The sequence below is a fragment of the Klebsiella sp. JN_Kp126 genome, assembly GCF_033843325.1.
GTDB classification, from domain to species: Bacteria; Pseudomonadota; Gammaproteobacteria; order Enterobacterales; family Enterobacteriaceae; genus Klebsiella; species Klebsiella michiganensis.
On record NZ_JAWXQV010000051.1, the window covers coordinates 1 to 57,671 of the forward strand.

51 protein-coding genes (1 of these 51 running past the window's edge) are annotated in these 57,671 nt (G+C 56.6%); 31 read left to right on the top strand and 20 right to left on the bottom strand.

Annotated elements, in window-relative coordinates; translation table 11 throughout:
• Positions 1-88 precede the first annotated feature (88 nt).
• Positions 89-1,597: a glycerol-3-phosphate dehydrogenase gene (gene glpD, locus SIK97_RS09775; protein ID WP_004854978.1), complete on the bottom strand. Its 1,509-nt coding sequence runs from the start codon at positions 1,595-1,597 to the stop codon at positions 89-91.
• A gap of 212 nt (positions 1,598-1,809) precedes the next feature.
• On the opposite strand from glpD, the gene glpE reads away from it, so the two are divergent.
• From glpE to SIK97_RS09790, 3 genes are read left to right on the top strand one after another with little or no spacing between them, the layout of a single operon-like run.
• A complete protein-coding gene (glpE, locus tag SIK97_RS09780; protein WP_004126086.1) occupies positions 1,810-2,139 on the top strand; it encodes a thiosulfate sulfurtransferase GlpE in 330 nt (109 codons plus the stop codon).
• A gap of 59 nt (positions 2,140-2,198) precedes the next feature.
• Positions 2,199-3,029 carry a rhomboid family intramembrane serine protease GlpG gene (gene glpG, locus SIK97_RS09785; RefSeq protein WP_014227070.1) on the top strand — a complete coding sequence of 277 codons (831 nt, stop codon included), beginning with the start codon at positions 2,199-2,201 and terminating at the stop codon, positions 3,027-3,029.
• A 19-nt stretch (positions 3,030-3,048) separates the two neighbouring features.
• Positions 3,049-3,807, top strand: a complete 759-nt coding sequence (locus SIK97_RS09790) for a DeoR/GlpR family transcriptional regulator (protein WP_004106478.1) — start codon at positions 3,049-3,051, stop codon at positions 3,805-3,807.
• A 165-nt stretch (positions 3,808-3,972) separates the two neighbouring features.
• Here SIK97_RS09790 and malT read toward each other — a convergent pair whose 3' ends face one another.
• Entirely contained in the window at positions 3,973-6,678 is a 2,706-nt protein-coding gene (gene malT, locus SIK97_RS09795; protein ID WP_014227069.1) for an HTH-type transcriptional regulator MalT, read from the bottom strand.
• A gap of 619 nt (positions 6,679-7,297) precedes the next feature.
• On the opposite strand from malT, the gene malP reads away from it, so the two are divergent.
• Both malP and malQ read left to right on the top strand, forming a co-directional pair.
• Positions 7,298-9,688: a maltodextrin phosphorylase gene (malP, locus tag SIK97_RS09800; RefSeq protein WP_025107849.1), complete on the top strand. Its 2,391-nt coding sequence runs from the start codon at positions 7,298-7,300 to the stop codon at positions 9,686-9,688.
• A gap of 10 nt (positions 9,689-9,698) precedes the next feature.
• Positions 9,699-11,792 (top strand): 4-alpha-glucanotransferase, encoded by a 2,094-nt coding sequence (gene malQ / locus SIK97_RS09805; RefSeq protein WP_025107848.1) that lies wholly within the window; start codon positions 9,699-9,701, stop codon positions 11,790-11,792.
• A gap of 60 nt (positions 11,793-11,852) precedes the next feature.
• On the opposite strand, the gene pckA is transcribed toward malQ, so the two are convergent.
• The 5 genes from pckA to SIK97_RS09830 form a co-directional block, all read right to left on the bottom strand.
• Positions 11,853-13,475, bottom strand: a complete 1,623-nt coding sequence (pckA, locus tag SIK97_RS09810; protein WP_014227066.1) for a phosphoenolpyruvate carboxykinase (ATP) — start codon at positions 13,473-13,475, stop codon at positions 11,853-11,855.
• 348 nt (positions 13,476-13,823) lie between these two features.
• Entirely contained in the window at positions 13,824-14,708 is an 885-nt protein-coding gene (gene hslO / locus SIK97_RS09815) for an Hsp33 family molecular chaperone HslO (RefSeq protein WP_160741635.1), read from the bottom strand.
• A gap of 18 nt (positions 14,709-14,726) precedes the next feature.
• Complete coding sequence (gene hslR, locus SIK97_RS09820; protein ID WP_014227064.1) at positions 14,727-15,128, bottom strand: ribosome-associated heat shock protein Hsp15; 402 nt, start codon at positions 15,126-15,128, stop codon at positions 14,727-14,729.
• Complete coding sequence (gene yrfG, locus SIK97_RS09825; protein ID WP_004854954.1) at positions 15,125-15,808, bottom strand: GMP/IMP nucleotidase; 684 nt, start codon at positions 15,806-15,808, stop codon at positions 15,125-15,127. The genes hslR and yrfG overlap by 4 nt, the downstream gene beginning before the upstream one ends.
• A 62-nt stretch (positions 15,809-15,870) precedes the next feature.
• Entirely contained in the window at positions 15,871-18,000 is a 2,130-nt protein-coding gene (locus SIK97_RS09830; RefSeq protein WP_057173349.1) for an intracellular growth attenuator family protein, read from the bottom strand.
• Positions 18,001-18,327: 327 nt separating this feature from the next.
• On the opposite strand from SIK97_RS09830, the gene nudE reads away from it, so the two are divergent.
• The gene (gene nudE / locus SIK97_RS09835; protein ID WP_057173359.1) at positions 18,328-18,888 is read left to right on the top strand and encodes an ADP compounds hydrolase NudE; all 561 of its coding nucleotides are present in this window, start codon (positions 18,328-18,330) and stop codon (positions 18,886-18,888) included.
• A 146-nt stretch (positions 18,889-19,034) separates the two neighbouring features.
• Here nudE and mrcA read toward each other — a convergent pair whose 3' ends face one another.
• Positions 19,035-21,593 carry a peptidoglycan glycosyltransferase/peptidoglycan DD-transpeptidase MrcA gene (gene mrcA / locus SIK97_RS09840; protein WP_032751545.1) on the bottom strand — a complete coding sequence of 853 codons (2,559 nt, stop codon included), beginning with the start codon at positions 21,591-21,593 and terminating at the stop codon, positions 19,035-19,037.
• A 117-nt stretch (positions 21,594-21,710) separates the two neighbouring features.
• On the opposite strand from mrcA, the gene SIK97_RS09845 reads away from it, so the two are divergent.
• The 12 genes from SIK97_RS09845 to trpS all read left to right on the top strand — a co-directional run bounded on the left by SIK97_RS09845 (position 21,711) and on the right by trpS (position 31,687).
• Complete coding sequence (locus tag SIK97_RS09845; RefSeq protein ID WP_032751542.1) at positions 21,711-22,502, top strand: hypothetical protein; 792 nt, start codon at positions 21,711-21,713, stop codon at positions 22,500-22,502.
• Positions 22,499-23,038, top strand: a complete 540-nt coding sequence (locus SIK97_RS09850; RefSeq protein ID WP_014227060.1) for a PilN domain-containing protein — start codon at positions 22,499-22,501, stop codon at positions 23,036-23,038. Before SIK97_RS09845 ends, SIK97_RS09850 begins: the two co-directional genes overlap by 4 nt.
• Entirely contained in the window at positions 23,022-23,363 is a 342-nt protein-coding gene (locus tag SIK97_RS09855; protein WP_413614540.1) for a hypothetical protein, read from the top strand. Before SIK97_RS09850 ends, SIK97_RS09855 begins: the two co-directional genes overlap by 17 nt.
• Positions 23,364-23,451: 88 nt before the next feature.
• On the top strand, positions 23,452-23,859 hold the full coding sequence (locus SIK97_RS09860) for a HofP DNA utilization family protein (RefSeq protein WP_014839685.1): 408 nt from the start codon (positions 23,452-23,454) through the stop codon (positions 23,857-23,859).
• Positions 23,768-25,009 (top strand): DNA uptake porin HofQ, encoded by a 1,242-nt coding sequence (hofQ, locus tag SIK97_RS09865; protein WP_162934534.1) that lies wholly within the window; start codon positions 23,768-23,770, stop codon positions 25,007-25,009. Before SIK97_RS09860 ends, hofQ begins: the two co-directional genes overlap by 92 nt.
• A gap of 270 nt (positions 25,010-25,279) precedes the next feature.
• Positions 25,280-25,801, top strand: coding sequence for a shikimate kinase AroK (aroK, locus tag SIK97_RS09870; RefSeq protein WP_004106441.1), 522 nt, complete (start codon positions 25,280-25,282; stop codon positions 25,799-25,801).
• A 54-nt stretch (positions 25,802-25,855) separates the two neighbouring features.
• Complete coding sequence (gene aroB / locus SIK97_RS09875) at positions 25,856-26,950, top strand: 3-dehydroquinate synthase (protein WP_004854923.1); 1,095 nt, start codon at positions 25,856-25,858, stop codon at positions 26,948-26,950.
• An 84-nt stretch (positions 26,951-27,034) separates the two neighbouring features.
• Positions 27,035-28,336, top strand: a complete 1,302-nt coding sequence (gene damX, locus SIK97_RS09880) for a cell division protein DamX (protein ID WP_032751538.1) — start codon at positions 27,035-27,037, stop codon at positions 28,334-28,336.
• A 78-nt stretch (positions 28,337-28,414) separates the two neighbouring features.
• Complete coding sequence (dam, locus tag SIK97_RS09885) at positions 28,415-29,242, top strand: adenine-specific DNA-methyltransferase (RefSeq protein WP_025107840.1); 828 nt, start codon at positions 28,415-28,417, stop codon at positions 29,240-29,242.
• Positions 29,243-29,259: 17 nt separating this feature from the next.
• Entirely contained in the window at positions 29,260-29,937 is a 678-nt protein-coding gene (rpe, locus tag SIK97_RS09890; RefSeq protein ID WP_004126039.1) for a ribulose-phosphate 3-epimerase, read from the top strand.
• Positions 29,930-30,679, top strand: coding sequence for a phosphoglycolate phosphatase (gph, locus tag SIK97_RS09895; RefSeq protein WP_025107839.1), 750 nt, complete (start codon positions 29,930-29,932; stop codon positions 30,677-30,679). Before rpe ends, gph begins: the two co-directional genes overlap by 8 nt.
• A gap of 3 nt (positions 30,680-30,682) precedes the next feature.
• Positions 30,683-31,687 carry a tryptophan--tRNA ligase gene (gene trpS / locus SIK97_RS09900; protein ID WP_004854910.1) on the top strand — a complete coding sequence of 335 codons (1,005 nt, stop codon included), beginning with the start codon at positions 30,683-30,685 and terminating at the stop codon, positions 31,685-31,687.
• Positions 31,688-31,776: 89 nt separating this feature from the next.
• On the opposite strand, the gene cysG is transcribed toward trpS, so the two are convergent.
• From cysG to nirB, 4 genes are all read right to left on the bottom strand, one after another.
• Positions 31,777-33,150, bottom strand: a complete 1,374-nt coding sequence (cysG, locus tag SIK97_RS09905; protein WP_004854905.1) for a siroheme synthase CysG — start codon at positions 33,148-33,150, stop codon at positions 31,777-31,779.
• A gap of 107 nt (positions 33,151-33,257) precedes the next feature.
• Complete coding sequence (nirC, locus tag SIK97_RS09910) at positions 33,258-34,064, bottom strand: nitrite transporter NirC (RefSeq protein WP_032751537.1); 807 nt, start codon at positions 34,062-34,064, stop codon at positions 33,258-33,260.
• A gap of 136 nt (positions 34,065-34,200) precedes the next feature.
• Positions 34,201-34,527, bottom strand: a complete 327-nt coding sequence (nirD, locus tag SIK97_RS09915; protein ID WP_004854898.1) for a nitrite reductase small subunit NirD — start codon at positions 34,525-34,527, stop codon at positions 34,201-34,203.
• Positions 34,524-37,067: an NADPH-nitrite reductase large subunit gene (gene nirB / locus SIK97_RS09920; protein WP_057173348.1), complete on the bottom strand. Its 2,544-nt coding sequence runs from the start codon at positions 37,065-37,067 to the stop codon at positions 34,524-34,526. Before nirB ends, nirD begins: the two co-directional genes overlap by 4 nt.
• Positions 37,068-37,307: 240 nt before the next feature.
• On the opposite strand from nirB, the gene SIK97_RS09925 reads away from it, so the two are divergent.
• Positions 37,308-38,630 (top strand): cytosine deaminase, encoded by a 1,323-nt coding sequence (locus SIK97_RS09925; protein WP_057173347.1) that lies wholly within the window; start codon positions 37,308-37,310, stop codon positions 38,628-38,630.
• Here SIK97_RS09925 and tsgA read toward each other — a convergent pair.
• Positions 38,627-39,811, bottom strand: a complete 1,185-nt coding sequence (gene tsgA / locus SIK97_RS09930) for an MFS transporter TsgA (protein ID WP_004854892.1) — start codon at positions 39,809-39,811, stop codon at positions 38,627-38,629. The genes SIK97_RS09925 and tsgA overlap by 4 nt on opposite strands.
• A gap of 277 nt (positions 39,812-40,088) precedes the next feature.
• Here tsgA and ppiA point away from each other — a divergent pair, with 277 nt between their 5' ends.
• The 5 genes from ppiA (at position 40,089) to argD (ending at position 43,431) form a co-directional block, all read left to right on the top strand.
• The gene (gene ppiA, locus SIK97_RS09935) at positions 40,089-40,658 is read left to right on the top strand and encodes a peptidylprolyl isomerase A (protein ID WP_004854889.1); all 570 of its coding nucleotides are present in this window, start codon (positions 40,089-40,091) and stop codon (positions 40,656-40,658) included.
• 108 nt (positions 40,659-40,766) lie between these two features.
• Complete coding sequence (locus tag SIK97_RS09940) at positions 40,767-40,934, top strand: YhfG family protein (protein ID WP_004854887.1); 168 nt, start codon at positions 40,767-40,769, stop codon at positions 40,932-40,934.
• Positions 40,924-41,526 (top strand): putative adenosine monophosphate-protein transferase Fic, encoded by a 603-nt coding sequence (locus tag SIK97_RS09945; protein WP_009654847.1) that lies wholly within the window; start codon positions 40,924-40,926, stop codon positions 41,524-41,526. The genes SIK97_RS09940 and SIK97_RS09945 overlap by 11 nt, the downstream gene beginning before the upstream one ends.
• Before the next feature lie 31 nt (positions 41,527-41,557).
• On the top strand, positions 41,558-42,121 hold the full coding sequence (gene pabA / locus SIK97_RS09950; RefSeq protein ID WP_014227049.1) for an aminodeoxychorismate synthase component 2: 564 nt from the start codon (positions 41,558-41,560) through the stop codon (positions 42,119-42,121).
• A gap of 89 nt (positions 42,122-42,210) precedes the next feature.
• A complete protein-coding gene (gene argD / locus SIK97_RS09955) occupies positions 42,211-43,431 on the top strand; it encodes a bifunctional acetylornithine/succinyldiaminopimelate transaminase (RefSeq protein WP_014839676.1) in 1,221 nt (406 codons plus the stop codon).
• Here the strand turns inward: argD and SIK97_RS09960 are convergent.
• Together SIK97_RS09960 and crp are read right to left on the bottom strand one after the other, a co-directional pair.
• On the bottom strand, positions 43,421-45,499 hold the full coding sequence (locus SIK97_RS09960) for a YccS/YhfK family putative transporter (RefSeq protein ID WP_014839675.1): 2,079 nt from the start codon (positions 45,497-45,499) through the stop codon (positions 43,421-43,423). The genes argD and SIK97_RS09960 overlap by 11 nt on opposite strands.
• Before the next feature lie 51 nt (positions 45,500-45,550).
• Positions 45,551-46,183, bottom strand: a complete 633-nt coding sequence (gene crp / locus SIK97_RS09965; protein WP_000242758.1) for a cAMP-activated global transcriptional regulator CRP — start codon at positions 46,181-46,183, stop codon at positions 45,551-45,553.
• Between the two features lie 304 nt (positions 46,184-46,487).
• Here crp and SIK97_RS09970 point away from each other — a divergent pair, with 304 nt between their 5' ends.
• Positions 46,488-46,892 carry an OsmC family protein gene (locus SIK97_RS09970; protein WP_004854875.1) on the top strand — a complete coding sequence of 135 codons (405 nt, stop codon included), beginning with the start codon at positions 46,488-46,490 and terminating at the stop codon, positions 46,890-46,892.
• Positions 46,893-46,935: 43 nt separating this feature from the next.
• On the opposite strand, the gene SIK97_RS09975 is transcribed toward SIK97_RS09970, so the two are convergent.
• From SIK97_RS09975 to SIK97_RS09990, 4 genes are all read right to left on the bottom strand, one after another.
• The gene (locus SIK97_RS09975; protein ID WP_004854874.1) at positions 46,936-47,808 is read right to left on the bottom strand and encodes a phosphoribulokinase; all 873 of its coding nucleotides are present in this window, start codon (positions 47,806-47,808) and stop codon (positions 46,936-46,938) included.
• 35 nt (positions 47,809-47,843) lie between these two features.
• Positions 47,844-48,062, bottom strand: coding sequence for a YheU family protein (locus SIK97_RS09980; RefSeq protein ID WP_004125965.1), 219 nt, complete (start codon positions 48,060-48,062; stop codon positions 47,844-47,846).
• On the bottom strand, positions 48,059-49,018 hold the full coding sequence (locus tag SIK97_RS09985) for a hydrolase (RefSeq protein ID WP_231719137.1): 960 nt from the start codon (positions 49,016-49,018) through the stop codon (positions 48,059-48,061). The genes SIK97_RS09980 and SIK97_RS09985 overlap by 4 nt, the downstream gene beginning before the upstream one ends.
• A 144-nt stretch (positions 49,019-49,162) precedes the next feature.
• A complete protein-coding gene (locus SIK97_RS09990; protein ID WP_014227046.1) occupies positions 49,163-49,882 on the bottom strand; it encodes an NUDIX hydrolase in 720 nt (239 codons plus the stop codon).
• A gap of 196 nt (positions 49,883-50,078) precedes the next feature.
• Here SIK97_RS09990 and prs point away from each other — a divergent pair, with 196 nt between their 5' ends.
• Together prs and SIK97_RS10000 are read left to right on the top strand one after the other, a co-directional pair.
• Positions 50,079-50,948 carry a ribose-phosphate diphosphokinase gene (prs, locus tag SIK97_RS09995; RefSeq protein ID WP_032751532.1) on the top strand — a complete coding sequence of 290 codons (870 nt, stop codon included), beginning with the start codon at positions 50,079-50,081 and terminating at the stop codon, positions 50,946-50,948.
• Between the two features lie 4 nt (positions 50,949-50,952).
• Positions 50,953-52,443 carry a nicotinate phosphoribosyltransferase gene (locus SIK97_RS10000; RefSeq protein ID WP_057173358.1) on the top strand — a complete coding sequence of 497 codons (1,491 nt, stop codon included), beginning with the start codon at positions 50,953-50,955 and terminating at the stop codon, positions 52,441-52,443.
• 61 nt (positions 52,444-52,504) lie between these two features.
• Here SIK97_RS10000 and SIK97_RS10005 read toward each other — a convergent pair whose 3' ends face one another.
• Positions 52,505-54,409 carry an ABC transporter ATP-binding protein gene (locus SIK97_RS10005; protein ID WP_032751530.1) on the bottom strand — a complete coding sequence of 635 codons (1,905 nt, stop codon included), beginning with the start codon at positions 54,407-54,409 and terminating at the stop codon, positions 52,505-52,507.
• Between the two features lie 175 nt (positions 54,410-54,584).
• On the opposite strand from SIK97_RS10005, the gene kefG reads away from it, so the two are divergent.
• From kefG to slyD, 4 genes are all read left to right on the top strand, one after another.
• Positions 54,585-55,145 carry a glutathione-regulated potassium-efflux system ancillary protein KefG gene (kefG, locus tag SIK97_RS10010; RefSeq protein WP_004854856.1) on the top strand — a complete coding sequence of 187 codons (561 nt, stop codon included), beginning with the start codon at positions 54,585-54,587 and terminating at the stop codon, positions 55,143-55,145.
• Positions 55,132-56,937, top strand: a complete 1,806-nt coding sequence (kefB, locus tag SIK97_RS10015) for a glutathione-regulated potassium-efflux system protein KefB (RefSeq protein ID WP_032751529.1) — start codon at positions 55,132-55,134, stop codon at positions 56,935-56,937. Before kefG ends, kefB begins: the two co-directional genes overlap by 14 nt.
• Positions 56,938-56,948: 11 nt before the next feature.
• Entirely contained in the window at positions 56,949-57,149 is a 201-nt protein-coding gene (locus SIK97_RS10020) for a YheV family putative zinc ribbon protein (RefSeq protein ID WP_004106389.1), read from the top strand.
• A 94-nt stretch (positions 57,150-57,243) separates the two neighbouring features.
• Positions 57,244-57,671, top strand: the 5' portion of a protein-coding gene (gene slyD / locus SIK97_RS10025; protein ID WP_004854848.1) for a peptidylprolyl isomerase. 160 nt of this gene lie beyond the right edge of the window; 428 of the gene's 588 nt are visible here — the first part of the coding sequence; its start codon is at positions 57,244-57,246; the stop codon falls past the right edge of the window.

The window sequence follows — 57,671 nt, forward strand, 5'->3', positions numbered from 1 at the left end:
CCAACTTATTGCTGACCACCTCCATAGGAGGTGGTGTTCATGCAGGGATAAAAAACGGGGCCTACAGGCCCCGTTACTGTTTGCGGTGTTACGACGCCAGCGACAGCTCAGACTTTCCCGCGTGCTGCGCCAGCCACTCGCTGATGCGCGCCTGCTGCTCGTCATTCAGCCACATACCTTGTTTAGTGCGACGCCAGATCGCGTCATCCAGCGAACGAACCCATTCGTGCTCAACCAGATAGCGCAGTTCGGCTTCAAAAAACTCATGGCCGAAATGCTCACCCAGATCGTCCAGTGAGGTCGCCTTATCAAGGATTAGCTCGCTGTTGCTGCCGTAGGTGCGGGCGTAATGGCGGGCCATCGATTCGCTGATAAACGAAAAGCGGCGGCGCAGTTTCGCCGCGTAGTCGTCACGGTCGCTGCCGATATCGCCGCCGGGCAGCACCGCGGTTTTGGTCCATGCCGGGCCGATGCCTTTGTAGTAAGGCGTCAGTTTCTCCAGCGCATGCTCGGCCAGCTTGCGATAGGTGGTCAGCTTGCCGCCAAAGACCGACAGCAGCGGCGCCTGCCCGTTATCATCATGGATATCAAGAGTGTAATCGCGGGTGATCGCCTGCGGCGAGTCGGATTCATCGTCGCACAGTGGGCGCACGCCGGAGTAGGTCCAGACGATATCGTCCCGCGTGAGAGGCTTTTTAAAGTGGGCGTTATAGACGTTCAGCAGGTAGTTAACTTCGTTGTCGTCGATCGCTACCGCTTTCGGATCGCCTTTATACTCCACGTCGGTGGTGCCGATGATGGAAAATTCATCCATCCACGGGATCACAAACACAATGCGTTTATCTTCATTTTGCAGGATGTAGGCCTGTTTCTGCGTGTGCACGCGCGGCACCACGATATGGCTGCCCTTGATCAAGCGAATACCGTACGGCGAGCGCAGATGCATCCCTTCGTCGAAGAACTGTTTGACCCACGGGCCGGTGGCGTTAACCAGACCGCGCGCCTGCCAGGTAAACTTCTCGCCGCTATCAATATCTTCGGCTTCGACAATCCACAAACCGTTTTCACGTTTTGCCGAGATGGCGCGGGTCCGCGTGCGCACTTCCCCGCCTTTACGCACAACCATCTGGGCATTGGCCAGCACCAGACGCGCATCGTCAACCCAGCAGTCGGAATATTCGAAACCGCGCACGATTTCAGGTTTAAGTACCGATTCTGTGCCAAAACGCAACCCGGTTGAGCCGGGTAAGCTGGTGCGCTTGCCCAGATGATCGTACATAAACAGGCCAATGCGGATCATCCACGCCGGACGCAGGTGCGGGCGATGCGGTAAACGAAAGCGCATCGGGAAGGCGATATGCGGGGCCATTTTCAACAACACTTCGCGTTCGGCCAGCGCTTCGCTCACCAGGCGGAACTCATAGTGTTCAAGGTAGCGCAGCCCGCCGTGAATCAGCTTTGAGCTGGCGCTGGATGTGGCGCAGGCAAGGTCGCTTGCCTCCAGCATCAGTACGGATAAACCACGCCCTGCGGCGTCTGCCGCGATACCGGCACCGTTGATGCCTCCCCCTATCACAATCAGATCTTTGGTTTCCACGCTCGCCACCTCTTACACTTTCGTTTAAGCTCACAAATGTTCGATATCGCTCAATATAGCAAACAATCGCGCTATTGGTAACATCAAAAAAACATTTCAGAGTGATGCGTGTAACATATTGGCGTTTATTTAGCGCCAGGCTGTACACTAGACGCTAAAATCCAGGGCGTTTCGCCGCCTGCCTGTATATCCGTATATAAAGAAGAGAGCTTATGGATCGCTTTGAATGTATTAACGTAGAAGAAGCCCACCAGAAAATGCACCAGCAGACGGCGGTGCTGGTCGATATTCGCGACCCGCAAAGCTATGCGATGGGCCACACGCCGGGCGCATTCCATCTGACCAACGATACGCTGGGCGCGTTTATGCGCGACAACGACTTTGATACGGCGGTCATGGTGATGTGCTATCACGGCAATAGCAGCAAAGGCGCCGCGCAGTATCTGCTGCAGCAGGGTTACGACAAGGTTTACAGCGTGGACGGCGGGTTTGATGCCTGGCACCGGCATTTTCCGGCGGAAGTCGCGCATGGCGCACTTTAGGCGTTAGCGCCGGTTGTGGCTATAATATCTCCCTTTGTGTGGAATAAGCGATCCGCTGCATGTTAATGATTACCTCTTTTGCCAACCCGCGCGTGGCCCAGGCGTTTGTCGACTATATGGCGACGCAGGGCATTATTCTGACTATTCAGCAGCATACGCAGAGCGATATCTGGCTGGCTGATGAGTCCCAGGCCGGACGCGTACAGGCCGAACTGGCCCGCTTTCTGGAAAATCCCGCCGATCCGCGTTACCTCGCTGCCAGCTGGCAGTCGGGGCACACCAATAGCGGGCTGCACTACCAGCGCTTTCCCTTTTTAGCGACGCTTCGCCATAACGCCGGGCCGGTGACCTGGGGCGTGCTCTTCGCCTGCATCGCCGTCTTTGTCCTGCAAACGGTCATTGGCGATCAACCGGTCATGCTGCTGCTGGCGTGGCCCTACGATCCTTCGTTGAAATTTGAAGTCTGGCGCTACTTTAGCCATGCGCTTATGCACTTCTCGCTGATGCATATTCTGTTCAACCTGCTATGGTGGTGGTACCTCGGCGGAGCGGTAGAAAAGCGCATTGGCAGCGGCAAGCTGGTGGTGATTACGGTGATCGCCGCTTTGCTGAGCGGCTTTGTGCAGCATCAGTTCAGCGGCCCGTGGTTTGGCGGACTCTCCGGCGTAGTCTATGCGCTAATGGGCTATGTCTGGCTACGGGGCGAGCGCGATCCGCAGAGCGGCGTTTATTTACAGCGCGGCTTGATACTCTTCTCTTTAGTATGGTTAATTGCTGGATGGTTTGATGTTTTCGGCATGTCGATTGCGAACGGTGCGCACGTGGCCGGTCTGGTGACCGGGCTGGCGATGGCGTTTGTTGATACGCAGAATGTGCGAAAACGAACGTAGAGATTCCCAGGGATATTTCATGAAACAAACACAACGTCATGACGCGATTATCGAGCTGGTAAAAAAACAGGGATACGTCAGTACCGAAGAGCTTGTCGAGCAGTTTGCCGTCAGCCCGCAGACCATTCGCCGCGATCTGAATGATTTAGCCGATCAGAAAATGATTCTGCGTCATCACGGCGGTGCTGCGCTACCGTCCAGCTCGGTGAATACGTCCTGGCACGACAGAAAATCGACCCAAACCCAGGAAAAAGAGCGCATCGCCCGCAAGGTGGCGAGCGAAATCCCCGATGGCGCGACGCTGTTTATCGATATCGGTACCACGCCGGAAGCGGTGGCCCATGCGCTGCTTAACCATAACGACCTGCGCATCGTCACCAATAACCTCAACGTCGCCAATACGCTGATGGTGAAAGAGGACTTCCGCATTATCCTGGCCGGCGGCGAGCTGCGCAGCCGGGATGGCGGTATTATCGGTGAGGCCACCCTGGACTTTATCTCCCAGTTTCGCCTTGATTTCGGCATTCTCGGCATCAGCGGTATCGACAGCGATGGCTCGCTGCTGGAGTTCGACTACCACGAAGTGCGCACCAAACGGGCGATTATTGAAAACTCCCGCCACGTGATGCTGGTCGTTGACCATTCTAAATTTGGCCGTAATGCGATGGTCAACATGGGCAGCATCAGTATGGTTGATGCGGTCTACACCGATGTGATGCCGCCCGCCGGCGTACTGAAGGTGATTACCGATAACAACCTTCAGCTGGAGCTGTGCTGAACCTTTAGCATTTCCGGGTCATGCCAGAGCGTTGCTCCGCCTGACGCGCGCGATTGGTGGCGTGGTGTTGATGAGTGACGGGGTTATCTCCGCCGCCAGGCGGAGGGAAACCTGCCGCCGGCGATGACGTAACGGTTATGTTGCCTGAAGCGAGCCGATAGCGGCTTAAACCCCGTATCCCATCATTTTCAACAGCTGCTGGGCATGCTGAACGGCATCCTGGCGGTGCGCCACCCCCAGCTTCTGATACAAGTTACGGATATGCGTTTTAATCGTAGTGGCGGCCACGTCCAGCTCACCGGCAATCTGCTCGTTGCTGTAGCCGGAATAGATAAGTCCCAGGACCTGCCATTCGCGCTGGGTCAGCGGGCTGGTGCGGATAAGCTCCGGCACTTCCGGGTGGTTCAGCAGCCGTTCGACGAAGCTCTCGTCAAAGTGGGCGAACTTATGCCGATGATGCTGGTTGATATCGCGCAGAATACGCTGGGCGCGGTGCTGCTCCAGCTCCGGCAGCGTATTGAGCTGAATCAGCTGGCGCAGCTGCTGCGCCATCGCTTCGCCTTCAATGACAAAATGATTAATAAACCCGGTGCGGTTAGCGAGGGTGAGCGCTTCCAGCAGCGCTTTTTGCGCTTCGCTCTTACGCCCGGCCTGCCAGTAGAGCTGGTTGAGCAGCAGCAGGTTGCGGTTCAGGTCGCTCATCAAACGCAGCGAGCGGGCGTTATCGTTTAGCTCTTCCAGCACCATTTCGGCGGAATCAAAATCGCCGAGCAGGATCTGCGCGCGGGCGATATTGCGCCACTGGCTCTGCAAGAAATGGTTGTTAGCGAATTCCGGTTTTGGCGTCTGGCGCAGCCAGTTTGCCGCGGCGGCTTTATCGCCGATCATCTGCCAGTAGATCACCCGGACTTTGTCGGCATTGGATACCCAGTCGCTATGGTAATGGCCGTTGCCAAGCAGGTTTTCCAGGCGATTCAAATGGCTGCGGGCGTTATCCAGGTCGCCCCGTGCCAGCGAGCACTGTACCATCAGCGTCAGGCACTGCAGCTGCTGCTGCGGCTGATAGGAGGAAAGCACGTTCATGCCGCTGCGCGCGGAGGTCTCCGCTTCATCCAGCCGCGCCCAGGCCCACAGCAGCTGGGAGCGAATCCGCAGCAGGAACTCGTGCATCGGCAGCTGCTCAAGGTGCTGTTCGCGAATCAGCTGGAACGCTTTTTCCTGAATTTCCCAGGCGGCCTGCAGGAACCCCTGCGCAAAGAGGATTTCGCTTTGCTGGATCATGCTCCATAACGCGTAGTGCCAGACGTCATGACGGCGGGCCATCTGTTCCGTCTGCTGCATGACCGCCAGCGATTTGCTCAGCTGGCCTTTGCAGTGCAGAACTTCACCGTGTACGGATGTGGCAACGATACGGCTGTAGTAGCTGGCCAGCGGCAGTTCATCAAGGGCCACCATCGCCAGGCGCTCGGCTTCGTCCTGATCGCCTGCGTTGATCGCCACCTGGGCGCGCAGGGCGTTGAAATCCCCGTGCATGGCGGTGTCCATTTCCGTATCCATCTCCTGCTCGGCGCGCGCCAGCAGGGTATTCACTTCGCTATAGCGGTGCTGGCTCTGCATCAGCCAGGCCTGCAAAAGAATTAAACGCGGGTTTTCCAGCAGGTTTGACCACGGCAGCGCGGCGAGGGACTGCTCCAGCAAACTCAGTTCGCTGTGGTTAAACATGCCCCACGCGTGGTTGAGCAGAATATCGCGCAGCATTTTGGCGTCACCCGCGGCCAGGGCGTGGTGAATGGCTTCGCTCGGGAAGCCTTGCGCCATCCAGCTTTCTGCCGCCGCACGGTGAATTTCCGGCAGCTCAACCGCCAGCTCCCACTGGCAGCGCTGGCGCAGGAAGTTGCCGAACAGCGGATGGTAGCGGAACCATTCGCCGGAATCGTCCATCCGCTGCAGGAATAAGCCCTGACGTTCAATTTCTTCCAGCTGCATCTGGCCATTCTCTTCGCCGGTAACGCGGACGATGAGCGCATCGTTCATTGAACGCAGTAGCGAACTTTTCAGCAGGAAATTACGCGTCCGCGGGTCCACGTTATCCAGCACCTCATCGACCAGATAGTCAGAAAGATGGCTGGCGTTAATGCCGGCAAGACGACGAGCGGAGTGGTGGGCGGAAGTATTGTTCTGGCGCGCCGAGAGGGCAATCAGCTGTAGCGCGGTGGCCCAGCCGGCAACATCGTCGCACAGCCTTTTGCTGTCGTCGGCCTCAATGGGCGAACTGAGACGACAGTCGAAAAACTGCTTGGCTTCCTGATGGGTAAAAGCCAACTGCTGGCTGCCGATTTCCAGCAGCTGATCGCGCACGCGCAGGTTGGCGATACCCAGCTGCGGCAGATTACGCGACAGCACCACCAGCGTCATATTTTCTGGCTGATGGCGGAGGAAGAAACGCATTGCGTCATGAATCACCGGATTGCTGATCAGATGGTAATCATCAATCACCAGGAACAGCGGGCGCTGCCAGTCGGCCAGTTCAATAAACAGTTGTGCGAAGAGGGAAGGCAGGCTGGCGTACTGGCGCTTTTGCACCATCGCTTCGCTGGCCGCGCAGTGGCCGCCGGTTGCCTGTTGAACGGCGGCGATAAGATAGCTGGCAAAACGCTCCTGTTGGTTATCGCCTTCATCCAGGGAGAACCAGCCGAGATCGTTTTTCCCCGCCGCCCATTGAGACACGAGCGTGGTCTTACCGTAGCCAGCCGGGCTGGTCACCAACGCGAGACGATAATTGTTCGCGCCGGAAAGTTTCGCCAGCAATCGCTCACGAACCACAGTGTGTTCAAGGCGGACCGGGCGACTTAATTTAGACGGAATCAACATAGTTCTTCATTTCGCTGTGCAAGGGAGGAGTTGCGAATTTTTTTGCGCTTCGTAATTAATATCCAATAAGGTCGGCCATAATGAATTTTATTGCAAGTTATGTCCGAGTTTTATGCTCTTGAATTTGCTCTATGTCACAAATTTGGACATAGAGAGAAATTCACAGAAATCCGCGTCAGCGTGCGCGGTTATTGGGATTGCGCAGGTTACAGGCACGATAAGCTAATCTTTTATTACAAAATTAGTAGCTGTTTGTTTTTAATAAAATATTATCAGCGAAATCTTATAAGTCATCGTTTTGAGCTATTTCTACATTAAAGTACGTTTATTCCCCTGATATTTACTTTTATTTGGCAATATTTACAAAACAGCATTTCGCTTGCTTTTATCGTCCTGGCTTGTAACAAAATTTTGAGCGCAAGGCGGGCCGGTTTGTTGTTTCGGTATGGCGAATTTTGCAGCATAATTTTTGCCGGTAGGCTAACGTAATAGTGGCCACGATCACACTTTTCGCTCATCCCTGCTACTCCTCCCCGGCTAATCCCTGGCGGGATGAGGACGCGACTCCGGGAGGTCGGCACACTAACGCTAACGTTTTAGTAAAGGACCCGGATTACTTATGTCACAGACTTCTTTTAACAAAGCTCAGTTTCAGGCTGCACTGACGCGTCAGTGGCAGCATTTTGGTTTACAGTCCGCTTCCGAGATGACCCAGCGTCAGTGGTGGCGCGCCGTTAGCGGTGCGCTGTCCGAGCTGTTGTCGGCTCAGCCGGTAGCAAAAGCGGCCGAAGGGCAGCGCCACGTAAACTATATCTCCATGGAGTTTTTGATTGGTCGCCTGACCGGCAACAACCTGCTTAACCTTGGCTGGTATCAGCAGGTCAGCGATGAGCTTCAGGCCCACGACATTAATTTGACCGACCTGCTGGAAGAGGAAATCGACCCGGGTCTGGGCAACGGCGGTCTTGGCCGTCTGGCGGCTTGTTTCCTTGATTCAATGGCTACCGTTGGCCAGTCGGCGACCGGCTACGGCCTGAACTACCAGTACGGTCTGTTCCGCCAGTCTTTCGCTGACGGCCAGCAGATGGAAGCGCCGGATGACTGGGGGCGTAATAGCTACCCGTGGTTCCGCCACAACGAAGCGCTGGACGTGCAGGTTGGCCTCGGCGGTAAAGTGACCAAAAGCGGTGAGTGGATACCGGCATTCGTGATTACCGGCGAAGCCTGGGATCTGCCGGTGCTGGGCTACCGCAACAACGTGGCTCAGCCGCTGCGCCTGTGGCAGGCTAAGCACGCGCATCCGTTTAACCTGACCAAATTCAACGACGGCGATTTCCTGCGTGCCGAACAGCAGGGCATTGACGCCGAAAAACTGACGAAAGTTCTCTACCCGAACGATAACCATCAGGCGGGTAAAAAACTGCGTCTGATGCAGCAGTACTTCCAGTGCGCCTGCTCGGTTGCCGATATTCTGCGTCGCCACCATCTGGCGGGCCGCAAGCTGGCGGAGCTGGCGGATTATGAAGTCATCCAGCTTAACGATACTCACCCGACGATTGCGATTCCGGAACTGCTGCGCGTGCTGATTGATGAGCATCAGCTGAGCTGGGACGACGCCTGGGCGATTACCAGCAAAACCTTCGCGTATACCAACCACACCCTGATGCCGGAAGCGCTGGAGTGCTGGGATGAGAAGCTGGTGAAAGCGCTGCTGCCGCGCCACATGCAGATCATCAAACAGATTAACGACCGCTTTAAAACGCTGGTGGATAAAACCTGGCCGGGCGATAAGCAGGTATGGGCGAAACTGGCGGTGGTGCACGATAAACAGGTTCGCATGGCGAACATGTGCGTGGTGAGCGGCTTTGCGGTTAACGGCGTTGCCGCGCTGCACTCCGACCTGGTGGTGAAAGATCTGTTCCCGGAATATCACCAGCTGTGGCCGAATAAATTCCATAACGTCACCAACGGTATTACCCCGCGCCGCTGGATCAAACAGTGCAATCCGGCTCTGGCCGCGCTGCTGGATAAAACCCTGAAGAAAGAGTGGGCCAACGATCTCGACCAGCTGATCAACCTCGAAAAATATGCCGATGACGCGAAGTTCCGTCAGACGTATCGCGACATTAAGCTGGCCAACAAGGTTCGTCTGGCGGAGTTTGTGAAGCGGCGTACCGGTATCGAGATTAATCCGCAGGCGATTTTCGATATCCAGATTAAACGTCTGCACGAGTACAAACGTCAGCACCTCAACCTGCTGAACATCCTCGCGCAGTACAAAGAAATCCGCGAGAACCCGCAGGCGGACCGCGTACCGCGCGTGTTCCTGTTCGGTGCGAAAGCGGCGCCGGGCTACTACCTGGCGAAGAATATTATCTGGGCGATCAACAAGGTTGCCGCAGCGATCAATAACGATCCGCTGGTTGGCGATAAGCTGAAAGTGGTATTCCTGCCGGACTACTGCGTCTCGGCGGCGGAAATGCTGATCCCGGCGGCGGATGTCTCCGAGCAGATCTCTACGGCGGGTAAAGAGGCCTCCGGTACCGGCAATATGAAGCTGGCGCTGAACGGCGCGCTGACCGTGGGAACCCTGGACGGGGCGAACGTGGAAATCGCTGAGCAGGTGGGCGACGAAAACATCTTTATCTTCGGTCATACCGTGGAAGAAGTGAAAGCGCTGAAGGCCAAAGGCTACGATCCGCTGAAATGGCGTAAGAAAGACAAGCTGCTGGACGCGGTGCTGAAAGAGCTGGAGAGCGGCAAATATAGCGATGGCGATAAGCATGCCTTTGACCAGATGCTGCATAGCCTGCTGAAAGGCGGCGATCCGTACCTGGTGCTGGCTGATTTTGAAGCCTACGTGGCGGCGCAGAAGCAGGTTGATGCGCTGTATCGCGACCAGGAGGCCTGGACGCGCGCAGCGATCCTGAACACCGCGCGCTGCGGCATGTTCAGCTCCGACCGCTCGATTCGCGATTATCAGCAACGTATCTGGCAGGCAAAACGCTAAGGACAGGCCTATGGAGACTAAACGCCTTGATAACGCTGCCCTGGCGGCGGGAATAAGCCCAAGCTACATCAACGCTCATGGAAAGCCGCAGTCCATTGCTGCGGTGACCAAGCAGCGGCTGCTTGATGCGATGCATCGTACTGCGACCGCCGTGAAGGCGGCGGTTAACCCGCTGCCTGCGGTGCAGGTGTTCACCTACGGCAAAAAGATGTCTCTGCCGGTGGCGGGCCAGGGGGAGTTCCACTGGATCCTCACCACCGAAGAAGGGAAACAGTATCAGGGCCAGGCGCGCGGCGGTGAAACGCTGCCGCTGCCGGCAAGATTGCCGGAAGGGTACCACACGCTGACGCTGACTCAGGACGGCGACCGCTGGCACTGCCGGGTCATCGTCGCGCCCGCGCGCTGCTACGAACCGCAGGCGCTGAAGGATGGCAAGAAGCTGTGGGGTACCTGCGTACAGCTGTATACGCTGCGCTCGGAGAAGAACTGGGGGATTGGCGACTTCGGCGATTTACGCGCGATGCTGCCGGAAATCGCCCGCCGCGGCGGTGCGTTTATCGGGCTTAACCCGATTCACGCGCTCTATCCGGCTAATCCGGAGAGCGCCAGTCCGTACAGCCCCTCTTCGCGCCGCTGGCTCAACGTTATCTATATTGACGTCAATGCGGTAGAGGATTTCCGACACAGCAAAGAGGCGCAGAAATGGTGGCAATCACCGGCTACGCAGCAGGCCCTACAGGCCGCGCGTCAGACCGATGATGTTGATTATACCGCCGTGACCGCCCTTAAGCTCACTGCGCTGCGCATGGCCTGGAAAGGTTTTTCCGCACGTAACGATGAGACGACGGCGGAGTTCCGTCAGTTTGTGGCGCGCGAGGGGGAAAGCCTGTACTGGCAGGCGGCGTTTGACGCGCTGCACGCCTGGCAGGTTAAGCAGGATCCGCTGCGCTGGGGCTGGCCCGCGTGGCCGAAGGCTTATCAGGATACCGATAGCCCGGAGGTTAAAGCGTTCTGCACCGAACACGCCGATGAGGTGAATTTTTACCTGTGGCTGCAGTGGCTCGCTTTCACTCAGTTTGCCGAATGCTGGCATACCAGCCAGAACGACGCTATGCCGATCGGCCTGTATCGCGACCTGGCGGTGGGCGTTGCGGAAGGCGGGGCGGAAACCTGGTGCGATCGCGAGCTGTACTGCCTGAAAGCTTCCGTCGGCGCGCCGCCGGATATCCTGGGCCCGCTGGGACAAAACTGGGGCCTGCCGCCGATGGATCCGCATATCATCGTGGCGCGCGCCTATGAGCCGTTTGTCGAACTGCTGCGCGCCAACATGCAAAACTGCGGGGCGCTGCGCATCGATCACGTGATGTCGGTGCTGCGTTTGTGGTGGATCCCTTACGGTGAAACGGCCGATCACGGCGCCTATGTGCAGTATCCGGTCGACGATCTGTTGTCGATTCTGGCGCTGGAGAGTAAGCGTCATCGCTGTATGGTGATCGGCGAGGATCTGGGAACCGTACCGGTAGAGATCGTCGGTAAGCTGCGTAAAAGCGGCGTTTACTCTTACAAAGTGCTCTATTTCGAAAATGACCACGAGAAGACTTTCCGTGCGCCGAAGGCGTATCCGGAGCAATCAATGGCTGTGGCTACGACGCATGACCTGCCAACGCTGCGCGGCTACTGGGAAAGCGGCGACCTGACGCTGGGTAAATCGCTTGGCCTGTATCCGGATGCGGTGGTACTGCGCGGACTGTATCAGGACCGCGAGCGGGCGAAGCAGGGGCTGCTGGACGCTCTGCACCGCTACGGCTGTCTGCCGAAGCGTACCGGGCACAAAGCGTCTCTGATGGCGATGACGTCGACCCTCAATCGTGGAATGCAGCGCTATATTGCCGACAGCAACAGCGCCCTGCTGGGCCTGCAGCCGGAAGACTGGCTGGAGATGGCCGAGCCGGTCAATATTCCGGGCACCAGCACGGAGTATCCAAACTGGCGTCGCAAGCTCTCCACCACCCTCGAGGCGATGTTTGCCGATGAGCAGGTGAATAAGCTGCTTAAGGATCTGGATAAGCGGCGTAAGGCGGCGAGTAAGAAGAAGCCAGCGTGATGTCAACGCGATAAAAAAGCCGGGAAGCGATTCCCGGCTTTTTCATTTCTGCGGACCCGATTAGCGTTTCGGCCCCGCGGCCACCAGCGCAGCGCCCGCCGGCGTATCGGTGTACTTCTCGAAGTTCTCGATAAACAGCTTCGCCAGCTGTTCCGCTTTCTCCTGCCACTGCTCCGGCGATCCGTAGGTGTTGCGCGGGTCAAGGATATGGGTATCCACGCCGGGAAGCTCGGTCGGGATCTGCAGCTCAAACATCGGCAGAGTGAAGGTTTCGGCGTTGTCCAGCGAACCATCAAGAATGGCGTCGATAATGGCGCGAGTATCTTTGATAGAGATACGTTTACCGGTACCGTTCCAGCCGGTGTTGACCAGATAGGCCTGCGCGCCGGACGCCTGCATGCGTTTCACCAGCACTTCCGCGTACTGCGTCGGGTGCAGCGACAGGAACGCCGCGCCAAAGCAGGCGGAGAAGGTTGGCGTCGGCTCCGTAACGCCGCGCTCGGTACCCGCCAGTTTGGCGGTGAAGCCAGACAGGAAATGGTACTGGGTCTGGTCGGCGGTCAGGCGAGAAACCGGCGGCAGGACGCCAAAGGCGTCGGCGGTCAGGAAGATAACCTTGGTGGCATGACCGGCCTTAGAGATCGGCTTAACGATGTTCTCGATATGGTTGATCGGATAAGAGACGCGGGTGTTTTCGGTCTTCGAACCGTCGTTGAAATCGACGGTGCCGTCGGCCAGCACCACCACGTTCTCCAGCAGCGCATCGCGGCGAATCGCATGGTAGATATCCGGCTCCGCGGCTTCGGAAAGCTTAATGGTCTTGGCGTAGCAGCCGCCTTCGAAGTTGAAGACCCCGTCGTCATCCCAGCCGTGTTCGTCATCGCCAATCAGACGGCGTTTCGGATCGGTAGAGAGGGTGGTCTTGCCGGTACCGGAAAGGCCGAAGAAGATGGCGACATCCTCTTTTTCCCCTACGTTGGCGGAGCAGTGCATGGAGGCGATGCCCTTCAGCGGCAGCAGGTAGTTCATGATCGAGAACATCCCTTTTTTCATTTCGCCGCCGTACCAGGTGCCGCCGATGAGCTGAATGCGCTCGGTCAGGTTGAACGCGACGAAGTTCTCGGAGTTCAGACCCTGTTCTTTCCACTGCGGGTTGGTGCACTTGGCGCCGTTCATCACGATGAAGTCCGGTTTGAAGTTTGCCAGCTCTTCATCGCCTGGTCGGATAAACATGTTCTTCACGAAATGCGCCTGCCAGGCGACTTCGGTAATAAAGCGGACGCTCAGGCGGGTGTCGGCATTGGCGCCGCAGAAGGCGTCAACGATAAACAGACGCTTGCCGGAGAGCTGGCGGGTCACCAGCCCCTTCAGGTGCTGCCACGTTTCCTCAGAGAGCGGCTTGTTGTCGTTCTTGCCTTTGCCTTTATCAGCCCACCACACCGTATCGCGGGTGGTGTCGTCACGAACGATATACTTATCTTTTGGAGAACGGCCGGTAAAAATACCGGTATCTACGGCGATTGCACCAAGATTTGTTAATACGCCACGTTCATAGCCTTCCAGATTGGGGGCGAGCTCTTCTTCATACAAAGTGTCGTAGCTGGGGTTATGAACGATATCCTGGACGTCATTGATACCATAAGCCTTGAGATCCTGCGGGGTTAAACCATTATTAACGCGCATGTCACTGCTCCTTAGCCAATATGTACTGCTTTAAATTGTAGGGTTTATTACGGGGTATAGACCGCGACCAGGCTCATAGATTTACGTATCTCGACAAACGGCGGACTTACGAAAAACGTTGTGACTCCTGTCACGAGGCGTAGGGGATTATCTCAGGAATTGGGGCATAGTTGGGGGTAGATGTTTCTTAATGGTTAAAAAGTAATTAAAAAAACTGTTGAAATGTGAATGTAATCGCTTACCTGAAAGAAAATTACGTAACTCTTTCATGGGGAATCGATTCACCACGCGCAGAAAAAGCGTTGACGCCAGGCGCGAAAAGGGAAACCGCGCCTGACGAAGCGATGATTAGTGGAGCTGCGGGTCGGCCGGGGAGGCGTTGTTACGAATTTCGGCAATATCCATCGCATTAAAGATGTAGTGATTACCGCAGTAGTCGCAGTGCATATCGATTTCACCTTCATCGGCCAGGATGCTATCGATCTCCTCATCCGGCAGCGTTTTCAGCGCGCCGGCGCAGCGCTCGCGAGAGCAGGTGCATTTAAACTCGACGTTCTGCGGCTCGTAAACGGTGACTTCTTCTTCGTGATACAAGCGCCAGAGCACATCGTTCGCTGGCAGGGTAAACAGCTCTTCAGCTTTGATGGTCTCAGTCAGGGTGCTCAGATGTTCGAAATCCGCCGCCTGTGCGTCCTGCGCCGGCAGAACCTGCAGCAGCATGCCGCCGGCCATCGGTTTACCGTCGTGTTCACCGCTACGAATGATCAGTCGGGTCGGCAGCTGTTCGGAGCGCTGGAAGTAATCTTCGAGGCAGGCCGCAAGGGTATCCCCCTCGAGACCGACCACGCCCTGATAGCGCTCGCCCTCTTCCGGAGAGATGGTAATGACCAGATATCCGTTACCGACCATGGTTTTCAGGTCCGCCCCTTCCGGGATCTCGCCCTGGACGCGGGCTACACCGCGCATCTGCTGCTGGTTGTTGCCGTTGATCACCGCCAGCGACAGCGGGCCATCGCCCTGCAGCTGAACGGTAATATCGCCGGCGAACTTCAGCGTGGCGGTCAGCAGGCTGGTGGCAACCAGCAGTTCCGCCAGCACGGTTTTCACCGGCTGCGGGTAGCTATGGTTGGTCAGAATCTGTTCTAAAGTTTCTGAAACGGTTACCAGCTCACCGCGTACGGCATAGTTTTCAAACAGATAGCGGTGTAATTGATCGTGTTGAGTCATAATCATCTCTCTTGCGGGCCACAGTTATTCACTATCGCCGTGTTTAAATCTCATCAGGTCGCGGCGCTCTTTCTTATCCGGTCGCCTGTCGGGATGCGGCATGGTTAACGCGTTCATCTTCCGCGCCAGCGCCATTTTCTCGCGTTTCTCGATGCTCTCCGCCGTCTCTTCATAAAGCGCGACGGCTTCACTGGCGGGTCTGCGCTGTTCGGTAATGCCCTTTACCACGATGGTTCGTTCGTCATTGCCCTGGCGAAGCAGCAGGGTCGCGTTCAGCTCGACCACTTTGCCCGGCTTACTGCGTTGTCCGTTATAGTGCACCTTGCCGCCTTCAATCATCTCGCGCGCCAGCGCACGGGTTTTATAAATGCGGGCCGCCCACAGCCATTTGTCCAGCCTGACGGCTTCGACGGGTTTTTCTTTCATGGCCTCTCCTGTAGGGTCAGCGAGGGGATCAGATGCCGGTAGTCATTCAACCCCGGATGGCGAGCGTAGCTTTTTTCCGCCAGCCCGGAGTCGGGATTGGTGATACCGAGGCAATAGCGGATGCCGTACTCCGCCGCCGCGTCCAGAATCGCCTCGTTATCGTCGACGAAGAGCGTATTACGCGCGTCGAAGCCGGTCTCTTCAGCCACGGCGTGCCACAGCCGCTGATCTTCTTTCGGATAACCAAATGTGTGGGTGGAAAGCAATAAATCAAGGTGTGCATCCAGCCCGGTGTGCTTTAGCTTCACCGCCAGATTATGCGGATGGGCGTTGGTCAGCAAAATCCGCCGTTTGCCGCTGTTTTTTAGCGCCTCGAGGAACGGCACGGTATCTTCACGCAGCGCGGCCCTTGGCCCCTGCTCGCTGGTCATCGCACAAATATCCAAACCAAGGCGCTCGCTCCAGTAGTCCAGGCAGTACCAGTTTAGCGTATGTTGCACCGCGTGGTACTCCTGGCGCATTGCGTCCCTGGCTTCCTGCAGGTTGAGACCCCGCGCGGCGCCCCAGGTTTCCGGCACCAGTTTTTGCCAGAAGTAGTTGTCGAAGGCGAGGTCGAGCAGCGTGCCGTCCATATCCAGCAGAACGGTATCAACCTCCTGCCAGGCGATATCAAAATGCATGGTGAGTCTCCAGCGAGGGGGGAAATTGCGCGACAGGGTATCATACCCGGTCGCGCAGAAAATTATTCTTGCGGGTCCGGCGAGGAAAGGAGATCCGGATTCAGGCAGCTTTCGTAGTATTTCTGAATCTCTTCCTGACGCTGGCGATGGCGCTGATAGCGGCGAAAAGCCTGGAGGCCGTGATACGCCGTACAGCCCAGCATGGTCAGCAGCAGCAGCGTGGTGCCGAGATAGCGCCACAGACCGGTGCGATCGGGAATACGATGCAGGTTGATGTGCTGCGTCCCGTTGGCATCGGTATAAAGATTGGTGACGATGCCTTCTGCCTGGAACGGCGTGTGCATTAACATGCCCGCCAGGCGCTGCAGTTCGCTCCACTGCTGGTGTGCAGGGAAGTCGTATAACCCGGTGCCTGGCCATGGCTGATTCACCAGGTCGCTGCCTTCATCGCTGGCAATCAGGAAACCGCCGGGCGCCGGGCTATTCAGCGCCTGCGCCGCGCGCGAGGTTTCACGGCTGATGAACGGGGCGGTGGAGGTGGTGACCAGATTCTCCAGCGACTCCGCGCTTACCGGGCGTAACAGGACGTTGACGCCATCCAGCTTACCTGCGTTTGCGCGTTTGGTCAGGGTTTCCCAGTTGCGGGTATTACCGAGGTTAACCAGCGCATTCTTCAAACGAACGCAATCGTCTTTCGCAGAGCACAGGTCGTTAGTTTTGGTGACGATATCGCCAAAGTCATCCAGCAGCACCATGCCTGACTTCTGAATGGCGGAACGCAGCGCCGGGCTGACGCGCGAATCGTCATCGGATTCGGGATGGAGCTGGCGCTGAACGGTCTGCATCAGGGCGGTGGCTTTACTGACGATATCTGACTCCGGCAGCGGCAGGGGAGGGGCATCATTCCAGACGATTTGTGAACAATCGAACGGCATAAACGGCGAGTTCTCTTTTGCCGTCCAGGCGCCCGGCGAGTGGATGTTGCACATTCCAGTGCCTTTCAGGCGCAGCGTGTCGCCGATGCGAATCTTTGACTTCTCCAGTTGGGCAACCGTCGTGGCTTCGATAGTTTGTGCGCCCTTGAGCCATGAAAGGGTGAATTTAAAGGGCATATTCAGCGGTACGCTGGCCCACAGCATCACGACGACCAGCAGCGCGCCCAGGGCGATAATCGCGCTGCGGAGCCAGTACTGAAGCGGGAAATTTTTCACCTCATCATGCAGCGACAGGAAGCGCCCCTGGCGGACAACGTGGCGGCTAAGATAGATGTCGATATCCGTTTGTTGGCCGAGGTCCTGCGCGATCCACGGCTGCCAGTGGCGCGGGTAGATAAGATCGATAATGCCGAGGGAAATATTATTGATATGTTCCTGGTCGTTTTCACCAAACAGCCCCCAGCGTTTAGGCATGCCGCGCAGGCAGTGAATTTCCCGCAGCGATGTTTTACGTGGGGGGGCGTAAATACCCCATATGCCCGCAAGCAGGAGAAGCAACCCGCCGCCCAGTAGCCAGGGGGAAAAAACGTTGGGAGTCATCAGGCTGCAATAAAACAGCAGGAAAGCGGTGACCACCAGGATGGCTTCGCGCAGACCGTCAGGGCGGCTGAGCGCGTACTCTTCAGGGGTTTCCGGGCGGATGTTCAGCAGCTCAATTTGTTCGCTCTCTTCTCCGCGGATGGAAGCCTGAGGCACGGAGGATTTTTCAAGCGCCAACCCTCGGGACTCGTGCGGGTAGTCGCTGAGAGTTTGCCCGTTGAGAGCAATCACCAGCGGCAGGCTATCGGTGGAGATTAATTCGACGCTGTTTTCATCATTGATGTGTTGTTCCCAGAAGGGGGGAAGATGAATTTCAACGGAATCAAGGAAGTAGCGCCATTTGTTGAGGTCGTCGGTGGTGATGCCGTAACGAGTGATGGCTCGGGTGACGCTATAAACGGTGCCACTCTGGTCGTTCAGGGTCAGGTTTACCGGCGCGCTGCTGGCGCCTGATGCCGGCAGCTGCTGGTTGCGGCTGAGACGGTCGAGGTATTTTTCTACGGCGCTGCGCTCTTCATCGGAAAGCTTGCGCGTCGCGGCATCGCTAAAGGCCTGCAGCAGCGGCAGGCGACGACGTCTTGCATGCGTGCGATACCACCACCCGATAAGCAATGCGCAGATTAGCAGAGCTATCAAAAATATCAGAAAGGTGCCCATGCCCATCCCATCATAGTTATTCTTTTCTTACTGGTATCGTCGGTTGCCATTCATCAATGGAGGTAAAACAGCCGTCGCAATCGGCACTCTGTTAAAGCGGGAACATCTCTTATGCAAAGCAGCAGCATACAACCTTATCAAAAACGTTAAAATCCAGGAATCAGTATATTCTCAAATACTATTCAACCTATTGACTTTTTAGTCATTGTGATAATCGGGCTCGGGACGGGAAAGTTGCAACTATGTAAATTAGTAGCGATTAGGATTGCCGAAACCGTGCTGCGTATCGCACAATGGCCGCTGTAATCACAGCATAGACCGATGACAATGAGCAAATCATTACAAAAACCCACTATTCTCAACGTTGAAACAGTCGCGCGCTCGCGCCTTTTTAATGTTGAAAGCGTGGACCTCGAGTTCAGCAACGGCGTGCGCCGAGTGTATGAACGGATGCGGCCTTCTACCCGTGAAGCCGTGATGATTGTGCCGATTGTCGATGACCATATAATCTTGATTCGCGAATACGCTGTCGGTACGGAATCCTATGAGCTGGGCTTCTCAAAAGGCCTGATCGATCCGGGTGAAAGCGTACTGGAGGCCGCCAACCGCGAGCTAAAAGAAGAGGTCGGCTTTGGCGCGCAAAAACTGACGTTTTTGAAAAAGCTGAGCATGGCCCCCTCCTACTTCTCCAGCAAGATGAACATTCTGGTGGCGGAAGATCTTTATCCGGAATCGCTGCCCGGCGACGAGCCCGAGCCGCTGCCCCAGGTTCGCTGGCCGCTGTCGCAGCTGATGACGCTGCTTGATGAAGAAGACTTTAACGAAGCGCGTAACGTTAGCGCGCTGTTCCTGCTGCGCGAATGGCTGCGGGCTCAGGGGCGGCTGTAGCGTCACTCCCGGATAACGAAAAATGCCCCGCGGCGGGCCCCACGGAGCCGTTGCGGTAGGTCGTGGTAAAGGCGCCAGCCGTGGCACGATATCTACAACCGGTTTTCCGTCAGCCAAAAAAAAAGCGCCCGCAGGCGCTTTTTTTGTCAGAACAGTTCGTGGGTTTCCCCACCGCCATCGGTAATGGTGGTGCCGACTTCATGAACCGCCTGCTGGGTAGGTTGAGTGCCCTCAATAAAGTACTCAGCGCGGCTGTTACCGCCGCTGGCCAACTGACCGGTACTGCGGTCAATGTTGACCGTAATAATACCCGGCGGCGGCGTAAGCGGTTCTTCCGGTACGCCTTGCAGCACGTTTTTCATAAAGTCATCCCAGGCCGGCTGAGCGCTTTTGGCGCCGCCTTCATAGCCCGATATCTGATCTTTGATTGCCCCGGAGGCGGTGGTGCGGCCAAGGTCGCGACGGTGGTCGTCGAAGCCAATCCATACCGACGTCACCACGCCAGGGCCGTAGCCCGAGAACCACGCATCTTTTGAACTGTTGGTGGTCCCGGTTTTGCCGCCGATATCGTGACGCTGCAGATCGCGGCCCGCTCGCCAGCCGGTACCCATCCAGCCCGGTTCGCCGAAGATATTAGTATTCAGGGCGCTTTTAATCAGGAACGCCAGCGGGGTGTTGATCACGTGCGGCGCATACTCCGGTGCGCCACTTTGCGCCACCAGCGACTGGTTCGCCTGCGCCAGCTGCGACTGCGGAGGAACGCCGGGGTTTTGCGGGTCCTGAGAGGTCGCTACGTCCTCAACGTCTTTGTTCTCGAGCACATTGGACTTCGGCGTATCGCCATAAATCACCGGAATATTGCACTGCGGGCAGGCAATTTTTGGCCGCTCTTCAAAAATGACGCCGCCCTGATCGTTCTCGATTTTGCTGATGAAATAAGGGCTGACCAGGAAACCGCCGTTAGCCATCACCGAATAGCCGCGAGCAACCTGAAGCGGGGTGAAAGACGCGGAGCCCAGCGCCAGCGATTCTGTCCGCACGATGTTCTGCGCCGGGAAGCCGAAGCGCTGGAGATACTCAGCCGCGTAGTCCACGCCCATGGCGCGCATCGCGCGAACCATGACAACGTTCTTTGATTGACCCAGCCCCTGACGCAGGCGGATAGGGCCCGCATACTGCGGCGGGGAGTTTTTTGGCCGCCAGTCGGAGCCGGAGCCGGCATCCCAGCGGGAAATCGGCACATCGTTGAGCATGCTCGCCAGCGTTAAGCCTTTATCCATTGCCGCTGTGTAGAGGAACGGCTTAATGTTAGAACCGACCTGGCGCAGCGCCTGAGTCGCGCGGTTGAACTTGCTCTGGTTGAAATCGAAGCCGCCGACCAGCGCAATGATCGCCCCGTTTTGCGGGTTGATCGATACCAGCGCCGAGTTGACATCAGGCACCTGCGATAGCCACCAGCGGCTACCCACCTGGCGGATCCACACCTGCTGCCCGGCCTGCACCACATCGTTCACTTTACGCGGCGTGGCGCCCTGTTGGGTATCAGAGATAAACCGACGCGCCCAGCGGACGCCTTCCATATTCAGCGACACCGAGGTGCCGTTGCTCATGAGTGCGACGGCTTCCTGCGGGCTTGCCGAAGTGACTACCGCCGGAGAGAGCGGTCCGGTACTCGGGGTTTTTTTCAGGGTATCGAGGATTTTCTGGTTATCCCACGGCGTTTCGCCCACCTTCCACAGCACCTTTTCCGGGCCGCGATAGCCGTGGCGCATATCATAATCCAGCACGTTATTCCGCACCGCCTGCTGGGCTGCCTGCTGATTTTTACGGGTAATGGTGGTGTAGACGCGATAACCGTCTTCATAAGCCTGCTCGCCGTAGCGGCTGACCATTTCCTGACGCACCATTTCGCTAAGATACGGGGAGGAGAAGGCGATTTCCGGCGTATGGTAGCTGGCGTCAATCGTCTGGCTACGCGCTTGATCGTACTGCGACTGCGTGATGTAGCCTTCGCTCAGCATCCGTGAGAGAACAACGTTGCGGCGGGCGGTTGCGCGATCCATGGAGTAGAGCGGGTTAAACGTCGACGGCGCTTTAGGCAGGCCCGCAATGACCGCCATTTCGCTCAGCGTAAGCTGGTCGACGGATTTCCCAAAATAGACCTGCGCGGCCGCGCCGACGCCGTAGGCGCGGTAGCCAAGATAGATTTTGTTCAGGTACAGCTCAAGGATTTCATCTTTATTGAGCAACTGCTCGATGCGGATCGCGAGGAAGGCTTCTTTCACCTTACGCATCAGCGTCTTCTCAGGGCTCAGGAAGAAGTTGCGCGCCAGCTGCTGAGTAATCGTACTGGCGCCCTGCGAGGCGTGGCCGGAGAACATCGCGACGCTGGCCGCGCGGAAAATCCCGACCGGGTCAACGCCATGGTGCTCATAAAAACGGCTATCTTCGGTGGCGATAAACGCTTTTATCAGCTCAGGCGGCATTTGCTGCAGCGTGACGGGAATACGGCGTTTTTCGCCATATTGCGCAATCAGCTCGCCATCCGCGCTATAGACCTGCATCGGGATCTGCAGGCGCACATCCTTCAGGGTTGCGACGTCGGGGAGCTGCGGCTCTATATATTTATAGAGACCAAAAATCGAGCCTGCTCCCAGCAGTACGCAACAGACTGCAAGGATAAAAAGATACTTTACGAACTTCACCGGAGATTTCTCATTTAGTTTTCATTGGGCAGTTTATAAACAAACGCGCAGTAGTATAAAGGCAAGCCTGGAGCATTGATATAGCGAAGCATATCGGCGGATAAGGAGATCGTAGGCATGGCTTTTAGAAACTGGCGCATAGGAATGCATATTCAGCAGGACCATATTGCTATCGTCGCGTTATTACTCGAGCGTTCACGCTGGGCGCTACGTCGCTGGTGGAGTATTCCGCTGATGCCCGGCACCGTGCGGCAGGGCATCGTGGTGGACGTTGAGTCGCTGGCCCGCCAGCTGCAGCCCTGGCGGCGGGAGCTGCCTTTGCAGCATCAGGCGTGTATTGCCTTCCCGGCGGCGCGAACGCTGCAAAAGCAGCTTCCGCGCCCGCAGATTTCATTACGAGAAAGCGAGCAGGCGACCTGGATCGCCAGCGCGATGGCGCAGCAGCTGGAAATGCCCGCGTCATCGCTCTGCGTCGATTATGTGGACGCCAGAGCGGCCGATGGCTGGCGGGTCACCGCCGCGCAGCGCCTGGATATTAACGTCCTCGGCCAGCTGGCGAGCCGCCTTAAGCTGAAGGTGGTCGGAATTGTGCCGGACGCCAGCGCGCTTGGCGCATTTTTCCCCTGGCTGCCCGTCGAGGTTCAGGGGCTGGCGTGGCGTGACGAAGCGAGCTGGCTTTGGGCGACCGCCGATAGCTGGGGATGCTGTCCATGCAGCGACGTACCCTCTTTTCCCGGCCTGGTTTCCCGGGTGAACGCCGGAGAGTTTCGCCTTTGCACCTCTGCCTCGCTCGACGGGCAGAATTTTGACGCATGGAGCGCCATTCATCGCCTGCAGCCCCCGCTCCCGGCCCGTGGCGATAGCTTTACCGTTGCCCTCGGCCTGGCGCTGGGAGCGGGTCAGTCATGAGCCACATCGTTAACTTCCTTCCCTGGCGCGAAACGCGTCGACGGCAACGTCTGCGGATGGCAGGACTGCTGATTGTGGGTTTGCTGCTTATTCTGCTTGCGGCGATCCTCGCCTCACGGCTCAACAAACGGGCCAGCCACTCGCTTGAAACGGCGAGGATAAGCGCTGACGACCTGCTTTATAGCGCATTACAGCAGCGTGAACGCGCCATGCGCCAGCGCCTGCAGCAGCAGGAACAACGGCGCCTGCGCTATCTGCGGCGCGAGAGAACCGCCGCCTGGCAGCCAACGTTACAGGCGATAGCGTCGCGTATGCCGGAGCACGCCTGGTTAACGCTGCTGGAATATCGACAGAATACCCTGGTACTGAGCGGACTCACGTTGCATCTAAAGGGGCTGGCTGAGCTTGAAAAGGCGCTGGGGAGCGTTGCCGGCTTGCGTCCGCCAAAGGCGGGAGAAACGCACCGCGACAGCGAAGGGCGCTGGTTATTTCACTTTTCCATGGCCGAAGAGGACGACAATGCAGTGGGACGTTGAACGTTGGCTGACGGGGCGCAAATATCTGTTCATGATATCCGTCGCTCTGGTCCTCATCGCCGTAATCGGGTTCTGGCTACTGCTGCCTCTCCAGGCAGAAACGTCGGCGGGGCGCTCGCCGCAGGTACAGGCGCAGTGGCGAAAACTGCTGCCGCTGCGTAGCGCTTTACAGACCGCCGGCATGGAGGAAGACGCGACCCAGGTTTTTACGCCTATTGATCTTCCGATTGCCGGGGCGACGCTTATCGCCTGGCGGCCAGGGGGCTCCGCAGGCGAGATGCAGCTGGCGGTTGACTGGCAAGCGGTGCCCGCGCTCTTTTCCTAGCTGGCTCGCTGCGGGATGCGCGCTACGGCTTTCTCCCTGCAGCCGGAAAAGCAGGCGTTACGGTTGACCCTGCATCTGGAGGCGGAAGATGCGCCTTAAATGGTGGTGCTGGCTGCTGTTCCCGCTCCCGCTGCTGGCTGAAGAGCGCGATCCGTTTCAGCCCCCGGTGGACCGCTGCCGGACGGCGCAGCTTAGCCAGTGGCGCTACGGCGGGGCTATCGGCGATTCGCTGGCGCTTATGGGTATCGTGCAGGATAGCGCCGGGAAATGGCGTCGCGTGAGGGCGGAGGCGATTTTGCCCACGGGCTGGCGGGTGACGCGCCTGACGCCAGAGAAAATGACAATATCAACCGGTCCTGGGTGTGAACCCGCACAGTGGGTCTGGCTGCGAAAGGGAATAAAGAATAATGCGATGGACAAGCCTGCTGTTTCTGCTCCTGCCGCTGATGGTCGTCGCGGCCAAAAAGGATCTTCCCGTGTCGCTGGTCGTCGATGATGCGCCGGTGTCTCAGGTACTGCAAACGCTGGCGGAGCTGAAGCAAAAAAATCTCGTGGTGGCTCCTGACGTCAGCGGTACGGTATCTCTTCATCTGAAGGAGGTGCCCTGGTTACAGGCGCTGCGCTCGGTTATCGACAGCGCCGGTCTGGCCCTGACTCAGCAAGGTTCGGTCCTGTACGTGCACACTCAGGCGTGGCAAAAGGCGCAGCGGCTGCAGCTGGAAGCGGAAAAAGCAAAGCGCCTGCAGAATCTTCCTTTGCAGGGGCATAGCGTGACCTTGCATTATGCGGATGCAGAAGATTTAGCGAAGGCGGGTGAAAAACTGCTCAGCGCTCGCGGGCATATGATGGTCGATAAGCGAACCAACCGCCTGTTGATTCGTGATGATGCCCGGCACCTCCCGGCGTTAAAAGCGTGGGCCCGGGAAATGGATGTGCCCGTCGGCCAGGTTGAGCTGGCGGCGCACATCGTTTCAATGAGCGAAACCAGCCTGCGCGAACTGGGCGTTAAGTGGAGCCTGGCCGACGCCAGCAGCCCGCCGGGCTCAGGTAAATTAACCACCTTGAGCAGCAACCTGGCGGTAGGGGATGCCAGCACGAGGGCCGGGTTTAACATCGGCCGCATCAGCGGGCGGCTTCTGGAGCTGGAACTTTCCGCGCTTGAGCAGAAGCAGCAGGTGGACATTATCGCCAGCCCTCGGCTGTTGGCTTCCCATATGCAGCCCGCCAGCATTAAGCAGGGCAGCGAGATACCTTATCAGGTCTCCAGCGGCGAAAGCGGGGCGACCTCCGTTGAGTTTAAAGAGGCGGTGCTGGGGATGGAGGTGACGCCGACGGTGCTGCATCACGATCGCGTGCGTTTAAAACTCAGGATTAGCGAAAATACGCCGGGCCAGGTGCTCAAACAGGAAAATGGTGAAGCGCTGGCTATCGATAAACAAGAAATAGAAACGCAGGTTGAAATGAAAAGCGGCGAGACCCTGGCGTTAGGCGGCATCTTTGCGCAGAAAAATAAAACGTCTCGCGATGGTATTCCTCTCCTTAGCGACATCCCCTGGCTTGGTCAGTTATTTCGCCGTGACGGTAAGGATAACGAACGACGTGAACTGGTTGTCTTCATCACTCCACGTATTCTGGCAGTGCATTAAGCGGGTTTTTCATGCTAAACACGTTTCAGGTGTTTGACGTGAGGACGGATTTAGCATACAAGGGGTACCGATTTGAGAGTCGGGTACGACATCAATCCTCCCTTTCTTGTCCGGTGATTTATTCTGTTGCCAAACCAGCCGGAGTATTGAGATAATTTTTAGTCTGACTCTCGCTCTAATTGCATATGAGGTTTCAGTTCATGTCCTGCTGCGCTGGGTGTCTGCGAAGCGGGTTTACCATTAACGAATAGTCTTAGTAGTACCGAAAAAATGGCAGAGAAACGCAATATCTTTCTGGTTGGGCCTATGGGTGCCGGCAAAAGCACTATTGGGCGCCAGTTAGCCCAACAGCTCAACATGGAATTTTACGATTCCGATCAAGAAATTGAGAAACGCACTGGCGCAGATGTGGGTTGGGTCTTTGATGTAGAAGGCGAAGACGGCTTCCGCGACCGTGAAGAAAAAATCATCAATGAGTTGACGGAAAAACAGGGAATCGTGCTGGCAACTGGCGGTGGCTCTGTAAAATCCCGTGAAACGCGTAACCGTCTCTCCGCCCGCGGCGTGGTGGTCTACCTGGAAACAACTATCGAAAAGCAGCTTGCCCGTACGCAGCGCGATAAAAAGCGTCCTTTGCTGCAGGTTGATGCTCCGCCTCGCGAAGTACTGGAAGCGCTGGCGGATGAACGCAATCCGCTGTACGAAGAGATTGCAGATGTCACTATCCGCACTGACGATCAAAGCGCGAAAGTGGTAGCAAACCAGATTATTCATATGCTGGAAAGCAACTGATTCTGGCTTAATAAAGTGCGTCAGAGTAAAAGCAACTGAGGTGGACGTCGCGTTATGGAGAGGCTTACTGTAACCCTCGGGGAACGTAGTTACCCGATTACCATCGCGGCTGGTTTGTTTAACGATCCAGCTTCCTTCCTGCCACTGAAATCAGGCGACCAGGTCATGCTGGTCACCAATGAAACGCTGGCGCCGCTTTATCTGGATACCGTACGCTCCGTACTTGAGCAAGCGGGCGTAAAAGTCGATAGCGTGATTCTTCCCGACGGCGAGCAGTTTAAAAGCCTGGCGGTGATGGATACCGTTTTTACCGCGCTATTGCAAAAACCACACGGCCGCGACACGACGTTAGTGGCGCTCGGCGGTGGGGTGATTGGTGATTTAACGGGATTTGCAGCGGCCAGCTACCAGCGTGGCGTGCGCTTTATTCAGGTTCCTACCACTCTGCTGTCGCAGGTGGATTCTTCGGTCGGCGGCAAAACGGCCGTCAACCATCCTCTCGGCAAAAACATGATTGGCGCCTTCTGGCAGCCGGTTTCTGTTGTTGTCGATCTTAACTGTCTCAAAACGCTGCCGAAGCGTGAGCTCTCTTCCGGCCTGGCTGAAGTGATCAAGTACGGCGTTATTCTTGACGGCGAATTTTTCGACTGGCTGGAAAATAATATTGATGCATTGCTGGCGCTGGATGAAAAAGCGATGGCGTACTGTATCCGTCGCTGCTGTGAGCTGAAAGCTGAAGTTGTCGCCGCCGACGAGCGCGAAACCGGGTTACGTGCTTTACTCAATCTTGGCCATACTTTTGGTCATGCTATCGAAGCTGAGATGGGCTACGGTAATTGGTTACATGGTGAAGCGGTCGCTGCCGGTATGGTGATGGCGGCGCGTGCATCCGAACGTCTGGGGCGGTTTAATCCGCAGGATACGCAGCGCATTATTCATCTGCTGCAGCGTGCTGGCTTGCCGGTAAGTGGCCCGCAGGAGATGGCAGCAGAGGCGTATTTGCCCCATATGATGCGTGATAAAAAGGTGCTGGCGGGCGAGATGCGGCTGGTGCTACCCCTCGCGATAGGGAAGAGCGAGATACGCGGCGGAGTCCCGCATGATGTTGTTCTTGGCGCGATTGCTGATACTCAGCAGGCGCAACAATAAGAAGGTCTGGCCGCGTTCGCGCGGCGTTATCATTTCGGGTGACGTGCAATAGTCGTGAGCATAAGCCTTTTAGTGGGGTGTTAAATGGATGAATTAAAACCAGAAGACGATATGAAAGCCGATCGCAGCGATCGTCGTACTGGTCGTTCTCGTCAGTCTTCAGAGCGTGATGCCGATCCGCAAATCAATTTTGATGATGTCGAACTTGATGATGCTGACGATGGTCGCCCGACGCGCGGCAGCAAAGCACGCCGTGAGCGCGATGAAGAACAGTATGAAGAGTACGAAGAAGAAGTAGAGTCTGACGAAGACGATGACGAAGAGCGTCAGGTTGAGCGTCGTCCTCGTAAGCGTAAGAAGGCGCCTGCGAAACCGGCTTCCCGTCAGTACATCATGATGGGCGTGGGGATCCTCGTTCTGCTGCTGCTGATCGTTGGCGTGGGTTCCGCGCTGAAATCACCATCCTCATCCAGCGAGCAAACGGCTTCCGGCGAGAAGAGCATCAACCTGTCCGGCGAGCAGGACAATAATAATACCCAGCCTGCTGCTCAGGATTCATCAGCGGCAAACAACGCGCAGCCGCAGGATGTTTCTCTGCCGCCTATCGCGTCTAACCCGACTCAAGGTCAGGCGACGGCTGAACCCCAAGGCCAGCAGCGCGTTGAGGTTCAGGGCGATCTGAACAATGCGCTGACCCAGCAGCAGGGTCAGATTGATAGCGCGGTCGCGAATTCTACTCTGCCAACTGAACCAGCCACCGTTGCGCCAGTGCGCAATGGCACCGCGGCCCCGCGCCAGGCGACGACAGAGCGTCAGACGGCGGCGACACCGCGCCCGGCGGAGCGTAAGCATACGGTTATCGAACCGAAACCGCAGGCCACGGCGAAAGCGCCGACCCAGCCGAAGCCGGCAGCGGTCCAGCCTAAGCGTGTCGAAAACGTCGCGACCACGGCGCCGGCAGCCGCGCAGCCGACTAAGCCTGCCGCAACTGCCCAGGCCAAACCAGCCGCGACTACCGCGCCTGCTGCGACCGCGACCACCGCGCCAGCAGTAACTGCCGCTGCCGCTCCGGCTGCTACGGCCGCTGCGGGTAAAAGTGCGGGTGACGTCAGTTCGATGAAATCTGCGCCGTCTGGTCATTACACGCTGCAGCTCAGCAGCTCTTCTAACTACAACAACCTCAACAGTTGGGCGAAGAAAGAGAAGCTGGAAAAATATGTTGTCTATGAGACTACGCGTAACGGTCAGCCCTGGTATGTCCTGGTGAGCGGCATCTACGCTTCGAAAGATGAAGCGAAACGTGCTGTTGCTACGCTGCCAGCAGATGTACAGGCAAAAAATCCGTGGGCAAAACCGCTGCATCAGGTTCAGTCTGACCTGAAATAATGCCGCAGTGTAGTCTGAAGCGCAGGATGCTGTCGGAGCTTTCTCCACAGCCGGAGAATGTGTAATTAGTTAGGCAGCATGAAAAAGAATCGCGCTTTTCTGAAATGGGCAGGGGGTAAATACCCCCTGCTTGACGATATTAAGAAGCATTTGCCGCAGGGCGACTGCTTGATTGAGCCTTTTGTGGGCGCCGGGTCGGTATTTCTGAATACCGACTTTTCTCGTTATATCCTCGCTGATATCAATAGTGATTTGATTAGTCTGTATAACATCGTCAAGCTGCGTACCGATGACTATGTTACGGCGGCGCGTGAGATGTTTACGCCAGAGAACAACGTCGCAGAGCAGTATTATCGGTTCCGTGATGAGTTCAACCAGAGTCAGGAGCCGCTGCGTCGCGCGGTGCTGTTCCTGTATCTGAATCGTCATGGCTACAATGGCCTGTGTCGCTACAATCTGCGCGGTGAGTTTAACGTGCCGTTTGGTCGCTATAAGAAGCCCTATTTTCCCGAAGCTGAGCTGTATCATTTCGCGGAGAAGGCGCAGCATGCAGAGTTTCATTGTGAATCTTATGAAGAGTGCATGAAGCGGGCAGATAATCGCTCCGTTGTTTACTGCGATCCGCCCTATGCGCCGCTGTCATCAACGGCGAATTTTACGGCTTATCATACGAATAGCTTTAGCCAGGAGCAGCAGGAGCTGCTGGCCAAAAAGGCGGAATCGCTGATGAAAAAGCGCATTCCAGTGCTGATTTCAAACCATCGCACGCCGCTCACTGAGGAGTGGTACAAAAACGCCGCTGAGACGCATATTGTGAAGGTTCGACGCAGCATCAGCAGCAACGGTGGTACACGTAAGAAGGTGGACGAGCTTCTGGCTCTGTACCGTCCGCCCAAGACCAAATAAATTTCAAGGAGATGCGGATGAAGCAGTATTTGATTGCCCCTTCGATTCTGTCGGCTGATTTTGCCCGTCTGGGCGAGGATACCGCCAATGCGTTGGCTGCGGGTGCGGATGTTGTGCACTTTGACGTGATGGACAACCACTACGTGCCGAATCTGACCATTGGTCCGATGGTGCTTAAATCACTGCGAAATTACGGTATCACCGCGCCGATTGATGTGCATTTGATGGTCAAGCCCGTTGACCGCATCGTTCCTGATTTTGCCGCCGCGGGCGCCAGCATCATTACTTTCCATCCGGAAGCTTCTGAACACGTTGACCGCACGCTGCAGCTTATCAAAGAGCACGGCTGTAAAGCCGGTCTGGTGTTTAACCCGGCCACTTCCCTGAGCTACCTCGACTACGTGATGGATAAGCTGGATGTCATCCTGCTGATGTCCGTCAACCCAGGCTTTGGCGGTCAGTCTTTTATTCCGCACACCCTGGAAAAACTGCGTGAAGTTCGTCGTCGCATTGATGAATCTGGCTACGACATCCGTCTGGAAGTCGACGGCGGCGTAAAAGTCAGCAATATCGCTGAGATTGCCGCAGCCGGTGCGGATATGTTTGTTGCCGGATCGGCCATTTTCGATCAGCCTGACTACAAAAAAGTGGTCGATCAAATGCGTAGCGAATTAGCAAAGGTTAGCCATGGATAAGTTACAAAATATTCGCGGCGTGGCGTTCGATCTCGACGGGACGCTGGTAGACAGCGCGCCGGGATTGACCGCTGCCGTTGATAACGCCCTGTATGCGCTGGAACTGCCGATGGCGGGCGAAGAGCGCGTCGTGACCTGGATTGGCAACGGCGCTGACGTTCTGATCCAGCGGGCTCTGACCTGGGCCCGTCAGGAGCGCGCGGCGCTGAGAGCGGCGCAGGGTAAACCTTCCGTCGATCATGACGATATCCCGCAGGCTGAACAGCAGGCCATTTTGCGCAAGCTGTTCGATCGCTACTATGGCGAAGTGGCGGAAGAGGGGAGCTTTTTGTTTCCCGCCGTTGCCGATACGCTGGGCGCGCTGCACGCAAAGGGTCTGCCGCTGGCGCTGGTAACCAATAAACCGACGCCGTTTGTCGCGCCGATTCTGGCGTCGCTGGATATCGCGAAATATTTTACCGTTGTTATCGGCGGCGATGATGTAAAAAACAAAAAACCGCACCCGGAACCGCTGCTTCTGGTCGCGGAGAAACTGGGGCTGGCACCCGCGGATCTGCTGTTCGTTGGCGACTCGCGCAACGATATTCAGGCCGCGAAGGCCGCGGGCTGCAGCTCGATCGGCCTGACCTACGGCTACAACTACGGCGAGCCGATTTCGCTGAGCGAGCCGGATTATATCTTTGACCAATTTAATGAACTCTTGCCCGCTTTCGGGCTACCGTACAGTGAAACTCAGGAATAAAAAATGACTAAGCCCATCGTTTTTAGTGGCGCACAGCCCTCCGGTGAATTGACCATTGGCAACTATATGGGTGCGCTGCGTCAGTGGGTAAACATGCAGGACGATTACCACTGCATTTACTGCATCGTTGACCAGCACGCGATTACCGTTCGTCAGGACCCGCAGCAGCTGCGTAAGGCCACGCTGGACACGCTGGCACTGTATCTGGCGTGCGGTATCGACCCGCAAAAAAGCACCATCTTCGTTCAGTCCCACGTGCCGGAGCACGCGCAGCTCGGCTGGGCGCTGAACTGCTACACCTATTTCGGCGAACTGAGCCGTATGACCCAGTTTAAAGACAAGTCATCGCGCTATGCGGAAAACATTAACGCCGGTCTGTTTGACTATCCGGTACTGATGGCTGCCGACATTCTGCTGTATCAGACTAACCAGGTCCCGGTTGGCGAAGACCAGAAACAGCACCTGGAGCTGAGCCGCGATGTCGCCCAGCGTTTCAACGCTATCTACGGCGACGTGTTTAAAGTGCCGGAACCGTTTATTCCAAAATCCGGCGCGCGCGTGATGTCGCTGCTGGAGCCGACTAAAAAGATGTCCAAGTCAGATGATAACCGCAACAACGTTATCGGCCTGCTGGAAGACCCGAAATCGGTGGTGAAGAAGATCAAACGCGCGGTCACCGACTCCGACGAGCCGCCGGTTGTTCGCTACGACATCCAGAACAAAGCGGGCGTCTCCAACCTGCTGGATATCCTCTCTGCCGTTACCGGCCAGAGCATTCCAGAGCTGGAGCAGCATTTTGAAGGCAAAATGTACGGTCACCTGAAGGGCGAAGTGGCTGAAGCCGTTTCCGGCATGCTGACCGAACTGCAGGAGCGCTATCACCGATTCCGCGGTGATGAAGCATTCCTCAATCAGGTCATGAAAGAGGGTGCGGAGAAAGCCAGCGCTCGCGCTTCCGTTACCCTGAAAGCGGTTTACGAAGCGATTGGTTTCGTCGCTAAGCCCTGAGCAATTTGCTGGTCTCAGCGCAATAAAAAGCCGGGTGCAATGCATCCGGCTTTTTAATTTGTGAGCGGTTTTGAGCTACATCAGCCTCATTAATGGTTGGAGAACCAGTTTAGCTTATCGCGCAGGCCGACCACGCGGCCGACAATAATTAGCGCCGGGCTGGCCATTTGCTGGGCCAGAATATCCAATTGCTCTAACGTGCCGGTGACAACCTTCTGCGTTATCGCCGTTCCGTTTTCAACGATGGCTGCGGGCATATCCGCCGCCATGCCGTGGGCAATCAGTTTTTCCCGGATCGCCGGGGCCTGGTTCAGGCCCATATAAAACACCAGGGTTTGCTTTTCAACCGCCAGGTTTTCCCAGTCCAGCTCGCCGCCGGTCTTGAGGTGGCCGGTAACCAGGCGCACGCCCTGGGCAAAATCCCGGTGGGTCAGGGGAATGCCCGAGTAGGCGGAACAGCCTGAGGCCGCGGTAATTCCCGGTACAACGGAGAACGGAATACCGGCATGGCACAAGGTTTCCAGCTCTTCGCCGCCGCGGCCAAAGATAAACGGATCGCCGCCTTTCAGTCGTACAACGCGTTTCCCCCCCTGGGCTTCGCGCAGCAGAATCTGGTTAATCTCTTCCTGCGGTACGCAGTGGTAGCCCGAGCGTTTACCCACGAAGACCCGGTCGGCATCGCGGCGCACCAGATTCATGATATCGTCGGAGACCAGGCGGTCATAAACCACGACATCGGCCTGCTGTATTTGCTGCAGGCCTTTGAGGGTCAGCAGTCCGGCGTCGCCGGGGCCGGCGCCCACCAGTACCACTTCACCGCGATGATCCAGCGGCTCGGTCAGCAGCTGCTCCGTGGCGTCAGCGACGGCCTGGCGGTCCTCGTTGGCCAGCGACTGCGCCAGCCTGTCGTTAACAAACAGTTTCTCCCAAAAGCGTCGGCGCTCGCCGACGGTGGCAAACTGTTTCTTTACTCTTGAGCGCAGCTGACCTGCGTAGTGGGCCAGCTGGCCTAAATGCAGCGGTAAAACTGATTCCAGCTTTTCGCGCAGCAGGCGCGCCAGAACCGGCGAGGTGCCGCCGGATGAGACGGCCACCATCAGCGGCGAGCGGTCGATAATCGACGGCATAATAAAGCTGGCCTGCTGAGGGGCGTCGACCACGTTACAAAATATTCGCCTTTCTTCCGCTGACGCGCTGACTCGTTGATTAACCGCTTCGTTGTCGGTTGCGGCAATGGCCAGCCAGCAGTTATCCAGCAGAGCAGGATTAAACTCGCCCTGAACCAGGGTCAGCATGTTTGCATCGGCCCATACCTGGAATTGCGGCACAAAATCCAGGGCATTGACCGTTAATCTGGCGCCAGCGTCCAGTAACAGGCGAGCTTTACGTTCAGCCACATCGCCGCCGCCGACTAACAGGCAGTCGCGATCGCGTAATTGGCAAAATATAGGCAAATGGTCCACGACATTCCCTCTTAATTATTGGCAGCAGCCTTAGAATCTGGCTATCAGGCTATCTTATTTATCAGGTTGAACCTGGGCAATGTTCAACCTGCCTGCACCGATTACGTCTACTGAGCCAGACTCTTAGTCTCGTTAGTTTTTTCCGGGGCGGGGCGCTCCGATTGCGGCGTAGCATACCAATAACCCAATCCCATAAATACGACACCGGACAAAGTATTGCCGAGTGTTACCCATAACAGATTGTGACCGATTCCCGCAAGCGTGTAGGCATCGCTATGATGGCCAAACCAGGAGAGGGCGAACAGCGTCATATTCGCGACGGAGTGCTCATAGCCGGACGCGATAAACGCCAGCAGACACCACCAGATAGCAATAAATTTTGCCGCGCCTTCGGTACGGATTGCCATCCAGATCGCCAGACACACCAGCCAGTTACACAGTGCGCCTTTGAAAAAGAGCGCCATCGCGGATTGGCTGGTTTTTGCCAGCGCGACGGTGTGGACGAGGCTGGTATCGACCGGCAGCAGGCTGCCGCCGCCCCAGCTATACAGCAGCGCCACGAAAACGGAACCCGCAAGGTTACCCATCCAGGTTTGCGGCAGAATCGCCCACATCTGCCCCTGGCTGATGGTCCCCGCCTTCACGCCCAGGGTCAGGAACATGGTGTGGCCAGTGAACAATTCAGAGCCGGCGATAATCACCAGCGTTAACGCAATGCCAAAGGTGGCGCCCATCACCAGCGGGCGAACGGCAGGGTCGAGCAGGTTGCCGAGGGTGAATATAAGAATGATGCCGAGGCCGACGTAGGCGCCCGCCATCATGGCGCTGACCCAGAAGCTGAGTGGATGATTGGCCGAGAGGCGCGCAATGCGCCCGGCGTTGGCCGCGCACTTGTTTATTGTGTCCGTAAACATAGGAGTTCCTTTAGCACCTCATCCCTTGCGCTGGCTCTTGGTTAGCTGCCTTCGCGATGCAGTACAAATGACGTTGTGCCATCAATTGAAGAAAAAAATGCAAAAAAAGGGAGGCGTTGCGCCTCCCATAAAGTGATTAACCGCGTAGCTGCACGACGCCGTCTTTCACTCGGGCTTCATAGTGCGCCACCGAATGGCTTTCATCTTCCATACACAGGCCGTCGCGCAGGCGGAAGCGCTGCTTTTTCAGCGGACTGGCCACCCACAGTTCGCCCTGATGCTCGGCGATCAGGCCGCGAGACAGGACGCTGGATTCAAAGAACGGGTCGATATTGCTAATCGCAAACACCTGGTCGCCGTGATAGGGGCGGAAAATCGCCACCTGTTTGTCGCCTAACAGCGCGCAGACGCCGGTTTCCGGCAAGATGTCATCGAGTTTGCAGATGTTTTTCCACTGGCTCATGCGTTTTCCTCCACCAGAGTTACCGGGATACGTTCGTAGGGCGCGGCCGGGCGATGCTGTTCACGCTCAGGGACCACCTGGACGTTCGGATCGCGCTTATCGCTGTTGATGAAGTGTTTAAAGCGCACCTGGGCCGCTGGGGTGTTAACGGTTTCCGTCCACTCGCAGACTACCGCTTCACGCAGGCGGGCCATCTCTTCTTCCAGATGTTCGTTCAGGCCCAGCTTGTCGTCGATGATGACCGACTTCAGATAATCGATGCCGCCTTCCAGGTTATCCAGCCACGGCGCGGTACGGGTCAGTTTGTCGGCGGTACGGATATAGAACATCATGAAGCGGTCGAGGTATTTCATCAGCGTTTCGCGGTCAAGATCCGCTGCCAGCAGATCCGCGTGGCGCGGCTTCATGCCGCCGTTGCCGCAGACGTAAAGGTTCCAGCCTTTCTCAGTGGCGATGATGCCGACGTCTTTACCCTGGGCTTCCGCACATTCGCGGGTACAGCCGGAGACGCCAAACTTCATTTTATGCGGCGTACGAATGCCTTTGTAGCGGTTTTCCAGCTCGACGCCGAAACCCACGCTGTCGCCTACGCCGTAGCGGCACCAGGTGCTGCCTACGCAGGTTTTCGCCATCCGCAGCGCCTTGGTATACGCGTGACCGGTTTCGAAGCCCGCGTCGATCAACTGACGCCAGATTTCCGGCAGATCGTCTTTTTGCGCGCCGAACAGGCCGATACGCTGAGAGCCGGTGATCTTGGTGTACAGATTAAATTCGCGGGCGATACGGCCGACGGCCACCAGGCCTTCCGGCGTGATTTCGCCGCCCGCAGAGCGCGGGATAACGGAGTAGGTGCCGTCTTTCTGGATGTTGGCCAGGAAGTTGTCGTTGGTATCCTGCAGCGGGGTATGCTGCGGCTTGAGGATATATTCGTTCCAGCAGGAAGCCAGCAGCGAGCCCACGGTCGGTTTACACACTTCGCAGCCGTAGCCTTTACCGTGTTTCGCCAGCAGCTCTTCAAAGGTTTTGATGCCTTCCACCCGGATGAGGTGGAACAGTTCCTGACGGGAGTACGCAAAGTGCTCGCACAGGTTATTGTTGACTTCGATGCCCTGTTTCGCCAGTTCGGCGTTGAGCACCTGAGTCACCAGCGGGATACAGCCACCGCAGCCGGTACCGGCTTTGGTTTCCGCCTTCAGCGCCGCCACCGTGTGGCAGCCTTTATTAATAGCGGCAATCAATGCGCCCTTGGTGACGTCAAAGCAGGAGCAAATTTGTGCGCTGTCCGGCAGTTTATCGACGCCGATGGACGGCTTACCGCTGCCCGCGTGCGCTGGGAGGATCAGCGAGTCCGGGTTTTCCGGCAGTTCGATAGCGTTCAGCACCAGCTGCAGCAGGTTGCCGTAATCGCTGGTATCGCCCACCAGCACCGCGCCGAGCAGGGTCTTGTTGTCAGGGCTGACGATAAGGCGTTTGTAGACCTCTTTGCTTTCGTCGAGGTAAACGTAGCTGCGCGCGCCCGGCGTACGACCGTGAGCGTCGCCAATGCCGCCGACGTCAACGCCCAGCAGCTTCAGCTTGGCGCTAAGATCCGCGCCCTCAAAGGCGTTTTCGGTCTGGAGGATATGGTCAACGGTAACCTGAGCCATTTTGTAGCCCGGGGCGACCAGGCCGTAAACGCGGTTGTTCCAGCTGGCGCATTCACCGATGGCGTAGATATCCGGGTCAGAGGTCTGGCAGGCGTCGTTAATCACGATGCCGCCGCGCGGAGCGACTTCCAGACCGCACTGGGTGGCCAGCTTATCGCGCGGGCGGATACCGGTAGAGAAGACGATAAAGTCGACTTCCAGCTCGCTGCCGTCGGCAAAACGCATGGTTTTACGCGCTTCGGTACCTTCCTGAACGATCTCTTTGGTGTTTTTGCTGGTGTGCACCCGCACGCCCATGCTTTCAATCTTACGGCGCAGCTGTTCGCCACCCATCTGATCCAGCTGTTCCGCCATCAGCATGGGGGCGAATTCAATCACGTGGGTCTCAACGCCGAGGTTTTTTAGCGCGCCCGCGGCTTCGAGGCCTAACAGACCGCCGCCGACGACGGCGCCGCGCTTGCTGCGGCGGGCGCAGGCTTCAATCGCGTTCAGGTCTTCAATGGTGCGATAAACAAAGCAGTCCTGAGTTTCAGAACCTTTTATCGGCGGGATCCACGGATAGGAGCCGGTTGCCATAATCAGCTTGTCATAGAAAACGGTACGGCCCGCGCTGGAGTGAATAACCTTCTCCTGGCGGTTGATGGTGATGGCGCGTTCGCCGACCAGCACCTTAACGCCGTGCTTCTCGTAGAAACCTTCCCGTACCAAAGAGAGTTCTTCGGCGGTATGGTGAGAGAAGTAGGAGGAGAGGTGCACGCGGTCGTAGGCGATACGGGGTTCTTCACAGAAGACGGTAATATCGAACAGGCTGGCGTCGGATTTATCAAGAAGGTCCTCAATAAAGCGGTGGCCGACCATACCATTACCAATGATAGCGAGTCTGACTTTGCTCATTTTTGCCTCGATTTCTTTTATATTACCGCCTACCTTAACGATTCAGCCGCGACACTTATTGATGCAAATCAATTACACCTTTACCTACTACTTAAGTGGTATGTTTATGATTTGTCAGTATTTTTATAAGTAACGGAAAACGCTGGCTTTTCCTTTTTGCTTTTTTTATGTACAAAATTAGCAACGGATACCCACGGCGGGTTGAGTAAAACTTCAGCAACAATTACGGGAGTCATCGATATGACAGCAGCGCCGCTTTGGTTAATTGAGAACGTTCGTCTGCCCGATCGCGAAGGGTTATGGCAGATAGCGATAGACAAGGGGCGCTTCGGGGATATCACCCCTATGGGGGAGGCGCGCAAAGAGAATTTTGAAGTGCTGAACGCCCGCGGCGGACTGGCCATCCCCCCTTTTATTGAGCCGCATATCCACCTTGATACGACCCAAACCGCCGGAGAGCCGAACTGGAACCAGTCCGGGACGCTGTTTGAAGGGATTGAGCGTTGGGCGGAGCGTAAGGCTTTATTGAGCCATGAGGACGTTAAAGCCCGCGCGTGGAAGACGCTGAAGTGGCAGATCGCCAACGGTATCCAGTTTGTTCGTACCCACGTTGATGTTTCCGATCCGATGCTGACCGCGCTCAAAGCCATGCTCGAGGTAAAGCAGGAGGTCGCGCCGTGGGTAGAGCTGCAGATTGTCGCCTTCCCCCTGGAGGGCATTTTATCCTACCCCAATGGTGAGGGCCTGCTGGAAGAGGCGCTGCGTCTGGGTGCCGACGTGGTGGGCGCGATTCCGCATTTTGAATTTACGCGCGAATATGGCGTGGAATCCCTGCACATCGCTTTCCGTCTGGCGAAAAAGTATCAGCGGCCTCTGGATATCCACTGCGATGAAATTGATGATGAACAGTCGCGGTTCGTTGAAACCGTGGCGGCCCTGGCGTTAAAAGAGGGGATAGGGCCGCAAGTGACCGCCAGCCATACCACCGCGATGCACTCCTACAATGGCGCCTATACGTCACGTCTTTTTCGTTTGCTGAAGCTCTCTGGCATTAACTTCGTCGCTAACCCGCTGGTCAATATTCACCTCCAGGGACGCTTTGACGACTATCCGAAGCGTCGCGGTATCACGCGCGTGAAGGAGCTGATGGCGGCGGGCATTAACGTCTGCTTTGGCCATGACGATGTATTTGACCCCTGGTATCCGCTGGGGACCGGCAATATGCTGCAGGTGCTGCACATGGGTCTGCACGTTTGCCAGATGATGGGCTATCAGCAGATTAACGAGGGACTGAAGCTGGTCACGGAAAATAGCGCGCGCACGTTTGGCCTGAGCGATTACGGTATTGCGACGGGGAACACGGCGAATCTGGTGATTCTGCCCGCAGAAAACGGGTTTGAGGCCGTGCGTTGTCAGGTTCCGGTGCGTTGGTCAATCCGCCAGGGGAGAGTCATCGCCACCACGCAGCTGGCGCAAACCTGGGTTCAGATGGATCGGGGCGGGGAGGAGCTGTTCTTTACCCGAAATAGCCCCTTTGCCGGAACAAAGGGGCCTGAGGCTTAGTGCGATTCCGCTGCCGCGTTGTTCTGACGGTGGCGGGAGACGAAGCCGAGGATCAGACACATCACAAACACCACGGCATAGAGGCCGTTAGCGGTATGCAGCGCTGCCAGCGGACCGCTGGCGGCAACGATAGGGCCGGTCACGACGAAAGTCAGCATAGTACCCACGGTGCCGCAGGTCAGAATGAAGTTCACCAGCTTCGGCGACGACACTCGGGTTTGCTGTGAACCCAGGGTGATGATCGACGTATAGATGGCGCTGGAGAAGAAGCCGAGGGTCAGAATAAACCACGGCATATGCTCCGGCGAACCGTTGATAAACAGATACATCAGTACCGTCGCTACGCCCGCCAGCACGGTCAGAATACGCTGCAGGTCGAAGAAGCGCAGGATGAAGCTGAAAGACCACATGCCGATCATGTACGACATCCAGAAATCGCTCACCAGTTTACCCGCGTCGCCAAGACTCATGCCCAGGCCTTTGGCGTATTCCGGCACCCAGGAGATGAAGCCCAGCTGACCGAGGATGTAGCATAGCGCAGCGATGGAGAGGAACAGCACGCCGATACCCCATTTCTCTTTCACTACCGGCTGGCTATCCTGCAGGGCTTTTTTGCCCAATACCGGGAATTCGCAGCCGAAGGTCAGAATGAAAATAGCGACGTAGACCAGGCCGATGCAGGCATAAACCCAGTACCATTCGATGCTGCGCGCCAGCAGATAAGCGGCCAGCATCGGGAAGATCATCCCCGCCATGCTGAAGAAGGAGTCGGTGAACAGCAGACGCGCTCCGCGCTGACGGCCTTCATACATATGGGTGATCAGGAAGGTACCAATCGACATGGTAATCCCGCTGACCAGGCCAAGCACGAACATCGAAGCGGAAAACAGCGCCAGGCTGTGGCTGAACATTAAACCCGCTACGGCCAGAACCATCAGGATAAAGCCAAAACGCAGCTGGGTTTTCAGCGGAACAATTTCCATCAGCCAGGCGTTCAGGAAGATAGAGATCAGGATACCGGCATTAAGGAAAGTAAAGGTGTTGCTCATACTGGAAACGGGCAGATGAAAATAATCTGCGATATTTCCCATCACCATCCCGGTGACAATCACCAACGCGCCGGTCAGGGCGTAGGAGAAGAAGCTGATCCATGTGAGCTTGATACGATTGCTGTTAGTCATGACTGGCCTGTGAATAGAAATGTAAAGCGCGTTGACTCTGCGCCGGGCGGACAGATTTTATGCGTTAGCGTGATTCAAGCAAACGTTTATTCTGAAATTTATATCTTTTTGCAATTCTTAGTGTGACTCATATCACATTTATCTATTTGGCCGATCGCCAGGCCCACCGTTACAACTGTTTCAGCTAAGTAAAATTAGGTAAAAGGCTGGCCCAGGATGCAAAGGCTCTTTAGAATCAAAGCACTCGGTTTTTATTCTGCTCCGTTAAGGAATTTCCATGCTCAAATCAACTCTCGCGGCGGTGGCTGCCGTTTTCGCCATTTCAGCATTCTCCCCGGCCATGGCGGCAAAAGGGGATCCCCATGTGTTGCTGACCACGTCTGCGGGCAATATTGAGCTTGAGCTGAATAGCCAGAAAGCACCGATCTCGGTGGATAACTTCCTCAAGTACGTGAACAGCGGCTTTTATAACAACACCACTTTTCACCGGGTGATCCCGGGCTTTATGGTGCAGGGCGGCGGCTTTAACGAGCAGATGCAGCAGAAACAGCCTAATCCACCGATTAAAAACGAAGCCGACAACGGCCTGCGCAATACGCGTGGCACCATCGCCATGGCGCGTACCGCCGATCAGGACAGCGCCACCAGCCAGTTCTTTATCAATATTGCGGATAACGCCTTCCTCGATCATGGCCAGCGTGATTTTGGCTATGCGGTGTTTGGTAAAGTCGTTAAAGGTATGGACGTGGCGGATAAGATTTCTCAGGTGCCGACCCATAACGTTGGGCCGTATCAGAATGTACCGTCCAAACCTATCGTGATCCTTTCCGCAAAAGTTCTGCCGTAATTTTATTTTGCGCGGGTAACCCGTACCCGCGCAGCCCCCGCTTCCCTGCGAAATCGTTTTTTGCCGCTTATACTTGTGGCAACTGCGGACGCGTCAGGGAGGTGTTAAATGAAAAAGCTCACCGAAAAACAGAAATCCCGTCTCTGGGAGGATCGACGTAACGTGAATTTTCAGGCCAGCCGACGGCTGGAGGGCGTCGATGTTCCGCTGATAACCCTTACCCCCGAAGAAGCCCTGGCGCGCATTGCGGCGTTAAGGAGTCACTATGAGCGATAAATTCGGCGAGGGGCGGGACCCCTATCTCTACCCCGGTCTTAAGGTGATGCGCAACCGCCTGGGAATTCGCCAGGCTCAGCGACTTGAGCAGGCGGCGTGGGAGCTGACCGCATTACGCGCGGCAACCATTGAACTCGGGCCGTTGGTGCGGGGATTGCCTCATCTCTGCGCTATTCATCGCCAGCTCTATCAGGATGTCTTCGACTGGGCAGGGCAGTTGCGTGAAGTTGATATCTATCAGGGCGACACCCGTTTCTGCCATTTTGCCTATATCGAAAAAGAGGGGAACGCGCTGCTTCAGGATCTTGAAGAGGAAGGTTATCTGGTGGGTCTCGCGCAGGATAAATTCATTGAACGTCTTGCTCATTACTACTGCGAAATTAACGTCCTGCATCCTTTCCGTCTCGGTAACGGCATGGCGCAACGCATTTTCTTTGAGCAGCTGGCTATTCATGCGGGCTATACGCTGGATTGGCGCGATATTGCGGTCGATGCGTGGAACCAGGCCAACCAGAGCGGAGCGATGGGCGACCTTTCTCCACTGCGGACGATATTTCGCAAAGTGGTAAGCGAAGCGACGGAAACTGAGTAGAATAGCGCGGTTCTTTGTTCCCGGAGCCGCTATGATCCTGCTTATCGATAACTACGATTCTTTCACCTGGAATTTGTACCAGTATTTCTGCGAACTTGGGGCGGAAGTGCTGGTCAGGCGTAACGACGAGCTGACGTTAGCGGACATTATTTCCCTGGCGCCAGCGAAAATCGTTATCTCGCCGGGCCCCTGTACGCCGGATGAGTCGGGGATTTCACTGGCGGCGATCCGCCATTTTTCCGGCCAAACGCCGATCTTAGGCGTTTGCCTCGGCCATCAGGCCATCGCCCAGGTTTTCGGCGCCGCTATCGTACGAGCCGCCAAAGTCATGCACGGGAAAACGTCCCCCGTCAGCCATACCGGCCAAGGGGTGTTCCTTGGACTGAATAACCCGCTTACGGTGACCCGCTACCACTCCCTGCTCATTGATCCGCTAACGCTGCCTGAATGCTTTGAGGTGACCGCCCGCAGCGAAGAGGGAGAGATCATGGGCATTCGCCACCGCGTGTTCGATCTCGAGGGCGTGCAGTTTCATCCGGAGAGTATTCTCAGCGAGCAGGGCCACCAGCTGCTGGCAAACTTCCTCAATCGGTGATTTGTAGTTGCCATAAGTTGATTTTTTATGCATATTTTGTGATTAGATTATCATAATCATTGCTGCATAACGTAAAGGATGGGCACCACATGGCAACTGAACAACCGGCAATCACCCGCGCTACATTCGATGAGGTCATTTTGCCGATTTATGCACCGGCAGAATTTATTCCGGTGAAGGGTAAGGGAAGCCGGGTATGGGATCAGCAGGGTAAAGAGTACGTTGATTTCGCCGGTGGGATTGCCGTGACCGCGCTCGGTCATTGCCATCCGGCGCTGGTGGCGGCACTGCATGAGCAGGGTGAAAAGCTGTGGCATACCAGCAACGTTTTTACCAACGAACCGGCCCTGCGACTCGGGCGGAAGCTGGTGGATGCGACTTTTGCCGATCGCGTCGTGTTTATGAACTCCGGTACGGAAGCTAACGAAACGGCTTTCAAGCTGGCTCGCCATTACACCGTGACCCGCCATAGCCCGTACAAAACCAAAATCATCGCTTTCCATAATGCGTTTCACGGTCGCTCGCTTTTCACCGTCTCGGTCGGCGGTCAGCCGAAATATTCCGACGGGTTTGGGCCGAAACCGGCCGATATCGTTCACGTGCCGTTTAACGATTTACACGCGGTGAAAGCCGTGATGGACGATCATACCTGCGCGGTGGTGGTCGAGCCGATTCAGGGTGAAGGCGGAGTGACGGCGGCGACGCCGGAATTCCTGCAAGGATTGCGCGATCTCTGCGACCAGCACCAGGCACTGCTGGTGTTTGATGAAGTACAGTGCGGTATGGGGCGCACAGGCTCGCTGTTTGCCTATATGCACTACGGCGTGACGCCGGATATTCTGACCAGCGCCAAGGCGCTTGGCGGAGGCTTCCCTATCAGCGCCATGCTGACCACCCATGATATCGCCAGCGCTTTCCACGCCGGTTCTCACGGCTCAACCTACGGCGGTAACCCCCTGGCCTGCGCGGTCGGCGGAGCAGCCTTCGATCTGATTAATACGCCGGAAGTGCTGGACGGCGTCACCGCGAAGCGCGAGCTGTTTGTTGAGCACCTTCAGCGCATTGACGCGCGGTTCGATCTGTTCAGCGATATTCGCGGCATGGGTCTGCTTATCGGCGCCGAGCTGAAGCCGCAGTATCACGGGAAGGCGCGCGATTTCCTCTACGCCGCCGCAGAGGCGGGCGTCATGGTGCTCAATGCCGGACCGGACGTGATGCGCTTCGTACCGTCGCTGGTGATTGATGATAGCGATATTGCTGAAGGCATGGCGCGCTTTGCCCTGGCGGTTGAGCGGGTGCTTAGCGCTTAGTGGCGCGCAGCCAGATGCCATGATGCGGACGCTGACGCCATGCCACCGATGAAATGGTGTGCATGGTGTTCAGATGCCCGAGGATGCGCTGCAAATGCTGCTCCATCGTACTGAGCGGGCCGCGAGGAACCTCCGCATCCTGCGCCTCCATAATGTTCACATCCCCCGCGCTGCCCGGCCCGTCGGAATCCAGCCGCTGCTGGCAGCGCTGGAGCGCAATCTCGCAGGATTCCAGATAACGCTGCGCCAGATCCGGCGTCAGCATATTGTGCTCGCGCGCCAGAGTGGTCATCGCGTTAATATGCTCGACAATAAACTGGCTGTGGGTCACCCACAGCTTCATGTCTTCCAGATAGTGCGAGTTAAAGCCGGGTTCCTGCATCGCCTGATTCAGCGAGTTAAACAGCGCGTTATGCGCCTGATTAACGCGCATGCGCTGGTAGGCCAGCGCCGGGGCCTGATGATCGTCGCTGAGGATCAGCCTGATCGCTTCCTGATCGGCTTCCAGCGCATCGTGGGCATTTTTGCGCAGCAGCCCGCTTTGCCACTGCGGCCATAGCCAGACCATTCCGCCGAAGGCGATCAGACAGCCAATCAGCGTATCAATCAGCCTGGCGATGATAAACTGCTCGCCGTTCAGGGTGAGCAGCTGCAGAGTGTACACCGCCGTCACCGTAAACCCGACCATCGCCCAGCCGTAGTGCTTGCGGATAATCAGATAGCTTAACAGCGTGATGAACAGCATCGCGGTCAGCGTATAGCCTTCAGGAACGTGAAAGTGCAGCGTGAGCCCGGCAATGACCAGTCCCGCAATGGTTCCGGCAGCCCGATGGACGATACGTACCCGGGTTGCGCCGTAGCCGTTTTGCGTCACGAACAGCACGGTCATCAGGATCCAGTAGGGCTTAGGCAGATGCAGCGCGCTGCCCATCAGGCTGGCGACGCTCAGCATCACGCTGATACGCGCCGCGTTTCGTAACGCCGGCGACTTAAGCGACAGATAGTTTTTCAACGCGGGCAGCAGCGGCAGGCGGCGGGTTTTATCCGCCATCAGGTTACGCGCGTATAGCGGGCGCTGGGTGCGCAGAACCCTGGCAATGCGGCTGAAGTGCCAGGCGCAGAACTGGCCAACCGGATTATCCGGATGCTGCCAGGCGATTTTTTCCAGCGCGCCGATCTGTTTATCCATCTGAAAGCGCTGAGGATAACGGTGGTAGAGGAGATCGTCCGCCAGCTCCCGCAGGCGGGCGGCAACGGTTTGCGCGTTCCAGCGAATCACCGCTTCCGCGTGGCTGCGCTCCACCAGTTTCTGCACCTCTTCCGGCTGATGAAGACTGACGGAAATATGTTCCTGAAGGTCCAGTCCAACCTGGAAAGCGCGCAGCAGGCGTTTGTGATCGCTGCGCTGGTTAGCCGCCAGCATATGCATCTGCTGATAGCACTGGGTAATCAGATCCACCACCTTCTGCTGGCGGTTGAGCAGCGGCGGCAGCGATGTGGCGGGGTCCGTATGCTGGGTAAGCAGACTGTATTTGGCCTCGCAGTAGTTGGCCAGCTCCCGGTAGAGCAGGCTTAATGATTCACGCAGCGGCTGTTCGCGCCACAGCCAAAACCAGAACCAGTTAAACACGCCATACCATAAGGTGCCCATGGCGTAGATTAACAGCGGCTCCCAGATAGGCATATTGCCAGCGAGACTGAGGGTAAAAATAGCCGCGATAAGCGAGGCGGGCAGCAGCCGAGCGTGCAGGGAGCTGATTTCGGCGGTGACGCCGAGGATGAGCGCCAGACCCGTGAGGATCAGCGGCAAAGGGATGTCTCGCTGCAGAAGAAGCTGAACGATCAGGCTACAGCCGGCAAACAGGCTGCCGCCGATAATCAGGCGTTTAAAGAAGCGTTTATGCGGCGTATCCAGCCCGGCAACGTTGCAGCAGGCGGGAACAAGAGAAAACAGCAGCCCCTGCTGGAGATGACCGAGCAGAAGCCCAATCGCAACCGGCAGACACAACACCAGCGTTTGCCGCAGTGCATAGTTGACTTCCGGGTGGTAAATCAGCCTGCGCCACATGAGGGGAAAACAAAAACGGCGTATTGTCAGGCAATACGCCGTTTTACCGACTTAACGGGTACCGTAGACGACGATAGTTTTACCGTGCGCGGAGATCAGGTTTTGATCTTCCAGCATTTTCAGGATGCGGCCAACGGTCTCGCGGGAGCATCCGACGATCTGACCAATTTCCTGGCGGGTAATTTTAATTTGCATACCGTCCGGGTGGGTCATCGCATCCGGCTGTTTAGCCAGGTTCAGCAGCGTCTGAGCGATACGACCGGTAACGTCAAGGAAGGCGAGGTTGCCGACTTTCTCAGACGTGACCTGCAGACGACGAGCCATCTGCGAAGAGAGACGCATCAGGATGTCCGGGTTAACCTGGATCAGCTGACGGAACTTTTTGTAGGAGATTTCGGCCACTTCACATGCGGTTTTCGCACGTACCCAAGCGCTACGCTCCTGGCCTTCTTCAAACAAGCCTAATTCACCGATGAAATCGCCCTGATTAAGGTAAGAGAGGATCATCTCTTTACCTTCTTCATCCTTGATGAGTACAGCCACGGAGCCTTTAACGATGTAGTACAACGTTTCTGCTTTCTCACCCTGGTGGATCAGCGTGCTCTTTGATGGGTACTTATGAATGTGGCAATGAGACAAGAACCATTCAAGGGTAGGGTCTGTTTGCGGTTTGCCAAGCACCATGCGCGGTTATCCTCTGTTATAAGCTATCTCCGGGTGCCGACACTACACGGCATCCGGGCATGCAATCGTATTGAATCCCTATACCTGGGAATCCGGCTGAAATTTTTCTGCAGCCTGTAATGTGAACTCCTCTGCATACATGCAGTACATCAATGTATTACTGTAGCATCCAGATTGTTTTAGCATAGCTTTCGCCGCATGTCTCCTGGTGTCTCGCTTCAGCATGACCCAGGTCGCCTTCCGTTGCGAGAATTGTTATGTACGCGTAATCTGTCAGGAAAATTACAGCCCTGGAGTTAAATTTATGCAAGCGCGAGTGAAGTGGGTTGAAGGGTTAACCTTCATCGGTGAGTCGGCTTCTGGTCACCAGATTCTGATGGACGGCAATTCCGGGGATAAAGCGCCTAGCCCAATGGAAATGGTACTGATGGCGGCAGGCGGATGCAGCGCGATTGATGTGGTTTCCATATTGCAGAAGGGCCGCCAGAACGTCACCAACTGCGAAGTTAAGCTGACCTCGGAGCGCCGCGAAGAGGCGCCGCGTCTGTTTACCCATATCAATCTGCATTTTATCGTGACCGGTAAAGAACTGAAGGACGCTGCCGTGTCTCGCGCGGTCGACCTGTCGGCGGAAAAGTATTGTTCCGTTGCGCTGATGCTTGAGAAAGCGGTAAACATTACCCACTCTTATGAAGTGATCGAAGGGTAAGCCGAACGCGCCCCGGCCGGCAATCGCGCCACCGGGGTTCTGGCTACTCGCTGATTTTCCTGCCTTCCATCAGCCGCTCAACCAGCGGCGCCATAATCAGTTCCATCGCCAGCCCCATTTTCCCGCCCGGTACCACCAGGGTATTCATATGCGAAATAAACGAGCCCTGCAGCATCGCCAGGAGCCAGGGGAAATCGATATTTTTTAGATTACGGAAATGGATAACGACAAAGCTTTCATCCAGTGAAGGAATGGCTTTGGCCGCAAACGGGTTGGACGTATCCACCGTCGGTACGCGCTGAAAGTTGAGGTGGGTGCGTGAAAACTGCGGGGTGATAAAGTTGATGTAATCTTCCATCGAGCGGACCACGGAATCCATGACCGCCTCACGAGAGTGTCCGCGCTCGCTGGTGTCGCGGATAAGCTTCTGGATCCACTCAAGATTGACGATGGGCACCACGCCGACCAGCAGGTCGACATGGTTTGCTACGTTATGCTGCGGCGTCACAACGCCGCCGTGCAGGCCTTCATAAAACAGGACGTCAGTCGGTTCCGGCAGCGGCTGCCAGGGCGTGAAGGTCCCCGGAACCTGATTCCACGGCACGGCCTCGTCATAGGTATGTAAATATTTGCGCGACTGGCCTTTGCCGCTTTGCCCATATTCGGCGAACGTGTGTTCCAGCAGGCCGAAGTCGTTAGCCTCGGGGCCAAAGTAGCTGATATGTTTGCCCTGATCGCGCGCTTTACGGATCGCCATGTCCATTTCCGGACGGGTATAGCGGTGAAAGCTATCGCCTTCAACTTCGGCGGCGTGCAGATTAAGCTGGGCGAAAATTTTGCGAAAGGCGAGGCTGGTGGTCGTGGTTCCCGCGCCGCTGGAGCCCGTGACGGCAATCACCGGATGTTTGGCAGACATAACAACTCCCAGAGTAAACGATAGTGTGTGCCGCCTTAGCCGTGAAACTGCTTGCGGGGCATGATATTCACCGTTTCGTGCAGTTCTGACCACACCAGCACGGCTTCTCCGCTTTTCAACTGCTGTTTAACATCCGCGACTTTATCCGTCAGCGAACGTTCATGTTCACCATAATCGGTGCCTTCACGTAATACAAAACTTTCGATCAGGTTATCCAGCGTTTCGGGATCGAGATCTTGCCAGGGAATGATCATATTTGCGCTCCTAGCCAACGGGTTAGCCAATCCGGGATGCGTTTTTCAAGCCACATTTCAGGCTTACGCAGCGTGCCGCCGACGAAGCCAACGTGCCCGCCGTGCTCCGTGAGCTGATATTCGACATTCGCCGGCAGCTGCTCCTGCGGGGGAATCGAGTGGTGATCCATAAAGGGATCGTCCTTCGCGTGAATAATCAGCGTGGGCTTAGTGATATCGCTCAGGCGCGGCATGGCGCTACACTGGCGATAGTAGTCCAGCGCATCGGCAAAACCGTGGATCCTGGCCGTAATGCAATCGTCAAACTCGCGGATACGGCGCATGCTTTTTAGCTGGCGTAAATCGACGGGCAGAGAGCCGGGATAGGCTTTTAGCTTACGCGCGGCGTTGGCTTTCAGCAGGTTGAGCAGGTAGCGCTGATAAACGCGGGAGAAACCTTTGTCCATATGATAGCTACAGGCTTCCAGCATAAACGGCGCCGATACGATAACCGCGGCATCAACGGGAATAGCGTCGCCTTCTTTTGCCAGCAGGCAGCCCAGCATATTGCCCCCGAGCGAATATCCCACCGCGGCGGTGGGGACCGTGCCGTACTCGCGCTGGAGCCAGCGCAGAAACCAGGAGCCGTCTTCCGTTTCGCCCGAGTGGTAGATGCGGTTATTCCGGTTGGGTTCGCCGCTACAGCCGCGAAAGTGCATTACCACGCCCAGCCAGCCGCGCTGCATTGCCGCATGGATAAGTCCGTGTGCGTAAGGGCTGTGTAGGCTCCCCTCCAGGCCATGAAATACCACCAGACGAGGTTTATGGCGCGCCTGAGAAGGGTCTTCACTCCATGCCAGATCGACAAAATCGCCGTCCGGCAATTCCAGACGCTGCCAGTGGGGAGTAAAGCGGAGTTTGCGACGGATTAGCCGCGGCAACATGGTTTGCAAATGACGATTGCCTACGCCGCGCATCGGATGAAACTGCTGCGAGTCGTCTTCAGGGGGCGTCATTTCTGTAGGAGTGATATCAACCATAGCACCAGAGCAATAAATAATCTTTATAACATACTATACCGCGCATGAAGTGCGCAGGTTAGCCCATATGTGGCCTTGCGGCTAATCGGTCAGCAGGTTACGTGAAAAGAGATGAAAATCGACGCCGGGTTTACGCCGCCATAGCCGCGCTTTCCGCGCGCCGGTTGCCGCTGTTTCACCGGTCTCTTCAAACATTCCGGAGGCTTCGAAGCGGCGAATCAGGCTTTTGCGTTGAATCGGCTGACCAAGGATGATTTCCGTGGCTTCCAGCAGCTGACCATGGGTAAAGGTCTCCGGCAGACAGTAAACCGGCAGTAAAGAGTACATCGTTTTTTGGCGTAAGCGATGCAGACCGGCGTCGATAATCTTTTGATGATCGAAAGCCAGCGAATAGCTATCCAGCTGCGCCACCGGCACCCAGCGGGCATCGCTGACGCTGGCGATATGCGGCTGACACTCTACCCACGAGATTAACGCAAACCAGGCGATAGTCAGGCTCCAGCCGCGCGGATCGCGATCCGGCCCGGAGAAGGTGTCGAGCTGCTCCAGCCATGACGGTGAAATCCCGGTTTTTTCCGTGAGCTTACGTAGCGCCGTGGCGCGGGTTGAATCATCGTGCGCCAGATCGATAAAGCCGCCGGGTAGCCCCCACGCCCCCTGCTGCGGTGGATTAGCGCGCTCAACCAGCAGAACGCACAGCGCCCCTTCATGCAGGGTAAACAGGACGCTATCGACGGTCACCAGCGGCGAGGGAAAGCGGCTGGCATCGTATTGGCTGAGGTATTCGGCATCGTTGGTCATAGAGCGCTCGCAGCGGAAAAGAACGCTGACAAGTGTACCAGCCCCTTCCTGAGCAGCAAGCCTACATTTTTATTATTGTTTTTCAACTGCTTAATTCACATCTCCGCTTAAATGACATTTAACGCTTGCACAATATGTGTCTTAGGGACATTACTGATTGTGTCTTAGAGACACAATTTAATGAGCGGAGGTCATCATGAGCGAAAAATTTACCCTGGAACTGGATGATGAAGCGTTTACGCTTGCCAGCGGCGTCTTTCCCGATGGCGCTGTGTGGCTGAAGGTGACCGATCCACTACCGCCTTCCGCCCGTCTGATGCGCATCCGGGCGGTTGCTCTGCGCGACATGAACGATTTTATGCTGCTGGCGCAGCTGGTGGAGGCCGTGCGTCATGTTACCGACGTGACGTTTAGCCATCTGGAACTGCCGTGGCTGCCGTGGGCGCGTCAGGATCGTCATATGGTACCGGGAGACAGCTTCGCGCTGAAGGTCTTTGCCAGGCAGCTTAATACCCTTGGCTTTGACAAAGTCGTGGTGCTTGACCCGCACAGCGATGCCGCAGCGGCGGCAGTCAATAACATGGTCACGGTGGCTCAACAGCACTGTCTTCTGCAGAGCGCCGGTCTGCGTCAGGCTATTGCTGCCGGGGAGCTGATGCTGGTGGCGCCGGATGCCGGTGCGCTAAAGAAGATTCATCCTGTGGCTAAAGCCTGCGGTGCCGGAGAGTTCGCGATCCTCGGTAAAGAGCGTGACCTTGCCAGCGGCGCGTTAAGCGGTTTTTCCCTGCTGGCGGGTGATGTCGCGGGTAAAGCGGTGCTTATTGTTGACGACCTCTGTGACGCTGGCGGCACCTTTATCGGCTCGGCGCAGGTGCTGCGCGAGGCGGGTGCCCGCAGCGTGAGTCTGTACGTCACCCACGGTATTTTTTCCAAAGGCGTAGAGCATCTGTTGAATAACGGCATCGATGCCGTTTACGCCACCACCTCTTTGACTTCTCCTGCCCTGGCTCATCCGCAGCTGGAGCTTATCGATATTGACGCCATCTACCGCGCACATTGGGGATAACATGATGAAACTAAATCCGATTCTGGCCATTGATGGTTATAAAGTTTCCCATCGCGTGCAGTATCCGCAGGGGACAACGAAGGTTTACTCTAACTTTACCCCGCGCAGCGATCGTTTTTTCCAGTCGCCGCAGGCCGATGGCAAGCTGGTGTTTTTCGGCCTGCAGGGCTTTCTGCAGTGGTTCCTGGTCGATCTGTTTAACGAGGCGTTTTTCGCCCGCCCGGAAGAGGAGGTCGTGAATGAGTATAAGCAGGTGATGGACGGCTATCTGGGGCGCGATACGGTTGGGGTGGAGACTATTCGCGCTCTGCATCGGCTTGGCTATTTACCGCTGCATATCAAAGCGCTGGATGAAGGCACCAAGGTGCCGATGAAAGTACCGGTGCTGACCATCACCAATACGCAACCTGAGTTCTTCTGGCTGGTGAACTATCTGGAGACGGTGCTTTCGGCGGAGCTGTGGAAAGCGTCAACCAACGCGACCATCGCCCACCACTATCGCCTGATTTGCGAACGCTGGGCGGAGAAAACCTGTAGCGATCTGACGCACCTTGATTTCCAGTGTCACGACTTTTCGTTTCGGGGGATGTCCGGACTGCACGACACTGCGCAGTCGGGCTGCGGACATCTGGCCAGCTTCAAAGGGACCGATAGCCTGCCTTCGCTGCTGTATGCCCGTGATTATTACACTCGCGGTGAAGATGAGCTCATCGGCGCCAGCATTCCGGCTACGGAACACAGCGTGATGTGTATGGGCGAGCGCGAGCGGGAAATTGAAACCTTTCGCCGGCTGATTACCGAAGTCCACCCGCAGGGGTTCGTCTCTATCGTCTCGGATACCTGGGACTACTGGCAGGTGCTGACCGAATACACCCGCGAGCTGCAGGCAATAATTATGCAGCGTCAGGGGCGCGTGGTATTCCGTCCGGACAGCGGCGATCCGGTGGCGATTCTGTGCGGAACCGCAGCTGACGACGACACCCGCAGCGAGCGCAGCGCCGAGGAGAAAGGCTCCGTGGAGGTTCTGTGGGAAATTTTTGGCGGCACTATCAACGAAAAAGGATACAAGGTGCTGGATCCGCATGTTGGCCTGATTTACGGCGATTCCATTACTCTCGCCAGAGCGGATGAGATCCTGCGTCGCCTGGAAGCGAAAGGTTTTGCCAGCGCTAACGTGGTGTTCGGCGTGGGTTCATTTACCTACCAGTACAACACCCGCGATACCTTCGGCTTCGCGATGAAGGCAACCTGGGGGGAGGTGAACGGCGAGGGAAGAGCCCTCTTTAAGGAGCCGAAAACCGATAATGGTCTTAAACGTTCGGCGCGTGGTCTGCTGCGCGTGGAACGCGACGCCTTGGGGAAACTGCAGCTGTACGATGGGCAAACGCTGGAACAGGAGCAGCAGGGCGAGTTAAAAACGCGCTTTCTGGATGGCAAGCTGTACGGCTATGCCTCGCTGTCGCAGATCCGCGCCCGGCTGGCGGCGCAGCGCTAAGCCAGGGTGCGGAGGATGAAAAAAGGCGGGTTAGCCCGCCTTCACGTATGGCATATTGCCGCTAGCCTTCCTGTAGCATCTGCTCCAGCTGCTCCTGGGCATCCAGCCAGGCCATTTCACACTCTTCCAGCCCGGACTTCGCGCTGGCCTGCTGCTGTAGACACGCGGTGAGCTCGGCTTTGCGGCTTTGATCGTACAATTCGCTGTCGCCCAGCTTCTCTTCCGCCTGCGCCAGCTGCGCGTTGAACTTCTCCATCTCTTTTTCCAGTCGGGCGATCTCTTTGCGCAGCGGCTGGGTCAGCGTACGCAGTTCGGCTTCCCGGCGTTTCTGATCTTTACGCGCCTGGGCGCTGTTGCCGTTTTCCTTTGGCTCTTCCGATGTCTGGCTTTCCTGCTTTTGCGAGTCGCTCAGCCACTGCTGATAGTCTTCAAGATCGCCATCGAAAGGTTCGACTTTGCTGTCGTGCACCAGATAAAGGTCATCGGTGGTGGAGCGAATCAGATGACGGTCGTGCGAAACCACCACCAGCGCGCCTTCAAAATCAATGAGCGCTTCGGTTAGCGCCTGGCGCATATCGAGATCGAGGTGGTTGGTGGGTTCATCAAGCAGCAGCAGGTTAGGCCGCTGCCAGACGATTAACGCCAGCACCAGGCGCGCTTTCTCGCCGCCGGAGAAACGCTTTGTCTCTTCGTTGACTTTATCGCTCTGGAAGCCGAAACCGCCCAGATAGTCGCGCAGCTTCTGCTCCAGCTCCTGCGGCGCAATACGGGCAAGATGCTGCAGCGGGGATTCGTCGGCGCGCAGGAACTCCAGCTGATGCTGGGCAAAGTAGCCAAGCTTGATGCCTTTCGCCAGACCAATTTCACCCTGCAGCGGCTGTAGCTCGCCGGCCAGCAGTTTAATCAGCGTCGATTTACCGGCCCCGTTACGCCCCAGCAGACCAATGCGCGAACCGGGAACCAGATTCAGCTTGATTGAGTCGAGAATCACGCGCTCGCCATAACCGGCGCTGACCTTTTCCATTTTCAATAGGGGATTGGGCAGGCTTTCCGGCGCACGGAAGCTAAAGTGAAACGGGTTATCAACGTGGGCAGGGGCGATGAGCTCCATACGCTCGAGCATTTTGATACGGCTTTGCGCCTGTTTAGCTTTGGTGGCTTTAGCGCGAAAACGGTCGATGTAGCTCTGCAAATGCGCGACGCGCAGCTGCTGGCTCTCATACATCGACTGTTGCTGCGCAAGACGGGTCGCGCGCTGCACTTCAAATGAGCTGTAGTTGCCGGTGTACTCGAACATCGTTTGCTGTTCGATATGGATAATTTTGTCGACGATCGGATCGAGAAAATCGCGATCGTGGGAGATCAGTATCAGGGTCCCCGGGTAGCCTTTGAGCCACTTCTCCAGCCAGATGACCGCGTCGAGATCGAGGTGGTTCGTCGGTTCATCAAGCAGCAGCAGATCGGAACGGCAAATCAGCGCCTGCGCGAGGTTGAGACGCATACGCCAGCCGCCGGAAAAGTCGCTCACCGGTCTTTCAAGCTGTTCGTTGCTGAAACCGAGCCCGTGGAGCAGGCTGGCCGCACGCGAGCGGATGGTCCAGGCGTCGATGGCGTCCAGCTTACCGTGGACCGTCGCGATGGCATGGCCGTCATTACGTTCGTTGGCCGCGTGCAGGTCCGCCTCCAGCTTGCGGAATTCGCGATCGCCATCAATAACATAGTCAATAGCCGGCTGCGCAAGCGCAGGCGTTTCCTGATTAACCCAGGCCAGCTGCCAGCTGCCGGGGAAGGTCATTGAGCCGCCGTCGGCGCTAATCTCGTTTTTCAAAAGCGAAAGCAGCGTGGATTTACCGCAGCCGTTTTTACCCACCAGGCCGACTTTTTGCCCTGGGTTGATGGTGGCGGTAGCGTTGTCCAGCAGGACGCGTACGCCGCGACGAATTTGTAAGGAGGAGAAAACAATCATAAGGCGCCGTATGTTCTGACTATGTTAATTTGTCATTATGATAATGTAGTGTCGAGCGAATCGCTCAACCGGGCCGCAATGGTAGCCCAAAATGAAGATGATACACAAAGTCATTCTGGTTGCGTCGGGACGCAGCCGCTGCACAGGCCGCCAGAAGACGTTCGGGAGGGGAAAGATGTCTCAGACAGCGAAAGTTTTGCTGCTGTATGCCCACCCAGAATCTCAGGATTCCGTGGCCAACCGGGTTTTGCTTGAACCGGCCTTACAGTTGTCGAATGTTACCGTGCACGATCTCTACGCGCACTATCCGGATTTTTTTATCGATATCGCCTGCGAGCAGGATCTCCTGCGCCAGCATGAGGTGATTGTTTTCCAGCATCCGCTCTATACCTGGAGCTGCCCGGCGCTGATGAAAGAGTGGCTGGACAGGGTGCTCAGCCGCGGCTTTGCCAGCGGGGCGGGAGGGAATCAGCTGGCGGGAAAGTACTGGCGTAGCGTCATTACTACCGGCGAGCCGGAGAGCGCCTACCGGCGCGATGCCCATCGTTATCCGATGAATGATATTCTCCGCCCTTTCGAACTGACCGCCGGTATGTGCCGCATGCACTGGATGAGCCCGATTATCGTCTACTGGGCGCGTCGGCAATCACCCGACGATCTGAAAAGCCGCGCTCGCGCCTACCGCGATTGGCTGGCTAACCCTGTAACGGCGGGAGGTCCAAATGGCGGGAGCTGATTTACTGCTGGCCGGGGTGTTATTTCTGTTTGCCGCCGTAGTGGCGGTGCCGCTGGCGGCGAGGCTGGGTATTGGTGCCGTGCTCGGGTATCTGCTGGCCGGTATCGCCATCGGCCCCTGGGGATTAGGCTTCATCAGCGATGTGGATGAAATTCTTCACTTCTCAGAATTAGGCGTCGTTTTTCTTATGTTTATCATCGGACTGGAGTTGAATCCGTCCAAGCTGTGGCGGCTGAGAAGCTCCATTTTCGGCGTCGGGGCCGCTCAGGTCGCCTTCAGCGCGCTGATACTTGGCGGTTTGCTCATGCTTAGCGACTTCTCATGGCGCGCTGCGGTGGTTGGCGGGATTGGGCTGGCGATGTCTTCCACCGCGATGGCGCTGCAGCTGATGCGGGAGAAAGGCATGAGCCGCAGCGAGTCCGGGCAGCTGGGCTTCTCCGTACTGCTGTTTCAGGATCTGGCCGTGATCCCGGCCCTGGCGCTGGTTCCCCTGCTCGCAGGGTCAGGTGACGACCATTTTAACTGGCTCACCATCGGGATGAAGGTGCTGGCCTTCGGCGGAATGCTGGTTGGAGGTCGTTATCTGCTGAGGCCGGTATTTCGGTTTATCGCCGGCTCCGGCGTGCGGGAGGTCTTTACCGCGGCGACGCTACTGCTGGTTCTTGGATCGGCGTTGTTTATGGATGCGCTCGGTTTGTCGATGGCGCTGGGGACCTTTATCGCCGGCGTCCTGCTGGCAGAGAGCGAGTATCGCCACGAGCTGGAAATCGCCATTGAGCCGTTTAAAGGGCTTCTCCTCGGGCTGTTCTTTATTTCCGTTGGCATGGCGCTGAACCTTGGGGTGCTCTATACCCATTTACTGTGGGTTGTGGCCAGCGTCGCGATACTGGTGACGGTAAAAGGTCTCGTCCTGTATTTTCTGGCGCGGGTTTATGGCCTGCGCAGCTCTGAACGGGTGCAGTTTGCCGGCGTGCTGAGCCAGGGGGGCGAGTTTGCCTTTGTGCTGTTCTCACTCCCCGCTTCGCTTCGTCTGTTTCAAAACGATCAGATGGCCCTGCTGCTGGTGACGGTGACATTATCGATGATGACCACGCCGCTGCTGATGAAGCTCATCGATAAAGTCCTTTCGCGGCGATTGAACCAACCTGAAGAGGAGGGCGAGGCTCCGTGGGTTGAAGATGACAAACCGCAGGTGATCATCGTTGGTTTTGGGCGTTTCGGCCAGGTGATTGGCCGTCTGCTGATGGCGAACAAAATGCGTATTACGGTACTGGAGCGCGATATCAGCGCGGTCAATCTGATGCGTAAATATGGCTATAAAGTTTATTTTGGCGATGCGACGCAGCTGGAGCTCCTGCGCTCGGCGGGAGCCGAAGACGCGCAGTCGATCGTTATCACCTGCAACGAGCCGGAAGATACCATGAAGCTGGTGGAGATGTGTCAACAACACTTTCCACATCTCCATATTCTGGCGCGAGCGCGGGGACGCGTTGAGGCCCATGAGCTGCTGCAGGCGGGAGTGGCGCAGTTTTCCCGCGAAACCTTCTCCAGCGCGCTGGAGCTAGGACGAAAAGCGCTTATCTCGCTCGGCATGCATCCCCATCAGGCGCAGCGCGCCCAGCTGCATTTTCGGCGCCTCGATATGCGGATGCTGCGTGAGTTAATGCCGGTGCATAGTGATACCCTGCAGATATCCCGCGTGCGGGAAGCCAGACGCGAGCTGGAGGAGATTTTTCAGCGCGAGATGCAAAAAGAGAGCAGGCAGTTAGACGGCTGGGATGAATTTGAATAAAGGTAAATGATATGGCTGTGCGTAAACGTTTTATCGCCGGTGCGAAATGCCCGGCGTGCCAGGCCCAGGATTCGCTGGCGATGTGGCGTGAGAATAATGTCGATATTGTTGAGTGCGTTAAGTGCGGTCATCAGATGCGTGAGGCGGATAAAGAGGTCCGCGAGCATGTTCGCAAAGAAGAGCAAGTGATAGGCATTTTTCATCCGGACTAGCGTTATCTATCGGCTTTTTTTAAGCTAGAGGGTACACGGGTGCAGAATTCCGCTACAATCTGCGCCACTATTCTTCCCATGCTCAGGAGATATCATGAAAGTAGCAAAAGACCTGGTGGTCAGCCTGGCCTATCAGGTACGTACAGAAGACGGTGTGTTGGTTGATGAGTCTCCGGTAAGCGCGCCGCTTGACTACCTGCATGGTCACGGTTCCCTGATTTCCGGCCTGGAAAACGCGCTGGACGGCCACGACGTTGGCGACAAATTTGACGTCGAAGTCGGCGCTAACGATGCATACGGTCAGTACGACGAAAACCTGGTTCAGCGCGTTCCTAAAGACGTATTTATGGGCGTTGATGAACTGCAGGTTGGCATGCGCTTCCTGGCGGAAACCGATCAGGGTCCGGTACCGGTAGAAATCACCGAAGTGGGTGACGAACACGTTGTTGTTGACGGTAACCACATGCTGGCTGGTCAGAATCTGAAGTTCAACGTTGAAGTTGTCGCGATTCGCGAAGCAAC

Coding starts and splice junctions, on each gene's coding strand:
- glpE (WP_004126086.1), top strand. CDS start 1,810: ATGGATCGCTTTGAATGTATTAACGTAGAAGAAGCCCACCAGAAAATG.
- glpG (WP_014227070.1), top strand. CDS start 2,199: ATGTTAATGATTACCTCTTTTGCCAACCCGCGCGTGGCCCAGGCGTTT.
- SIK97_RS09790 (WP_004106478.1), top strand. CDS start 3,049: ATGAAACAAACACAACGTCATGACGCGATTATCGAGCTGGTAAAAAAA.
- malT (WP_014227069.1), bottom strand. CDS start 6,678: ATGTTGATTCCGTCTAAATTAAGTCGCCCGGTCCGCCTTGAACACACT.
- malP (WP_025107849.1), top strand. CDS start 7,298: ATGTCACAGACTTCTTTTAACAAAGCTCAGTTTCAGGCTGCACTGACG.
- malQ (WP_025107848.1), top strand. CDS start 9,699: ATGGAGACTAAACGCCTTGATAACGCTGCCCTGGCGGCGGGAATAAGC.
- pckA (WP_014227066.1), bottom strand. CDS start 13,475: ATGCGCGTTAATAATGGTTTAACCCCGCAGGATCTCAAGGCTTATGGT.
- hslO (WP_160741635.1), bottom strand. CDS start 14,708: ATGATTATGACTCAACACGATCAATTACACCGCTATCTGTTTGAAAAC.
- hslR (WP_014227064.1), bottom strand. CDS start 15,128: ATGAAAGAAAAACCCGTCGAAGCCGTCAGGCTGGACAAATGGCTGTGG.
- yrfG (WP_004854954.1), bottom strand. CDS start 15,808: ATGCATTTTGATATCGCCTGGCAGGAGGTTGATACCGTTCTGCTGGAT.
- SIK97_RS09830 (WP_057173349.1), bottom strand. CDS start 18,000: ATGGGCACCTTTCTGATATTTTTGATAGCTCTGCTAATCTGCGCATTG.
- nudE (WP_057173359.1), top strand. CDS start 18,328: ATGAGCAAATCATTACAAAAACCCACTATTCTCAACGTTGAAACAGTC.
- SIK97_RS09845 (WP_032751542.1), top strand. CDS start 21,711: ATGGCTTTTAGAAACTGGCGCATAGGAATGCATATTCAGCAGGACCAT.
- SIK97_RS09850 (WP_014227060.1), top strand. CDS start 22,499: ATGAGCCACATCGTTAACTTCCTTCCCTGGCGCGAAACGCGTCGACGG.
- SIK97_RS09855 (WP_413614540.1), top strand. CDS start 23,022: ATGCAGTGGGACGTTGAACGTTGGCTGACGGGGCGCAAATATCTGTTC.
- SIK97_RS09860 (WP_014839685.1), top strand. CDS start 23,452: ATGCGCCTTAAATGGTGGTGCTGGCTGCTGTTCCCGCTCCCGCTGCTG.
- aroK (WP_004106441.1), top strand. CDS start 25,280: ATGGCAGAGAAACGCAATATCTTTCTGGTTGGGCCTATGGGTGCCGGC.
- aroB (WP_004854923.1), top strand. CDS start 25,856: ATGGAGAGGCTTACTGTAACCCTCGGGGAACGTAGTTACCCGATTACC.
- damX (WP_032751538.1), top strand. CDS start 27,035: ATGGATGAATTAAAACCAGAAGACGATATGAAAGCCGATCGCAGCGAT.
- dam (WP_025107840.1), top strand. CDS start 28,415: ATGAAAAAGAATCGCGCTTTTCTGAAATGGGCAGGGGGTAAATACCCC.
- rpe (WP_004126039.1), top strand. CDS start 29,260: ATGAAGCAGTATTTGATTGCCCCTTCGATTCTGTCGGCTGATTTTGCC.
- gph (WP_025107839.1), top strand. CDS start 29,930: ATGGATAAGTTACAAAATATTCGCGGCGTGGCGTTCGATCTCGACGGG.
- trpS (WP_004854910.1), top strand. CDS start 30,683: ATGACTAAGCCCATCGTTTTTAGTGGCGCACAGCCCTCCGGTGAATTG.
- nirC (WP_032751537.1), bottom strand. CDS start 34,064: ATGTTTACGGACACAATAAACAAGTGCGCGGCCAACGCCGGGCGCATT.
- nirD (WP_004854898.1), bottom strand. CDS start 34,527: ATGAGCCAGTGGAAAAACATCTGCAAACTCGATGACATCTTGCCGGAA.
- nirB (WP_057173348.1), bottom strand. CDS start 37,067: ATGAGCAAAGTCAGACTCGCTATCATTGGTAATGGTATGGTCGGCCAC.
- SIK97_RS09925 (WP_057173347.1), top strand. CDS start 37,308: ATGACAGCAGCGCCGCTTTGGTTAATTGAGAACGTTCGTCTGCCCGAT.
- tsgA (WP_004854892.1), bottom strand. CDS start 39,811: ATGACTAACAGCAATCGTATCAAGCTCACATGGATCAGCTTCTTCTCC.
- ppiA (WP_004854889.1), top strand. CDS start 40,089: ATGCTCAAATCAACTCTCGCGGCGGTGGCTGCCGTTTTCGCCATTTCA.
- SIK97_RS09940 (WP_004854887.1), top strand. CDS start 40,767: ATGAAAAAGCTCACCGAAAAACAGAAATCCCGTCTCTGGGAGGATCGA.
- SIK97_RS09945 (WP_009654847.1), top strand. CDS start 40,924: ATGAGCGATAAATTCGGCGAGGGGCGGGACCCCTATCTCTACCCCGGT.
- pabA (WP_014227049.1), top strand. CDS start 41,558: ATGATCCTGCTTATCGATAACTACGATTCTTTCACCTGGAATTTGTAC.
- argD (WP_014839676.1), top strand. CDS start 42,211: ATGGCAACTGAACAACCGGCAATCACCCGCGCTACATTCGATGAGGTC.
- SIK97_RS09960 (WP_014839675.1), bottom strand. CDS start 45,499: ATGTGGCGCAGGCTGATTTACCACCCGGAAGTCAACTATGCACTGCGG.
- crp (WP_000242758.1), bottom strand. CDS start 46,183: ATGGTGCTTGGCAAACCGCAAACAGACCCTACCCTTGAATGGTTCTTG.
- SIK97_RS09970 (WP_004854875.1), top strand. CDS start 46,488: ATGCAAGCGCGAGTGAAGTGGGTTGAAGGGTTAACCTTCATCGGTGAG.
- SIK97_RS09975 (WP_004854874.1), bottom strand. CDS start 47,808: ATGTCTGCCAAACATCCGGTGATTGCCGTCACGGGCTCCAGCGGCGCG.
- SIK97_RS09980 (WP_004125965.1), bottom strand. CDS start 48,062: ATGATCATTCCCTGGCAAGATCTCGATCCCGAAACGCTGGATAACCTG.
- SIK97_RS09985 (WP_231719137.1), bottom strand. CDS start 49,018: ATGCGCGGCGTAGGCAATCGTCATTTGCAAACCATGTTGCCGCGGCTA.
- SIK97_RS09990 (WP_014227046.1), bottom strand. CDS start 49,882: ATGACCAACGATGCCGAATACCTCAGCCAATACGATGCCAGCCGCTTT.
- prs (WP_032751532.1), top strand. CDS start 50,079: ATGAGCGAAAAATTTACCCTGGAACTGGATGATGAAGCGTTTACGCTT.
- SIK97_RS10000 (WP_057173358.1), top strand. CDS start 50,953: ATGAAACTAAATCCGATTCTGGCCATTGATGGTTATAAAGTTTCCCAT.
- SIK97_RS10005 (WP_032751530.1), bottom strand. CDS start 54,409: ATGATTGTTTTCTCCTCCTTACAAATTCGTCGCGGCGTACGCGTCCTG.
- kefG (WP_004854856.1), top strand. CDS start 54,585: ATGTCTCAGACAGCGAAAGTTTTGCTGCTGTATGCCCACCCAGAATCT.
- kefB (WP_032751529.1), top strand. CDS start 55,132: ATGGCGGGAGCTGATTTACTGCTGGCCGGGGTGTTATTTCTGTTTGCC.
- SIK97_RS10020 (WP_004106389.1), top strand. CDS start 56,949: ATGGCTGTGCGTAAACGTTTTATCGCCGGTGCGAAATGCCCGGCGTGC.